The following is a 56,272-nucleotide window of genomic DNA, read 5'->3' as shown; positions in this document are numbered from 1 at the left end:
AACACCCCGTCCACCGCGCCGACCCGCTCGGTCAGCCCGGCCAGCCCGCTGCCCCGGGCCGGATCGGCCCCGCCCCGGCCGTCGTCCCGCACCAGCAGCATCAACCGGTCGTCGGACCGCCAGACGTCCACCGCCGCGGACCGGGCCCCGGCGTGCTTGGAGATGTTCACCAGCAGCTCGCTCACCGTGAAGTAGGCGATCCCCTCCACCGCGGCGTCCGGCCGCTCCCCGTCCTTCAGGTCGACGTTCACCTTCACCCCGCCGGGCACCGTGCAGCGCGCCGCCACCGCGGAGAGCGCCGCGTCCAGCCCGCGGTCGGTCAGCACCGCGGGGTGGATGCCGCGGGCCAGGTCGCGCAGCTCCTGCAGGGCGATCTTCACCTCGCCGTGCGCCGCGTCCACCATCCGCGCGGCCGCGGCCACGTCCTCGGGCGTGGTGGTCTCGTACAGCCGCTCCTTGGCCATGCCCAGGTCCATCGCCAGCGCCACCAGCCGGGCCTGGGCGCCGTCGTGCAGGTCCCGCTCGATCCGGCGCAGGTCGGCCGCGGCGGTGTCGACCACCGCACCGCGGTCGTCCTCCAGCTCCCGCACCCGCTCGGTCAGCGCGGCCGGGCAGAGCAGGCTGCCCACCAGCATCCGGTCCACCGCCGCCAGGCCGCGCACCGCCCACGGCAGCACCGGCCAGCCCACCAGCACCAGCACCAGCGCCAGCGCGAAACCGAGGATCCCCCAGGGCAGCAGCAGGATGCCGTACAGCACCGAGCGCCAGCTCAGCCCGTCCGTCAGGCAGGCGATCACCCAGCCCGACATCCCCGGCCGGGTGACCACCAGCGGGCCGGCCTCCGGCACCTCCGAGCCCAGCGCGGCACGGGCCCGCCGCCGGGCCAGCGAACCCAGCCAACGGCTGCCCGCCAGACCGCAGGCCAGCAGCGGCAGCCCCACCACCGTCACCGCCAGGCCGAGGCCGACGCTGAGCATCACCACCGTGAAGACGAACCCGGCGATCCCCAGCGGCAGGTTCACCAGCAGGTGCTGCACCTGCAGCCACAGCTGCCGCCCGTACGGGGAGGGGCGGGACACCCCGGCCCCGTCCTCGACCCGCTCCTCCACTGCGCACACCCGCCCTTTCGACGGACTCCGCCGCCTCACCGGTCAGCGGGCCCGGCGCACCGCTGCGGGCACCAGCATCGCGGTCCCGGGCACCGCCGCGCCATGGGGCTGGGTGCCCTCCCCGGACGGGGGTTATCCCCACCCCGCGGCACCGGGCCCGAGGCCGCGTCCCACGGGCCGGTGTCCAGCATGCGTCTTGCGGACCGGGCAGGTTCAGGAGTAGACGGGCGGTGCACTTAGACTCACGCCTGAGCAATGGTTATGGGTGTGTAAAGAGATCGGACCCCGCCGCGGGACGGCGGGCCCGGCCGATGTGGAGGCGAACGCATGGAGGGGCAGCTGGCTGCTGCCGGCACTGCCGCGGGCAGTGGCTACTTCGACGCGTACGCGGCGGTGGGGCTGCTGACCGTCGTCGGCGTGCTGTTCGTCGCGGTGTCGTTCACCGCCAACCGCCTGCTGCGCCCGGTGGTGTACTCGCCGGAGAAGCTGCTGGCGTACGAGTGCGGAGTGGACCCGGTCGGCGAGGGGTGGGCGCACACCCACATCCGCTACTACGTCTATGCGTTCCTCTACGTGATCTTCGCGGTCGACGCGATCTACCTCTTCCCCTGGGCGACGGTCTTCGCCGCCGCGGGGTACGGGGCAGCGACGCTGGTGGAGATGTTCGTCTTCATCGGCTTCCTCGCGGTCGGACTGCTCTACGCCTGGAAGAAGGGCGTTCTGGAATGGACGTGACCCACGCCCACGGGCACGGCGGCAACGGCCCCGTTCCGCTCGGCATCCCCGACCCGGCCAGGCCCGGCGCCGTCGAACCGCGCCGGCTCGGCCCGCTGGCCCGGCTCGCGCCGGACCCGGTCAAGGTGGTCCTCAACTGGGGCCGCCGCTACAGCCTCTGGTGCTTCAACTTCGGCCTCGCCTGCTGCGCGATCGAGTTCATCGCCGCGTCGATGGCCAAGCACGACTTCATCCGGATGGGAGTCATCCCGTTCGCGCCCGGCCCGCGCCAGGCCGACCTGATGATCGTCTCGGGCACCGTCACCGACAAGATGGCCCCGGCCGTCAAGCGCCTGTACGAGCAGATGCCGGAGCCCAAGTACGTCATCTCCTTCGGCGCCTGCTCCAACTCCGGCGGGCCGTACTGGGACTCCTACTCCGTCACCAAGGGCGTGGACCAGATCATCCCGGTCGACGTCTACGTGCCGGGCTGCCCGCCGCGGCCCGAGGCGCTGCTCCAGGGCATCCTCAAGCTCCAGGAGAAGATCGCCGCCGAGTCGCTGCCGCAGCGCTACGCCGCGCCCGCCTCCGCGCTCCGCCGCGGGCTGGTCGCCGGACCGGAGGGCGCGAAGTGAGCACTCCCGACCAGCCGGGCGCCGAGCCGGTGCCGGGCACCGAGCCCACCCCTGCCGCCGAGACGCCGGCCGCCGACGCACCTGCCGCCGAGCCGACCCCGGCCGAGCGGACGGCCGCCGCGATCGGCTCCTGGGCCACCGCCGCCGAGGCGTACGGCCTGCTGACCGTCGACGTCCCCGCCGAGCACTGGATCGAGGCGCTCACGGCTGCCCGCGACAGCCTCGGACTCAGCTACTTCGACTGGCTGAGCGCCGTCGACGAGCTCGCCGAGGGCTTCTCCGTCTCGGCCCACCTCGCCGACGTCGCCCACCCCGGCGCCGTCCGCCACCTGCTGGTGCGCACCCGGGTGCCGCGCGAGAAGGCCGCCCTGCCCACCGCCGTCGGCGTCTACGCCGGCGCGGCCTGGCACGAGCGGGAGACCCACGAGATGTTCGGCATCGACTTCGCCGACCACCCGCACCTGGTCACCCTGCTGCTGCCGGACGGCTTCGAGGGCCACCCGCTGCGCAAGGAATTCGTGCTCGCCGCCCGCGTCGCCAAGGCCTGGCCCGGCGCCAAGGAGCCCGGCGAGTCCGACCACGGCGAGGGCCCGGCCCGCCGCAAGATGCAGCCCGCCGGCGTGCCCGACCCCAACGAGTGGGGCCCGCTCAAGGGCACCCTGCCGCCGGTCGCCGAGCGTCCGGCCCGCGCCGCCCGCACCCCGCGCGCGGCCGGTGCCGGCCCGCGTGCGGCGGCCGCCGGCGCAGGCCCCCGTGCGGCCGCCGCCGGTGCCGAGGGCGCCCCCGTGCGCGCCGACCGGCCGCGGCGGACCCGCTCGATCAGCGAGGGCTCGGTCAGCCAGGCCGCCGCCCCGGCCGAGCCCGGGGCGCCGACCGCGCCGGACGCGCCGGCGGCACCCGCCGCACCCGCCGAGGAGCGGCCGCGCCGCACCGCCCGGACGCAGTCCTCGGACGCGCCCTGGCACGCACCCGTCCCGGCCCACGACGAGGCCACGGCGAAGCCCGAGGTCCCCGCGGAGCCGGCGAAGCCCGAGCCGGCGAAGCCCGAGCCCGCAGAGGCCGAGCAGGCCGGGCCCGAGACCCCGCAGACCCCCACCCAGGACGGAGACGGCGCGTGAACCTGATCGACACGCTGCTGCGCTGCGTCGCCACCCTGGTCGTCTTCCTGGTGCTGCCGCTGGTGATCGGCCAGACCGAGCACAAGGTGATGGCGCACATGCAGGGCCGCCTCGGCCCGATGTACGCGGGCGGCTTCCACGGCTGGGCCCAGCTCGTCGCCGACGGCGTCAAGTTCGCGCAGAAGGAGGACGTCGTCCCGGCCGGTGCCGACCGGCGGGTCTTCCAGCTGGCGCCCGCCGTCTCGCTGCTGCCCTACCTGCTGGTGCTGCTGGCGATCCCGATCGGCCCGGACGGCTTCGTCGGCCAGGCGATCGACGCCGGCATCTTCTTCGTGCTGGCCGTGATGGGCATCGGCGTGCTCGGATCGCTGATGGCGGGCTGGGCGTCGGCCAACAAGTTCTCGCTGCTGGGCGGCCTGCGCACGGCGGCCCAGCTGATGTCGTACGAGCTGCCGATGCTGCTGGCCGCCGCCTCGGTGGCGATGGCCGCCGGCACGGTGGCGCTGCCCGGGATCGTGGACGCCTTCCACTGGTGGTGGATCCCGTGGCAGGCGATCGGCGCCTTCGTCTTCTTCACGGCGGGCCTCGCCGAGCTCCAGCGCCCCCCGTTCGACATGCCGATCGCCGACTCGGAGATCATCTTCGGCGCGTACACCGAGTACACCGGCCTGCGCTTCGCGCTGTTCCTGCTGTCCGAGTACGCGGGCATCGTGGTGGTCGCCGGCCTGACCACGGTGCTGTTCCTCGGCGGCTGGCACGGCCCGTTCGAAGACTCGCTCGGCTGGCTGTGGACGCTGCTCAAGACGTTCGCGCTGGCCTTCGTGGTGATCTGGCTCCGGGTCACCTACCCGCGGCTTCGCGAGGACCAGCTGATGCGCTTCGCGTGGACGGTGCTCATCCCGCTCGCGCTCGTCCAGCTGGCCCTCACCGGCATCGTCAAGGTGGCGATCTCCTGATGGCTCTCAACATCCCCGGCACCGGCCTGGCCAAGGGCCTCGCCGTCACCCTGCGGACCATGACGCGGAAGTCCGTCACCGCGCAGTACCCCGAGGTGCAGCCCGTCCTGCCGCCGCGCTCCCGCGGCGTCATCGCGCTGCTGGAGGAGAACTGCACGGTCTGCATGCTCTGCGCCCGCGAGTGCCCGGACTGGTGCATCTACATCGACTCCCACAAGGAGACGCTGCCCGCGGCCGACCCGAACGCCCGCGCCCGCACCCGCAACGTGCTGGACCGCTTCGCGATCGACTTCTCGCTCTGCATGTACTGCGGCATCTGCATCGAGGTCTGCCCCTTCGACGCGCTGTTCTGGTCCCCGGAGTTCGAGTACGCGGAGACCGACATCCTCGACCTCACCCACGAGCGGGAGCGGCTGCGCGAGTGGATGTGGACGGTGCCCGCACCGCCCGCCCTCGACCCCGCCGCCGAGGAGCCCAAGGAGGTCGCCACCGCCCGCAAGGCGGCCGAGAAGCTGGCCGCCGCGGCCGCGCAGGAGGGTGAGGACGCATGAGCACCCTGCTCGCCGCCGCCGGCTCGCTGGAGCCGGCCTCCCGCTCCTTCCTCTCCCCGACCGGGGCCGAGGTGGTCTTCCTGCTCGTCGGCCTGGTCGTGCTCGGCTCCGCCGTGGTCTCGGTGACCACCAAGCAGCTGGTGCACGCCGCGCTGTGGCTGGTCGTCGCGCTCGGCGGGCTCGCCGTGGAGTTCCTGCTGCTCACCGCGGAGTTCATCGCCTGGGTGCAGGTGCTGATCTACCTCGGCTCGGTGGTCGTCCTGGTGCTCTTCGGACTGATGCTCACCCGGGCGCCGATCGGCCGCTCGCCGGACGCCGACTCCGGCAACCGCTGGGCCGCCCTGGCGGTGGCGCTGGCCGCGGCCGGCACCCTGGTCACCCTGGTCGCGGACGCCTTCCGCACCAGCTGGATCGACCTCACGGCCGGCGGCGGCTCCACCCGCGCCACCGGCGAGTACCTCTTCCGCCACTGGGTGCTGCCCTTCGAGGCGCTGTCGGTGCTGCTGCTGGCCGCCCTGGTCGGCGCGATCGTGCTCTCCCGCAGCACCTCCGGCACGCTGCCCCGGCCGCGCGCCGGCAAGCTGCGCGCAGGCAAGCCCGTCGGCCGACCCGGCGCCCCCGCGGCGCCCGCCCCGTCCACCGCCCCGACCGCCCCCGCGCAGGAGCGCTGACGCCGATGCACCTCGTCTACCCAGCCGTCCTCGCCGCGCTGCTGTTCAGCGTCGGCGTCTACGGCGTGCTCGCCCGGCGCAACGTCGTCCTGGTGCTGATGTCCGTCGAGCTGATGCTCAACGCCGTCAACCTCAACCTCGTCGCCTTCGACGCCTGGCTGCGCGACGCCGTGCACGCCGGGCAGGCGCTCACCCTCTTCACCATCACGGTGGCCGCCGCCGAGATCGGCCTCGGCCTCGCCATCGTGCTGCTCGTCTTCCGCACCCGCCGCACCGCCGACGTCGACCGGCTCACCGTGCTCGGCGACCCGTCCGAGGCAGCCCCCGACGCTGCCGCCGCCGAGCCGGAGGGCCAGGCCGCATGAACCTCGCCCTGCCGATCCTCGTCCCCGCCCTGCCCGCGCTCGGCGCGGCCGCCGGCCTCGCCACCGGCAAGAGGTTCCCCGGCCTCGCCCGGCCGCTGGCCGTCCTGCCGGTCGCCGTCTCCGCGGTGCTCGCCGTGGTCGTCGCCGTGCAGCTCGGCACCGGGCAGAGCCTGGACGCCGCCACCCGGCTCACCCCGACCGGCGGCCCCGACATCTCGCTCGCGCTCCACCTGGACGGCTTCTCCGTCCTGATCTCGCTGCTGGTCGGCCTGGTCGCCACCCTGGTGCAGATCTACTCCACCGCCTACCTGAAGGGCGACCCCCGCTACCCCTCGTACGCGGCGCTGGTCTCGCTGTTCACCGCGGCGATGTTCCTGGTGCTCTACTCCGGCGACCTGATCGTGCTGCTGGTCGCCTGGGAGATCATGGGCATCTGCTCGTACTTCCTGATCGGCCACCACTGGGAGACCGAGGACGCCCGCTCCGCCTCGCTCAAGGCCTTCCTGGTCACCAAGCTCGGCGACGTGCCGTTCGTGTTCGGCATCTTCGCGCTCGGCGCGGACGCCGGCAGCTTCCGGATCACCGACGTGCTGGCAGCCGCGACCGAGGGGCGGATCGGCCACCCCACGCTGATCGCGCTGCTGCTGCTCGGCGGCGTGGCCGGCAAGAGCGCGCAGTTCCCGCTGCACACCTGGCTCCCCGACGCGATGGCCGGCCCCACCCCGGTCTCCGCCCTGATCCACGCCGCGACCATGGTCGCGGCCGGCATCTACCTGGTCGCCCGGCTGATGCCGGTCTTCCTGCTCTCCGCCGCCGCCCTGGTGGTGCTGGCCGTGATGGCCGCCGTCACCATGGTCGGCTCGGCGCTCTGCGCCCTCGCCCAGGACGACCTCAAGCGGGTGCTCGCCTACTCGACCGTCGGCCAGCTCGGCTACATGGCCGGCGCCCTGGCCTCCGGCGACCGCGACTCCGCCGTCTTCTACCTGGTCGGCCACGGCGTCTTCAAGGCGCTGCTGTTCCTCACCGCCGGTGTGGTCATCCACGCCGCGCACACCAACTCCATCTCGGCGATGTCCAGGATGCCGGGGCTGCGCAAGCGCGTCCCCGACGCCTACTGGGCGATGGGCATCGGCCTGGTCGCCCTGATGGGCCTGCCGCCGTTCACCGGCTTCTTCTCCAAGGAGTCGGTGTTCACCGCCGCCGAGCACGCCGCCCACGGCGAGGCGCTCACCCGCGGCGCCGGCCCGGCCTCCGCGGTGCCCGAGGCGGCCGGCTGGATCGTCCTGGTCACGGCCTGCCTGACCGCCCTGCTCACCGCCGCCTACTCGACCCGGATGTGGCTGGTCGCCTTCCACGGCCGCGCCGCCGGGGCACCCGCCGCGGCGGAGGCCGCCGCCGCACCCGCCGCCGGCGCCCCGTACTCGCCCGAGATCGACGAGGCCGACCCGGCCACCGCCGAGCCCGCCGCGATGCGCTGGCCGCTGTGGGTGCTCGCCGTCCCGGCCATGGGCTTCGGCCTGCTCGGGCTGCGCGACGACTGGCTGCCCTCGCTGCTCGACGGCGGCTCGCTGCGGCCCACCGTCACCACCTCGGTGCTCGGCACCGGCCTCGCCCTGGCCGGCATCCTGATCGCCTACGCCGCCTGGCGGACCGCCGGCGCCCGGCAGGCCGCCCGCCCCGCCGCAGAGGGCGCGCCGGCCGACCCCGGCCGCCTGCTGCTCGGCCCGGTGTACCGCTTCGCCCAGCACGGCTTCGGCGTGGACCGGCTGTACAGCGCCCTGTTCGTCCGCCCGACCGCGGCCGCCGCCCGGCTGGTGAACTTCCTCGACCGCGAGGTGGTGGAGACGTACGTGCGCGGGGCCGGCACCGGAGCCAACGCCCTCGGGTGGCTGGTGCGCCGCGCCCAGAACGGCAACGCACAGGCCTACCTGAACGCCCTGCTCGCCGGGGCCGTCCTGCTCGCCGTCCTGGTGGCGGTCGGATCATGACCCGTACGCACCCGCCCCGTCCCGCCGCAGCACGAACCTGGAGCACCCGGTGAACGCAGTCCTCATCGCCCTCCTGCTGCTGCCGCTGGCCGGCGCCGCGGCCACCCTCGTCCCGTTCGGGGCGGACCGCGCCGCCGCCGACCGCCGCGCCCTGTGGTTCGGCACCGGCGTCACCGGCGCCACCCTGGCGCTCGCCGTCGCCCTCGCGATCGGCTTCGACCAGGACCGCCCCGGCGTGATGCAGGCCGTCACCGACGTCCGCTGGATCCCGGCGATCGACGTCCGGCTGCACCTCGGCGTCGACGGCATCTCGCTGCCGCTGCTCGTCCTCACCGCCCTGCTCACCTTCCTCTGCGCGCTGTACTCCACCCGCCGGCTGCCCGCCGGCGAGGGCGTGCCCTCCGTGCAGTCCTTCACCGGCCTGCTGCTCCTGCTGGAGGTCGGCATGCTGGCGACCTTCGCGGTGCTCGACCTGGTGCTGTTCTTCGTGGCGTTCGAGGTCGTGCTGATCCCGATGTACTTCCTGATCGCCCGCTGGGGCAGCGGCGCCAAGGTGCCGGCCGCCAACCGGTTCATCCTCTACACGCTGCTCGGCTCGGCCGTGATGCTGCTCGGCTTCCTGCTGATCGGCTTCAAGGCCGGCACCTTCGACATGACCCGGCTCGCCGCCGCCCACGGCGAGGGCCTGACCCACACCACCCAGGTCGTCGCGGGCCTCGCGATCCTGGTCGGCCTCGCCGTGAAGGCGCCCGCCTGGCCACTGCACAGCTGGCTGCCGGACGCGCACACCGCGGCGCCCACCGTCGGCTCGGTGCTGCTCGCCGGCGTCCTGCTGAAGATGGGCACCTACGGCCTCGTCCGGGTGCTGCTGCCGATCGTCCCCGAGGGCGCAGAGACCTACGCGCCCTACCTCGGCGCGTTCGCCGCGGTCGGCATCGTCTACGGCTCGCTGGCCTGCCTCGCACTGGCCCGGCAGGGCGCCAAGGGCGACCTCAAGCGTCTGATCGCCTACTCCTCGGTCGGCCACATGGGCTTCGTGCTGCTCGGCATCGCCACCCTCACCCCGGCCGGGGTGAACGGCGCGCTGTACGGCAACATCGCCCACGGTCTGATCACCGGCCTGCTGTTCTTCCTCGTCGGCGCGATCAAGGACCGCTACGGCACCTCCGACCTGGACACCCTGGCCGGCGCCACCGGCGCCGCCCTGTACGGCCGGGCCCCGCGGATCGGCGCCCTGCTCGCCTTCGCCGCCGTCGCCAGCCTCGGCCTGCCCGGCCTGGCCGGCTTCTGGGGCGAGCTGCTCGCCATGTTCGGCGCCTTCGAGCCGGCCGCCGGCCTCTCCCGGCCCGCCTTCGTGACGTACATGGTGCTGGCCGGCACCGGCACCCTGCTGACCGCCGGCTACCTGCTGGTCGTCGTCCGCCGGGTCTGCATGGGCGACCCGAAGCAGCCCGCCCTCGTCGCCGACCTGCCCGACATCAAGGCGTACGAGGCCGCCAGCTGGACGCCGCTGGCCGCGCTCACCCTGGTCGCCGGCGTCTGGCCCGCCCTGCTGCTCAGCCTGTCCGACCCGGCCGTCAAGCACCTGCTCGGGGGTGGCTGAGCCGTGATCAGCACCCCGCTCGGATCTCCTCCCCTGGGGCAGCCCGCCATGAACCCAATCGCCGTCGCCGACCCCGGCGGCCTCATCCAGTCCGTCGACTGGGTGGCCGTCGCGCCGCCGCTGGTCGCGGCGCTCGCCGCACTCGCCGTGCTGGTCGCGGACCTCTTCCTGCCGGCCGGCCGGAAGCGCGTCCTGGGCTGGGCCTCGGCCGCGGGCCTGGTGCTCGCGCTGGCCTCGCTGCTGCCGCTGGTGCGCGGCGACGCCCGCTCGACCTTCTGCCTGAAGGCCGCGGGCGGGGCGTGCAGCTACACCGCCGACAACTTCGCGCTGGCCTTCCAGCTGCTCGCGCTCGGCGGCGCACTGATCGCCGTCCTGCTGTCGCTGCACACCGTCGACGAGGAGAAGCTGCCCGGCGGCGAGTACTGGTTCCTGCTGCTGAGCAGCGCCGCCGGCGCCGCCCTGCTGCCCGCCTCGCGCGACCTGGCGACCCTGATCATCGCGCTGGAGGTCGCCTCGCTCCCGGCCTTCGCGCTGGTCGCGCTGCGCCGTGACGGCCGGGGCGCCGAGGGCGCGATGAAGTTCTTCCTCTCCTCGGTCACCGCCACCGCCGTCATGCTGCTCGGCGTCGGCTTCGTGTACGCCGCGACCGGCTCGATCCACCTCGTGCCGATCGCCGAGGGGCTGGCCCGCGTGCCGGGGCAGCTGAAGCCGCTGGCCGAGGCGGGCGCCGTGCTCACCATGGTCGGCTTCGCCTTCAAGGTCGCGGCGGTGCCGTTCCACTTCTGGCTGCCCGACACCTACACCAGCGCACCGATCCCGGTCGCCGGCTACCTCTCGGTGGTCGGCAAGGCGGCCGGCCTGGCCGGCCTCGCCCTGGTCACCTCCATCGCCTTCCACCCGTACGGGGACACCTGGGGCCTGGTGCTCGCGGTGCTGGCCGCGCTCACCATGACGGCCGGCAACGTGGCCGCCCTGCGGCAGCGCGGCGACACCCCGCACAGCGCGGTGCGGATGCTCGCCTGGTCCTCGGTGGCCCAGGCCGGCTACCTGCTCGTCCCGCTGGCCGCCGCCGGCTACCGGGGCACACCGCAGCCGCTGGGCGCCACCGTCGCCTACGCGCTGATCTACGGCGTGGTGAACCTCGGCGCCTTCGGCGTGGTCGGCGCGGTGGCCCGCACCGCCGGCACCCGGCTGGACGACCACCGCGGTCTGTTCGCCCGCGGCCGCTGGAGCGCCCTGGCGATGGCCTTCTTCCTGCTCTGCCTGGCCGGCCTGCCGCCCGGCGTGATCGGCCTGTTCGGCAAGGTCGTGGTCTTCCAGGCCGCCGTCGACGCCAAGCTCGGCTGGCTGGCCGTGGTGATGGCGGTCAACGTGGTGATCGCCCTCTACTACTACCTGCTGTGGACGGCCCGGCTGTTCGCCCCCGCGGGCGACGCGGCCGAGGTCCGCGCGGCCCGCACCCCCGGCCCGCTGGCGGCCGCCCTGGCCCTCACCGGCTGCGGCGCGGTGGTGCTCTCGGTGGCTCCGCAGCTGGTCCTGCAGGTGGTCGGCGGCAGCCTCTTCTGACCCTCCGAGGTGCACCCGGGCGGACCGCCCGGCGTGCGCCGGGGAACGAACGACCGGCATCCTTCCGTTGATTCCCACGAGGGTGCCGCCACCGGGCTCCCCACCGCACCACCACGGAGGGCCAGCCGTGCACCGCCAGCACAACGGGTTGAGGACGGCCGTACTTCTCGGCGGCCTGTCGGCGCTGATCCTCCTGATCGGCAGCTTCTTCGGCCGCACCGGCCTGCTGGTCGCCCTGGTGATCGCGATCCTCACCAACGCCTACGCGTACTGGAACAGCGACAAGCTCGCCCTGAGGGCGATGCGGGCCCGCCCGGTGAGCGAGATCGAGGCCCCGCAGCTGTACCGGATCGTCCGGGAGCTCTCCACCTCGGCCCGCCAGCCGATGCCCAGGCTGTACATCTCGCCGACCCCGGCACCCAACGCCTTCGCCACCGGCCGCAACCCGCGCAACGCCGCGGTCTGCTGCACCGACGGCATCCTGCAGCTGCTCGACGAGCGGGAGCTGCGCGGTGTCCTCGGCCACGAGCTCAGCCACGTCTACAACCGGGACATCCTGATCTCCTCGGTCGCCGGCGCCCTGGCCTCCGTGGTGATGTTCCTGGTCAACTTCGCCTGGCTGATCCCGATCGGCCGCAGCGACGACGACGAGGGCCCCGGCCTGGTCGGCATGCTGTTCATCATCGTCCTCGGGCCGATCGCCGCCGCGCTGATCCAGCTCGCGGTGAGCCGCTCCCGCGAGTACCAGGCCGACGCCGACGGCGCCCGCATCACCGGCGACCCGCTCGCCCTGGCCAGTGCCCTCCGCAAGCTGGAGGCCGGCACCCAGCGCCTGCCGCTGCCCCCCGAGCCGCAGCTGGAGACCGCCAGCCACATGATGATCGCCAACCCGTTCCGCCCCGGCGAGTTCGGCACCAAGCTCTTCTCCACCCACCCCCCGATGCGCGAGCGCATCTCCCGCCTGGAGCGCATGGCCGGGCGCTGAGGGGGAGGGCGGTCAATTCAGGGGCGCGTGGGGGCACCTCCCGGCCGAAGGCTGGGGGAGAACTGCGCAGTCCGGGTGCGGCCGTCACTACGGCACGGGTCAACCCATGATCTTTACGGTGGCCCGCATCCGAATCGCGCAGTTCCCCGCGCCCCCGGGTGATCCCCACGTCCTAAGCGAAGCGGGTGACACCGCCGCGTGTCCCGGCGCGCCTCCACGTGACCGCGGGGCGGCCTGGTACTGATGGGCCGGTTACCCGTTGGACGGCCGGTGGGCCAGACGCGGAGGAGTGGTGCAGTGACGATTCTCCCGACCGACACCGAGCACCGGCCCCCGCCGCGCGAACCCCGCCGAAGCTCCGGCGCCGCCCGCCGCGGCGGCTTCGGACGGGCCCTGGTGGGCTGGCTGACGACCACCGATCACAAGAAGATCGGCACGCTCTACATGACCACCTCGTTCGCCTTCTTCCTGTTCGGCGGCGTGATGGCCCTGGTGATGCGGGCCGAGCTGGCCGAGCCGGGCACCCAGATCGTCTCGAACGAGCAGTACAACCAGCTGTTCACCATGCACGGCACGATCATGCTGCTGATGTTCGCGACCCCGCTGTTCGCCGGCTTCGCCAACTGGATCATGCCGCTGCAGATCGGCTCGCCGGACGTCGCCTTCCCCCGGCTCAATGCGCTGGCCTACTGGTTCTACCTGTTCGGCTCGATCATCGTGATCGGCAGCTTCCTCACCCCGGACGGCGCCGCCGACTTCGGCTGGTTCGCCTACACGCCGCTCTCCGGAGTGATCCGCTCGCCCGGCATCGGCGGCGACATGTGGATCATGGGCCTGGCGCTCTCCGGTTTCGGGACCATCGTCGGCGCGGTCAACTTCATCACCACCATCGCCTGCCTGCGGGCGCCCGGCATGACGGTCTTCCGGATGTCGATCTTCGTCTGGAACGTCCTCTTCACCAGCATCCTGGTGCTCTTCGCGTTCCCGGTGCTGGCCGCCACGCTGTTCGCCCTGGAGGCCGACCGCAAGTTCGGCGCGCACGTCTTCGACCCGGCCAACGGCGGCCCGATCCTCTGGCAGCACCTCTTCTGGTTCTTCGGCCACCCCGAGGTGTACATCATCGCCCTGCCGTTCTTCGGCATCGTCACCGAGATCTTCCCGGTGTTCAGCCGCAAACCGATCTTCGGCTACACGGGCCTGATCGCCGCCACCATCGCCATCACCGGGCTCTCGGTCACGGTCTGGGCGCACCACATGTTCGTCTCCGGGCAGGTGCTGCTGCCCTTCTTCTCGTTCATGACGCTGCTCATCGCGGTGCCGACGGGCGTAAAGTTCTTCAACTGGATCGGCACCATGTGGCGCGGCTCGCTCAGCTTCGAGACCCCGATGCTGTGGAGCATCGGCTTCCTGGTCACCTTCCTCTTCGGCGGCCTCACCGGTGTCCTGCTGGCCTCGCCGCCGGTCGACTTCCACGTCTCCGACTCGTACTTCGTCGTCGCCCACTTCCACTACGTGGTCTTCGGCACCGTCGTCTTCGCGATGTTCGCCGGCTTCCACTTCTGGTGGCCCAAGATGACCGGCAAGATGCTCGACGAACAGCTCGGCAAGATCTGCTTCTGGACGCTGTTCGTCGGCTTCCACACCACCTTCCTCGTCCAGCACTGGCTCGGCGCCGAGGGCATGCCCCGCCGCTACGCCGACTACCTGGCCTCGGACGGTTTCACCACGCTGAACAGCGTCTCCACCGTCGGCTCCTTCCTGCTCGGCCTGTCCGTCCTGCCGTTCCTCTACAACGTGTGGAAGACCGCGAAGTACGGGCAGAAGGTCGCCGAGGACGACCCGTGGGGCTACGGCCGCTCGCTGGAGTGGGCGACCTCCTGCCCGCCGCCGCGGCACAACTTCGCCGCACTGCCGCGGATCCGCTCGGAGAGCCCCGCCTTCGACCTGCACCACCCCGACATCGCCGAGTGGGACCGCCTGCAGAACGCCGTCGAACCCCGCCGCGAACGCCACTGAAAAATCTTCGGCCGCCGTGTCGATCCGGGCACCGGCCGATCGACGCACGGATGGAAGCCGGAACGACCGGCGCCCGGCCCGCCCGGCGGAGCCCGACACCGAGGGAGACAGCACCATGCGCTTCATGCTGATCGTCAAGGCCAACGAGGACTCCGAGGCAGGCGTGATGCCGACCAAGGAGGCCCTGGACGCGATGAGCCGGTACAACGAGGAGCTGATCAAGGCCGGCATCATGCTCGCCGCCGACGGCCTGCACCCCAGCTCCAACGGCGCCCGGCTCACCTTCAAGGGAGGGAAGGCCACCGTCACCGACGGGCCGTTCGCCGAGAGCAAGGAGCTCATCGCCGGCTACTGGGTGCTCGACGTCAGCTCCCGCGAGGAGGCACTGGAGTGGGCGGGCCGCGCCCCGTTCGAGGACGGCGCCGTGCTGGAGCTCCGCAAGGTCTTCGAGGCCTCCGACTTCCCGCCCGAGCTCCTCAGCCCCGAGAACGCCGCCAAGGAGCAGGCCTGGCGGGACGAGCACCAGAAGCCGATCACCGGCTGACCCCGTCCCGGCCCGTCCGGGGCCGCGCCGCGCTGGCCGCGGGCGGCCCCGGACTGCTGTGATGGGGTGTTGTGACGGCACGCGACACCCACCGCGCGATCGAGGCGGTCTGGCGGATCGAATCGGCCCGGATCATCGCCGGGCTGGCCCGGCTGGTCCGTGACATCGGCCTCGCCGAGGAACTCGCCCAGGACGCCCTGGTCGCCGCCCTGGAGCAGTGGCCCGGGACCGGGGTGCCCGACAACCCGGGCGCCTGGCTCACCGTCACCGCCCGGCGGCGCGCCGTCGACCGCATCCGCCGCGAGGCGAGCCTCGCCGAGAAGCTCCGCCTGGTCGGCCACCAGCTGGAGACCGATCCGCCGCAGGGCCCGCACCCGGAGCAGGCCGTCCTCGCCGAGGAGATCGAGGACGACCTGCTCCGGCTGGTCTTCACCGCCTGCCACCCGGTGCTCTCCACCGAGGCCAGGGTGGCGCTCACCCTGCGGCTGCTCGGCGGCCTGTCCACCGACGAGATCGCCCGCGCCTTCCTGGTGCCCGAGGCCACCGTCGCCCAGCGGATCGTCCGGGCCAAGCGCACCCTCGCCCGGGCCGACGTGCCGTTCGAGGTGCCGCAGGGCGAGGAGCTCGCGCCGCGGCTGGCCTCGGTGCTGGAGGTCGTCTACCTGGTCTTCAACGAGGGGTACGCCGCCACCGCCGGGGACGACTGGATGCGCCCCGCGCTCTGCGAGGAGGCCATGCGGCTCGGCCGGGTCCTCGCCGGGCTGATGCCGGACGAGCCGGAGGTGCACGGCCTGATCGCCCTGCTGGAGATTCAGGCCTCCCGCACTCGCGCCCGCACCGGCCCGAACGGTGAACCTGTCCTGCTGCTCGACCAGGACCGCAGCCGCTGGGACCGCCTGCTGATCCACCGCGGCCTCGGCGCCCTCGGCCGCGCCGAGGCGCTCGCCGCCGAGCGCGGCACCCCGCCCGGCCCGTACGCGCTGCAGGCCGCCATCGCCGCCTGCCACGCCCGCGCCGGCACCGCCGGGCAGACCGACTGGGTCCGGATCGCGGCGCTGTACACCGCGCTGGCCGCGCGCAGCCCCTCCCCGGTGGTCGAACTCAACCGGGCGGTCGCCCTGGGCATGGCCTTCGGCCCGGAGACCGGCCTCGACCTGGTCGACACCCTCGCGGCCGAGCCCGCCCTGCAGGGTTACCACCTGCTGCCCTCCGTCCGCGGCGACCTGCTCGCCAGGCTCGGCCGGCACACCGAGGCGGCCGCCGAGTTCACCCGCGCCGCCGGCCTGACCCGCAACGAACGCGAACGTTCCGTCCTGCTCGGCCGTGCGGCGGACAGCAGCCGGGCGGCGTCCACCGGGCGGGACGGCTGACGTGGGCCGCTCGGGCAGACTGGACCGGATGTCACCCGACATCACCGGGCGGAGGGGGAGCGGGACATGGGGGTGCGCGACACCGCGCAGGGGATCGGCCGCCGGGCCGGGGAGGCGATCGGCTCGGCCGCCCGTACGGGCCGGGTCAAGGCACGCAACGTGGTCGGCGAGGGCGACTGGGTGCGCCGGGCGCTCGCCGCCCTCCCGCCGCCCGAGGCGCCGGCCGTCGAGGACTGGGAGGTGTCGATCGCCGCCCTGATCGGCCGCCACCCGCGCGTCCCCGGGCCCGCGGTGTGGCTGCTGCACCAGCTGGACGGCTTCGGCCAGGTCTCCTTCGGGCCGGAGAAGGTCGGCTTCGACGGCGAGGACGTCGACTGGGCGAAGGTGCAGGAACTCCGGCTGCACTCCACGCTCGACCTGCTGCCCGACGTGGTCGTCGACAAGGAGGTCGACCGCATCCGGGAGTTCCTGCCGCCGCTGCCCGGCCGCAAGTGGGTCGTCACCAAGGCGGCCGAGGGGCTGCTGACCCTCGCCCTGGCCGCCGTGGAGGCGGCCGAGGAGGCCGGGCGGGAGGAGCGGCTGCTGCCCTGCGAGCTCGTCCACCGCGGTCTGCTGGGCAGGCCGCGGAAGCTCGGCGGCGGCCTGTTCGCCGCCGCTGCGCTCGCCTCGCTCCCGCTCGCCGCGAAGAGCCTGGTGGCCACCGCCGAGGCCCACGGCGTACCGGTGGTGGAGGTCGACCCGGCCGGCACCCGCGCCGAGCGGGCCCAGCGGCTGCGCGCCACCTCCGACCGGCTGCGGGAGCGCCTGCGGGCCCTGCGGGCCGAGCCCCTGGACGAGCCCGGGGGGCGGCCTCTGGACGAACCTCTCGACGGGCCTCTCGACGGGCCTCTCGACGGGGCGGGGCCCGACCCAGCCGACACGCTGCCGCGCGTGGCGGGGCCGGGCCCCGAGCTGCCGGCCGGCGGTGTGCCGCACGCTGCGGGCCCGCCGGAGATCGAGCGGAAGTCCGGCGGTCCGGAGCGGGCCTGAGCCCGGATCAGGACTGCGCGGGGGCGGCGGCCTGTTCGCCGTCCTCCGCGGTCCGCTCGGCGGCCCCGGCCGGAGCCGCTCCGTCGGCGCCGCGCCGCTGCCGGACGGGCACCCGGCGCCTGGAGCGCAGCGCGCCCAGGCGTCCCGCCGCGGGCTGCGTCCAGCGCGCGGCCAGCGGGCCGACCACGACCAGGATCAGCACGTAGGCGGTGGCCAGCGGGCCGAGGTCCGGCTCGATGCCGGCGGTCACCGCCAGCCCGGCGATGACGATGGAGAACTCGCCGCGGGCGACCAGCGCGCCGCCCGCCCGCCACCGGCCGCGGACGCCGACCCCGGCCCGGCGGGCCGCCCAGTACCCGGTGGCGATCTTGGTCAGGGCGGTGACGACCGCCAGCGCCAGCGCGGGCAGCAGCACCGGCGGGATGGACGTCGGATCGGTGCTCAGGCCGAAGAAGACGAAGAACACCGCCGCGAAGAGGTCCCGCAGCGGGCTGAGCAGCGTGTGGGCGCCCTCGGCGGCCTCCCCGGAGAGGGCGATGCCGACCAGGAAGGCGCCGACCGCCGCCGAGACCTGCAGCTGCTGCGCGATGCCGGCGACCAGCAGGGTCAGCCCGAAGACGACCAGCAGCAGTTTCTCCGGGTCGTCGTGCGAGACGAACTTCGAGATCAGCCGCCCGTAGCGGAGCGCGACGAACAGCACGGCGCCCGCGGTGGCCAGCGCGATCGCCAGCGTGATGCTGCCCGCGACCAGGCCGGCTCCGGCCAGCAGCGCGGTGAGGATCGGCAGGTAGACGGCCATCGACAGGTCCTCCAGCACCAGGATGCTGAGGATGACCGGGGTCTCCCGGTTGCCGAGCCGGCCGAGGTCGCCGAGCACCTTGGCGATCACCCCGGAGGAGGAGATCCAGGTGACGCCGGCCAGCACCACGGCGGCCACCGGGCCCCAGCCCAGCAGCAGGCCGGCGGCGGCACCCGGCAGGGCGTTGAGCACGAAGTCCACCGCCCCGGCCGGGTACTGCTGCTTGAGGTTGGTCACCAGGTCCGCGGCGGTGTACTCCAGGCCGAGCATGAGCAGCAGCAGCACGACGCCGATCTCGGCGCCGGTCGCCACGAACTCCTCGCTGGAGCTGAGCGGCAGCAGGCCGCCGTGGCCGAAGGCCAGGCCGCCGAGCAGGTAGAGGGGGATGGGGGAGAAGCCGTACCGGCCGGCTATCCGGCCGAGCAGGCCCAGGACCAGGACGACGGCGCCGAGCTCGATGAAGACGGTGGCGGTGTGCACCCGATCACTCCCGTCCCAGAATTGCGGCGGCGGCGTCCACGCCCTCGCGGGTGCCGATGACGATCAGGGTGTCCCCGCCGGCCAGCCGGAAGTCCGGGCCGGGCGAGGGCACCGCGCCGGTGCGGCGCAGCACGGCGACGATGGAGACGCCGGTGGCGGTGCGCATCCGGGTGTCGCCGAGCACCCGGCCGTTCCAGTACGAGGTGCCGCCGAGCGGGATGCGCTCGGCGACCAGGCCGAGGTCGGTGGTGTGCAGCAGGCCCGGGCTGTGGTGAGCGGGCATCAGCGCGTCCACCAGGGCCGTCGACTCGTCCGCGGTCAGGTGCAGGGCGTGGGCGCAGGCGTCGGGGTCGTCGGCGCGGTACACGTTCAGGCTGCGGGAGCCGTCGCGGTGGGCGATCACGGAGAGGTGGCGCTGTTCTCGGGTCGTCAGGTCGTACTGGATGCCCACACCGGGCAGGCTGGTCGTCCGGACTCGCGGAATGGGCACGTCGTCTGTCCTCTCGTCAGCGCGCCCGGGCAGGAGGTGCCGGAGGCGCGGAAGGGGCGGCGTCCCTATGGTAATGAAAAGGTAAAGCAGATTGTCCGTGTACCCCCCTGGGGTACCGGTCGCGGCCGTGCGCCGTTTCGATGGCCGGTCCGAGCACCGCATGGGAGGCTGGACGGCATGAAGGTGATCGAACTCATCCTCAACGTCCTGTGGCTGCTCTTCTGCGGCATCTGGATGGCGATCGGCTACGCGGTGGCCGGGATCATCTGCTTCATCCTGATCATCACGATCCCGTTCGGCATCGCCTCGTTCCGGATCGCCGGCTACATCCTCTGGCCGTTCGGCCGCACCACGGTGGACAGGCCCGACGCCGGGCCCGCCTCCTGCATCGGCAACGTGATCTGGCTGGTGTTCGCCGGCTGGTGGCTCGCGATCGCGCACTTCCTGACCAGCATCCCGCTGTTCCTGTCGATCATCGGCATCCCCTTCGGCTGGGCGAACCTCAAGATGATCCCGATCTCGCTCGCCCCCCTCGGCCGCGAGGTCGTCAGCACCGACGAGCGCTTCGCCGGCTGGTGACCCCGGTCCGGGGAGCCTGCCGGGACAGGGCGGGCCGCCCGCTCGGTACGGTGGCCGGGTCCTGAACGCCCGCCCGGAGGAGACCCCGCCGCCGTGCCCACCTGGCGCACCACCCTGACCGCCGCCGCCGTCACCGGGGAACCGCTCCGGGCCGACTACACCGCCGCCGCCCGCCGCGTCCTGCGCCGCGAACAGGCCCCGTACCTCGCACTGCGGCTGCTCGCCGCACCGGCCCTCGTGCCGTACCTGGTCAGCGGCCTCGCCTTCATGAACCTCGTCGACGACATCGCCGAGAACGGCACGCCGCAGCAGCGCGCCGACGGGCTCAAGGAGCTGGCCGATCGCACGGCCGGGGCGCTGGACACCGGCCGCAGCGGGGACCCGGTGCTCCGCGCCTACGCCCACGCGGTCCGGACCCGTGCCCTCCCCGGGCGCTGGGTGCACGCCTTCCTCGCCGGAGCCGCCACCGCCGAGGCCGGATTCACCGGCTTCGGGACGGAGCAGGACTACCAGGACTACCTCGACGCCTACGCACTGCCCGGCATCCTGGTCTTCACCGGCCTCCAGTACCGCGGCGGCCCCGACGAGGAACAGACCCGGGCCTGGCGCCGGTTCGTCGACGCCGCCCAACGGGTGGACTTCCTCGCCGACCTCGCCGGCGACCTCGCCGCCGGACGGCTCTGCATCCCCCGGGAACGCCTCGCCGAACACGGCGTCACCCCCGACGACCTGACGCAGGCCAGGGACACCGCCGGCGTCCGCGCCCTGCTCACCGACCAGTGCCACCGCGCCCGCACCGCCCTCGACGCGGCCGCGGACGTGGTCGACCACGCCGACCCGGGCCTGCGCGCCGTCGGCCGCACCATGACCGAGCTGATGGCCCACCAGCTCACCGCCGTGGAACGGGCCGGCGCCGCCGCCCTGCGCCGCGACGTCGGCTACGGCCTGCTGGCCCCCCTCCGCATCCTCGCCCGCGCCCACCGCGAACGGCACCGGCCGCACGGGCACGGCGAGCCCCGATAGGGCGCAGGGAACCGTGCGGGCCACGGAAGGGCACGTCCGACGGCGCGCGAATCGGTTGGACAACCCTTGCGTCCGCGGGTCAGGCTGGCGGCTCCGTCCGGATCGGCCGCCGTCCCTGCCCGAGGAGCCCCATGACCGCGACCCCGTCCATCGACCCGTCCGCCCCGTCCGCGGACCCGGCCGCCCTGCCCGAGCGCAGCCGTCCGGTCGTCGCGGCCCTCGCCGCCGCGGGCATCGGCGGAGCCGTCCGGGTGCTGCCGGACTCCGCGCGGACGGCCGCCGAGGCCGCGTCCGCACTCGGCTGCGAGGTCGGCGCGATCGCCAACAGCCTGGTCTTCGTCTGCGACGGAGAGCCGCTGCTGGTGATGACCAGCGGGTCGCACCGGGTGGACACCGCCTTCCTCGCGGAGCACCTCGGCACCGGCCCGATCGGCCGCGCCTCGGCACAGCAGGTACGCACCGCCACCGGCCAGGCGATCGGCGGCGTCGCCCCGGCCGGTCACCCGGCACCGCTGCGCACGGTGGTCGACACCGCCCTGGCCGCGCACCCGGTGCTGTGGGCGGCGGCCGGGCACCCGCACACCGTCTTCCCGCTGACCTACCAGGAGCTGCTGCGCCTCACCGGCGGCGAGCCGGCCCCGGTCGCGGGCGGCTGAGGAGGATTCAGACCCGGACCAGCGTCTTGCCGGTGTTCGCGCCCTGCAGCATGCCGAGGAAGGCCGCGACCACCCGGTCGAAGCCCTCGGCCAGGGTCTCGTCCGAGTGAACCCGACCTGAGCGCAGGTGCGGGACGAGGAAGTCGTACAGCTCGTCGCGCACCGCGAGGTGGTTGCGCACCAGGAAGCCCTCCAGCCGCAGGCTCTTGCCGACGACGTCGTAGAGGTTGCGCGGTGCGGCCGGCGGTTCGGCGCTGTTGTACTGGGCCACCGCGCCGCACCAGGCGATCCGGCCGTGGTCGCGGAGCACCTCGATCGCCCCCTCCAGGTGGGTGCCGCCGACGTTGTCGAAGTACACGTCGATCCCGTCCGGGGCGGCCTTGCGCAGCAGGTCGCCGATCGGCTCGTCGTGGTGGTCGAAGGCCGCGTCGTAGCCGAGGTGCTCGGTGAGGTGGGCGACCTTGGCGGGGGAGCCCGCGCTGCCGACCAGCCGTCCGACGCCGAGCAGCCGGGCGATCCGGCCGGCCGCACTGCCCACGCCGCCCGCGGCCGCGGACACGAAGAGGTCCTCGCCGGGCTGCAGCCGGGCGACCCGGGTGAGGCCGACGTACGCGCTCAGCCCGGTGCCGCCGAGCAGCCCCAGGTGGGCACTGAGCGGGACGCCCGCCAGGTCGGGCAGCACCCGGGCCTCGTCCGCGGTGACCAGGGCGTGCGTGCGCCACCCGCGGCGGTGGAACACCAGGTCGCCGACGGTCAGCGCGGGCGTGCGGGACTCCACCACCCGGCCGACCGACCGGCCCTCCAGCGGTGCGTTCAGCTCCCAGCCGCCGTCCATCTCCTCCCGCATGTACGGGTCGACGGAGAGCAGCAGGTTCTCCACCAGCGCCTCGCCCTCGCCGGTGGCGGGCAGGGTGCCGGTGACGAAGGCGAAGTCCTCGGCGACCGGCATGCCGGTCGGCCGGGCGACCTGGTGGACGGCGCTGTAGGCAGTGGGGGTGCGGGACATGGCGGTGCTCCTGACGGGTGCTCTCGGCGGGGACGAGATCACCGTAGGCAGCCGGGCCGGGGCCGGGCAGGGGCCGCCGTCGATGGAAGGAGGCCCTTCCATGAATCCTGCTCATGGAAGGGCGGTAGGGTGGCCCGATGACCGACGGAGCGCCGCGCCGCGACACCGACCTCGCCCCGCACGAACTGCGCGTCCTCGTCGCCGTCGACCGGGAACGCAGCTTCACCGCCGCCGCGGAGGCGCTCGGTCTCACCCAGTCCGCCGTCTCGCACGCCGTCCGCACGGTGGAGGGCAAGCTCGGGGCGGTGCTCTTCGAGCGTGGACGGCACGGTGCGCGCCCCACCCCGGCCGGCGAGCGGGCCGCCGGCCACGCCCGGCAGGTGCTCCGGCTGCTCGCGGCCATGCCGGCCGAGGTCCGGGAGGCGTCGGGGGGCGAACTCACCGGCCGTCCGGTGGTCGCCGCCTTCCGGAGCGTCGCCGCCCACTGGCTGCCCGCCGTGCTGGCCCGGCTCACCGCCCGGCATCCGGGGCTCGCCCCGCAGGTGCGGATCGTCCGGGAGGTGGGCCGCGGCACCGCGGGCGAGGTCGCGGACGGCCGTGCCGACCTCGGGCTCGCCACCGTCGACCCCGCCGCCGCCGTCCCGCCCGGGCTGCTGGTCGTGCCGCTCTTCGAGGAGACGTACGCCCTCGCCCACCCGGCGGGCCGGGCCCGCCCCCGGGAGCTCCCGCTGGTCGACTGGGACGAGAACTGCGGCTCCTACACCAGGAGCTGGTGGAGCCGGCAGGACTGGCTGCCGCCCGCCACGATCCGGGTGGAGGACGACACGGTGATGCTCTCCCTGGTCGCCCAGGGCATCGGCATGGCCGTGGTGCCCCGGCTCAGCCTGCTCGGCGCCCCGCCCGGGCTCGCCGTCACCGACCTCGGCCCGGACGCCCCGAGCCGGCTGGTCGGGTACGTGACCACGCCCGCGCTGGCGCGGACGGCCGCCGTCCGCGCGCTGATCCGCGGACTCCGGTCGGCGCCGCTGCCGGACGGTCTGACACCCGTTCAGCCCGGAGCGCCGTCGTCGCCCCCGCCCGCGGCCCCTTCCGCCGCCTCGGCCGCTTCGACGGCCTCGCGCAGCCGGCGGAACTCGGCGGCGATCGCCTCCGGGGTGTAGTGCGCGTTGAGCCCGCTCGGGTTGGGCAGCACCCACACCTGGGTCGCACCGATGCCCTCGGACTGCGGGCCGACGGCGGCCTTCGGGCGCCCGAACGCCGCCCGGTAGGCGCCGATCCCGAGCACCGCCAGCACCCGCGGCCGCAGCGCGGTGACCCGGCCGACCAGGGCCGCGCCGCCCTCCCGGTACTCCGCCGCGGTCAGCTCGTCGGCCCGCGCGGTGGTGCGGGCCACCACATTGGTGATGCCGAGCCGGTACGCGAGCAGCTCCTGCTGCTCGTCCGGCCGCAGCTGCCGCGGCGTGAACCCGGAGCGGTGCAGCGCGGGCCAGAAGCGGTTGCCCGGCCGGGCGAAGTGGCGGCCCGTCGCGCCGGACCACAGCCCCGGATTGATCCCGCAGAACAGCACCCGCAGGCCCGGCGCCGCCACGTCCGGAATCGTCGTGCCGTGGGCGGCCGCCAGCTCGTCGGCCGTCGGCCGCCGGAACGGAGTCGTCATCCCTCCATCCTGACCGATGGATAGTCAGTTCGAATATTCGGCTGACCCGATGGTGCTGAGCAGCGCAGAATGACGGAATGTCATACGAACTCAACGCTCTGCTCGCCACCGCCGAACTGCTGGACGTGGTGGCGGCCGAAGTGCCGGTCGCGCAGGTGGCGCGACTGGCGCAGGGGCTGGCGCTGATCCCGATGACCGAGCGGCTGCACGCCGTCCTGGACGTCCCGGGCGACCGTGTCGAGCCGGGCTTCACGCGCTTCCCCGCAGGATTCGGCCGCCGCCTGGAGGCGTGGTCCCAGGCCGGGCCCATCGCCTACGCCGAGGCCGACTACTTCGGCGGCAGCGGGACCCAGCAGGCCGCCGTCTGGGTGCACGGCCGGATCGAGCTCGGCCCGCTCCGGAAGGAGGAGGGCGAACCGCTGCCCGCCGAGGGCAGCCCCATCTCGCAGGCGCTGCGCCGGCTGGGGGCCGCCGTCGAGGGCGGGAGCTTCGACGAGTTCGACGCGGTGGGCCTCGGTCGGCGGCGCCGCTCGGCGGACTGGCTGCGGGCCTGACGCCCTCGGGCGGCCGCGCCCCGGGCGCAGCCGCGATCGCCGTGGGGCCCCGGACCGGTGCGGTCCGGGGCCCCGCGGCGTTCACGACCCGGCGGGCGCCGCTCGGCGCAGCCCGGTCGCGGTGATCAGCGGTAGTTGACGAACTGGATCGCGAACTCGAGGTCCTTGCCCTTGAGCAGGGCCTGGACGGTCTGCAGGTCGTCGCGGCTCTTGGAGCTGACGCGCAGCTCGTCGCCCTGGACCTGCGCCTTGACGCCCTTCGGGCCCTCGTCGCGGATGATCTTGGCGACCTTCTTGGCGTCGTCGGTGGTGATGCCCTCCTTGACGTCCGCGAAGATCTTGTACTCCTTGCCGGACAGCTGGGGGTCGGCGGCGTCCAGGGCCTTCAGCGAGAGCCCGCGCTTGATGAACTTGCTCTGCAGGACGTCCAGGATCGCCTTGACCCGCTCCTCGCCGTTCGCCTTCATCTCGATCTTGTTGCCAGACCGGCTGATCTCGGCGCCGACGTTCTTGAAGTCGAAGCGCGTGGCGATCTCGCGGGAGGTCTGGTTGATCGCGTTGTCGACCTCCTGCCACTCGACCTTCGAGACGATGTCGAAACTGGAGTCGGCCATGGGTGTTGGTCTCCTTGGGTACTGACTGCACGGTCACCGCCCGGCCGTACGGCACGGGCGCCGCCCCAGCCTATCCAGCGCGGCCCCGCCCCGCCCCCGTCCGCCGCCCCGGCCCCGCGATCACACCCCCGGCAACCGAGTGGCGAACCACCCCCATCCATCAGGTATTGTTTACCGCGTCGAACGGGGCAGCGCCCCGCGAGACAAGATCCTGGCTGGTTGCCCGAGCGGCCAAAGGGAGCAGACTGTAAATCTGTCGCGCAAGCTACGCAGGTTCGAACCCTGCACCAGCCACAGGATGTAAAGAAGGGTCTCGACTGGCGAAGCGCCGGTCGGGGCCCTTCTTCGTGTTCCGGGCGGGTGGTCCGTGCCGGGTGGCAGCACGTCATTTCTCTCGGCCCGGCGCTACTGCCCGTCGTCTGGCCGGAGCACCGCCGTGAGGTCGACCGTCTCGTCGGCCGGGGGCGGGGTGAGGTCCACCGGCCATCCGTAGTGGCGGAACAGCCAGACCCGGGGTTCGCCGTCCGGGCCCGAGGTGACGCGGGTGATGTGCGGGTGGCGGGTGGCGGCGATCTCCAAGGTGGAGCCGTCGGCGCCGGTGAAGGAGACCGTCCGGATGCCGCCGGCCTCGGTGTCGCCCCGCTCGGTCAGGTCGGCGGTGTCAATGCCGCCGGTGATGGCCGCCTGGGCGGCCAGGCAGAAGATGCCCAGCGAGGTGAAGGGCTCGGCGGTGGCGGGTCCGCCGACGTAGCGGTCCTTGATCAGGGCCGCTGCGCGGGGGCCCCAGAGGTGTTCGTCGCCCTTGATCCAGGCGCGTGTCCCGTCCATGAGGATCCGCATCCTGCCCAGCTTCGCCGCCTCGATGGACCCGACGCAGCGGCCGTCCCGGTCCACGGTGACCGTCCCCCGGGTCGGCTGCCCCATCACCAGGGCGCGGAAGCCGGCCGTGACGGAGCCCGCGGTGCGACCGTTCTCGGCCGCGGTATCGACGAGAGCGCGGGCGGCGGCCGGGTCCGCGGAGCCGCGCCCGGCCGCGTCGTCCGGTGCGGGCCGCGCGTCCGGGCCCTGGCACGCGCAGGCCGTGAGCAACGCGACGGCGACCGCGGCCTTGTACATCCTCATGACTCTCCCCCTGTTCGACCTGCGGCACGGCACGCGCAGACCCCGTTCCGGTGCCGCCCTCCAGGGGCGGCCCGATCGTTTTGAACGCGTTCAACTTACACGCACCGGGGCTGCTCGGCCATGCCCGGAGGCCGGCGTCCCCGGGTGGGGCGCCGGCCTCGTGGCGTCGTGGGCGGGTAAGGGGGTCAGACGACGAGTTCGGGTTCGCCGGCCGGGGCGGTGGCGGGCTCGGGCCGGGTGTCGCGCATGACCACGGTGGCGAGCAGGGCGGCGGCCAGGACACCGATCGCGCTGATGGTGAAGGTGGTCGACATCGCGGTGGTGAACGCCTCGCGGGCGGCGTGCGCCAGGCCGGTGTCGCCCCCTGCGACGGCCAGGGCCTCGGCGACGGAGTGCTTGGCGGTCTCCGGTGCGTCGGCGGGCATCTCCCGGGCGAAGCCGCTGGAGAGCAGCGAGCCGAGGATGGCGATGCCGAGGGCGGTGCCGGCCTGCTGGATGGTGTCGTTCAGGGCCGAGCCCACGCCGGCCTTCTCCGCCGGGATGGTGCCCATCAGTGCGCCGACCGCGGCCGGCATCGCCAGCCCCGCACCGAGGCCCAGCAGCCCGAGTGCGATCGCCGGGACGGCGAAGTCGGTGTCCGCCGAGACGGTGGTCAGCAGGGCGAAGGAGGCGGCCATGGCGAGCATGCCGGCCAGTACCAGCAGGCGGTTGCCGATCTTCGTGGCGAGCTTGGCCCCGGCACCGTTGCCGATCAGTGCGGTGATCGCGAGCGGCACGAAGGCGAGGCCCGCCTCGACCGGCGTGTAGTCCAGCACGAACTGCAGGTACTGGGTGAGCACCAGCAGCAGGCCGCCGTTGCCGATCTGCAGGAGCGTCAGCGAGAGCGAACCGCCGCTGAAGTTGCGGTGCTTGAAGAGCGCCAGCGGCACCATCGGCGAGGCGGTGACGTTCTCCCAGACCACGAAGCCCACCAGGGTGGCGACCGCGATCGCCAGGGTGACCGCCGAACGGCCGCCGAACGCGCCGTGCTGCGGGATCTCGATGATCCACCAGATCAGGGCGGTCATGCCGACCGCGGACAGCACCGCACCCAGCGGGTCGGGCTTCTGCCACGGGCCCTTCGACTCCGGCATCAGGGTGAGCCCCGCGACGACGGCCAGCACGACGACCGGGACGTTGATGAAGAAGATCGAGTGCCAGGAGAAGTGGTCGATCAGCACGCCGCCGAGCACGGGGCTGCCGACCAGGCCGAGCATCGACACCGAACCCCAGGCGGCCATCGCCTTGCTGCGCTCCTCCTCGTCGAAGACGGTGATGAGGATCGACAGTGTGGAGGGCATGATCAGCGCGCCGCCGATGCCCATCGCGATCCGGGAGGCGATCACCTCGCCGGGGCTGGTGCAGAAGGTCGCCGCCAGTGAGGCCGCGCCGAACAGCAGCAGGCCGATGATCATGACCTTCCGCCGGCCGAACCGGTCGCCGAGGCTGCCCGAGGTGAGCAGCAGTCCGGCGAAGACCAGGACGTAGGAGTCGAGGATCCATTGGGTGTCCTGGGCGCTCGCGCCGATGTCGGCGGTCATCGAGGGCACCGCGACGGTCAGCGCCATGCTGTCGACGACCAGGACCAGCGTGCTCAGGCACAGCACGAGCAGGATCCACCAGCGGCGTGGATTGCGGGCTTCCATGGGTTCTTCCCTTCGAGTTGCGCACACTGTTCCGGCGTTGCGAACACCGTACGCAGATGGGGACGGTGTGCGCAACCCCCATTCCTGTACGCTGGATGCGAACGCTGTACGCAGGAGGGAACAGGAAGGAAGGGGAGCCCATGACCGCCAGGACCGGCCCGATCCCGTCCGTGTGGGCACGCGGCCAACGCGAGCCCGACCAGCCCGCGCTCAGCCGGGCCGCGATCGTCCGCGAGGCGGTCGCCATGCTGGACGCCGAGGGCATCGAGGCGCTCAGCATGCGCAAGCTCGGCGCCCGGCTGAACGCCGGCGCGACCTCCCTCTACCGGCACGTCGCGACCAAGGACGAGCTGATGGAGCTCGCGGTGGACGAGGTCGCCGCCGAGATCCACGTCCCGCCGGCCGACAGCCCCGACTGGCGCGCCGCCGCCACCGAGGCCGCCGGGTCGTTCCGGGCGACGGCCCTGCGCCACCCCTGGATCTCCTCGGTCCTCGGCCAGGCCGGCCTCGCCTACCTGGGCCCCAACCTCATGTCCTTCTCCGAGCGGCTGGCCGCGCTGTTCACCGCCGTCGGCTTCCCCGAGCCGCACCGCGCGATCGACACGCTCTTCTCCTACGTCGTCGGCATGAGCACCACGGAGGCGGCCTGGCTCACCACCGTGGCCCGCTCCGGGGAGACCGAGGCCGCCTTCGTCTCCCGCCTGATGCCCGCCGCCCGGGAGGCCGTCGCCGGCCACGACCACCTCGCCGCCGCCTACGCCACGGACCCCGGCGACCCGGTCGCGATCCGCGACACCAAGTTCGCCTACGGGCTGGACGTCGTCCTCGACGGACTCGCCATGCGCCTTCCGGGCTGACCCCCCCCGCGGCGCACCCCGCGTCGACAGGGCGCTCAGTGAACGCCGATCCGGTGTTTACGCGGCGGCCGCACAGTGGTTGTCGGGCCGAGGGAAGTCCCCGGCCCGACAACAAGGGGGGAATGAACGATGGGTGCCGCACGCAGAATCGGGACGGCTGTGATCGCTCTGGCCGCGGCCGGGGCGCTGTCGGTGGGCATGGCCGGAACGGCCTCTGCCGCCGACCCGGCGAAGGCCGCCGACCCGGCGAAGGCCGCGGAGGCGGCGAAGGGCGGGCAGCCTGCGGCCGCACCCGCGCTGGCCTCGGCCGCCCGCAGCGTGTCCGTGAAGTTCAACAACTGGACGGGCTGCACCCTCACCCGTGAGGAGTGGGGCCTCAACCACGGCATCTGGACCCAGGAGCCGCCGGTCCGGATCTACGACCAGGGCCAGGGCTCCTGGGCGTCGGAGTCGAACGGCTTCGCCACCGGCACCGAGGGCTGGGCCCGGTTCTTCTCGGAGAACTGCGCCGACCCGGTGCTCAACGGCCGCCTGCTGCGGGTGCACTGGAACAACCCGTACGTCGGTTCCAACTCCTACGACTCCACCGGGACGGACCTGAAGTTCTACGTCTCGAAGAGCGGCGGGTCCGGCAACAACGCCTCGGTGCAGTTCTCGGCCTGGGGCCGCTGATCTTCGGCCGTCCGCCGTACGGGGGTCGGCGGACGGCCGAAGGCCGAGGGGGCCGGTCGGGGGCCGGCAGCGGGCCCGGCTCAGCTGTCGGGGGCGGCCTGCCGGGGCAGTGCCAGCACCACGGTGTCGGCGAACTCCCGTACCGCGCTGGTGCGGGAGACCACCCGGCCGCCGTGCACCACCAGCCGGCTGTGGCCGCCGGCCAGGGCGCCGGGGAGGCTGTCGCCGCGCACCGCCAGCAACTCCGCCGGGAAGCCGGCGTCCACCCGGACGGCGGGCAGGCCGAGCCCGATCCGCGCCTGGTTGGACACGGCGTCGTACGCCTCCTCCGGGGTGAGCACGCCGGAGGAGGCCAGCAGGTAGGCGGCCTCCAGCAGATCGGCCCGCGCGACCGGCGCGCAGAGATCGCGCAGACCGCCGCTGCCCGCCGCCAGCGGCACCCGGGCGTGGGCCAACTCCCGCACGACGGAAGGCTGCAGGCCGCCGGGCGGGCGCTCGGCGCCGGCGCAGCCGCCGTGCTGCGGCAGGCAGACCACCCGGACACCGGCACTGGCCAGCACGGTGGAGCTGCCGGGCGCCAGTGCATCGCACGGGCCGATCGTCACCCTGGGCCGCAGTGGCGCCAATGCGCCTATCATCCGCGCGAGTTGGGCGGGGTCGGCAGCCGAGCAGTGCAGGTCGACCGGGCAGTCGGCCTCACGTGCCGCCTCCAGCAGCACCTGGACGTAGCCGAGCGGGTCGGGGTCGAGCTCCGGGCAGCCGCCGGCGGCCGCGGCTCCGAGGTCCAGGGCGTCGCGCAGCTGCGCCCGGCCGTCCGCGCCGGCCCGGCCGGTGAGCAGCCGGGGCATGGCCACCGCCTGGAGCTCGGCCAGGCCGCGCAGCGCCTGCCCGGCGGTGAGGACCGCCTCCAGCCGGCCCAGCCCGTGCACGTCGCCGATCCTGACGTGGGTGCGCTGGGCGGTGGCGCCGTAGGCGAGCGAGGTGAGGGCGGCCTCGGTGACCCGGCGGACGAGTTCGGCCGTGCCGCTTGGCGGCGGCCCGGGCAGGGAGGCGGAGAAGGCGGTGTCGTGGTGGGCGTGCGCCTCGGCCGGGGCGGGCAGCAGCAGGTAGCCGGTGAGGTCGATGCGGGCCCCGGTGGTGACGGTGGGCGTGCCCGGCATCGCCTGCAGCGGGCCGAGGCTGCCCGGGGTGCCGACGGCCTGGATGCGGTCGCCGCTGATCCGGACGTCGACGACCCGCCCGTCGGCGAGCCGTGCGCCGGCGAGCAGCAGGACGGGGCCGTGGGCGAGCGGGTCGTCGCCGGACGGGCCGGAGTGCGGTCCGTCGGAGGGTGCGCTGTCCCCGGTCATCGGCCGCTCCTCCACGTCGCGCTGCCCCGCGGGCCCGGCAAGATCCGTACGGCACACCCTAGGCCGAGGGCGGGCGGGGAGCGCGCAGGCGGGGGAAAGTCGTATCGGTCGGGGCCGCAGGGACGCGGGCGCCCTCGAACGGCCGTACCGGGACCGAGCACCCGCGCGGCCCGCCCGACCTGCGATCTTCCGGGTCGGATACGGATTTCACCTCTGGCCCGGAACCGTGTAATCTCTTCCTCGTTCGCCCCTATAGCTCAGTCGGTAGAGCGTCTCCATGGTAAGGAGAAGGTCTGCGGTTCGATTCCGCATGGGGGCTCTGGTGAAAGGCCCTCCGCCCCGGCGGGGAGTCGGTCATCAAAGCGGTGTAGCTCAGTTGGTAGAGCAAGCGGCTCATAATCGCTGTGTCACCGGTTCAAGTCCGGTCACCGCTACCCCGCGTAGTCGATCGGGGGGTCAAACTCCCGATCGGCTACACTTGTCTGTGTTCTTATTCGTTGTCCCAGGAAGGCACTCCCGTGGCTGCCACCGACGTCCGCCCGAAGATCACGCTGGCCTGCGTGGAGTGCAAGGAGCGGAACTACATCACCAAGAAGAACCGGCGCAACGACCCGGACCGTCTTGAGATGAAGAAGCACTGCCCGCGTTGCAACGCCCACACGGCGCACCGCGAGACCCGCTGACTTTGCCTCGACTCCAGGCCGCTCCCCCGTGCGGGGCGCGGCCTGGAGTCGTTTTCGCATGCCTTCATGGCGGTTGACCAGAGGAGTTGCCCATGCCGCTCGACCCCTCCTTCATCGGGCGGACCTATCCGCCCACCGCGCCGTACGAGGTCGGCCGGGAGAAGATCCGCGAGTTCGCCGTGGCGATCGGTGACGCCAATCCCGCGTACACCGACCCGGAGGCCGCCAAGGCGTTCGGCCATTCGGATGTCATCGCGCCGCCGACCTTCCCCTTCGTGATCACGTACGCGGCTGCCGCGCAGGTCGTGACCGACCCCGAACTGGGCCTGGACTACAGCCGGGTGGTGCACGGCGACCAGAAGTTCGCGTACACCCGTCCGGTCAGGGCCGGTGACCGGCTGACCGTCACCGTGACCATCGACTCGATCAAGTCGCTGGCCGGCAACGACGTGCTGTCGGTGCGCGGCGAGGTGAACGACGAGTCCGGCGAGCACGTGGTGACGTCGGTCATGACCCTGGTCGCGCGCGCGGCCGACGAGGCGGGGGAGTGAACCCGATGGCGATCAGCTTCGACGAGGTCGAGGTCGGCACCGAGCTGCCGGCGCAGTCCTTTCCCGTGACGCGCGCCACTCTGGTGCAGTACGCGGGCGCATCCGGCGACTTCAACCCGATCCACTGGAACGAGAAGTTCGCCCTGGAGGTCGGCCTGCCGGACGTCATCGCGCACGGCATGTTCACCATGGCCGAGGCGGTCCGCGTGGTGACCGACTGGGTCGGCGACCCGGCCGCAGTGGTCGAGTACGGCGTCCGCTTCACCAAGCCGGTACCGGTGCCGAACGACGGCGTCGGCGCGGTGATCGAGGTGTCCGGGAAGGTCGCGGCACTGCTGGACGACCGCCGGGTGCGGGTCGACCTGCTGGCGACCAGCGGCGGCCAGAAGGTGCTGGGCATGTCCCGGGCCGTGGTGCAGCTGGGCTGAGCGTTCGAGGTGAGGGGCGGGCCTGCCGGCGGCGGGCCCGCCCCTTCGTCTTCCGTGGTGCCGGTCCCCGGACATGCGTCCTGGCTCCCCCTTGTCACGGCAGGCGGTCGGCGAGCGGTCCGCGGGCCGGCCGCGGCGCTCTGACGTGACCATAACCAGCTCGCCGAGCGGGCGGCAAGGCGTCGTTGAACCCTTGACGACGCGTCCGCCGGAGTCCGGGGCCGCCGCAGCTGCCGCATGCTCAGTCGCGGCAAGGCGCGTGCGTATTCGATGCACGGCCGGACGGTCCGTCATTTTTATTTATTCGGCCGGAGTTCAGGAACAATGTTCCTTCCGGTCAGTACATTTCCTGTGCGTTGCAGGGGCGTTGATTTACGCGGAGTTGGTTGCACGCTCGAACAGCGCTCGCGTACGGTCCTGACCCGGGACGAGGCGGAGTGTTCGCCACCGCTCCCGCCGTCACCGTTCACCCATCGACCGAGATGCCGCATTGCCGGAGTCCTCGCAGGTCAGGCCTGCGTGTGCCCGGGTGCGGCCCCGTCGCGCCATCGTGTGAAGAGCCCTGAATCCGCGTCTGCCGCGCATTGTCGGCGGGCGATTCCCGGCTACCCTCCCGCTGCTCCGGCTTTGCCGCGGATTTACCTGCGGGAGTTCCCGGAAATGTTCTGACCGGACGAAATCACCGTACCTGGGGAAGGACCGACCGTGCCTGTCGTGACCGCCGTTGAGGCCCAGCAGTGGCTGATCGAGAAGATCGCCCACCGGCTCGGAGTGCCGTCGGAGGACGTCCCGCCGGAGCAGTACTTCGACGAGCTCGACCTCGACTCCACCGAGGCGCTCATCCTCGCCGGGGAGATGGAGAACTGGCTCGGCTTCGAGCTCGGGACGACCACCCTCTGGTACCACCCGAGCATCAAGGACCTGGCCGAGTACATCGCGGAGGAGTCCGCCGCACGCGCCGGGGAGAACCATGCGGCCTCGGCGTGACGCCGGCCCCGCCGTCGTCCACCGGCTCGCCGAACCGGCGGACGGCCGGGGCACGGTGTACCTCGTCCACCCCGGGGCCCTCGCCGCGACCGTCCACCGGACCCTCGCCGCGGCGCTGCCCCCGGGCACCGGCCTGACCGTCCTCGACCTGTCCGCCCTGCCGGCCTACTGGGAGGCCGCCCTCACCGGCGGCCGGGCCGACACCAGCATCGAAGAGCTCGCCGACCGCATCGGCGAGGAGCTGGCCGCACTGCACGACGGCGGCCCGTACGCCCTGGCCGGCTGGTCCTTCGGCGGCGTCGTCGCCCAGGCGCTGGTCGGACGGATGCCCGCCGGCCTGCGCCCCGAGCGGCTCGTCCTGCTGGACAGCATCGCACCCACCCCGGAGTACCAGCAGCCCGACGACGCCCTCGAACCACCGCTGCTGCTCGGCTGGTTCGCGATGTACCTGGGCGCCAAGCGCGGCCGCCCGGTGACCGTCGACGAGGGCCGGCTCGCCGGCTGCAGCACCGAGGACGGCCTGCGGCTCGTGCTCGCGGCCGCCGCCGGGAGCGGTGCGCTGCCCGCGGACACCCCGCCGGCCGGCCTGCGCAAGCTCTACGACACCTACGTGGACGGCCTGTTGCGCAACAACCGGCTCACCGTGCCGTACACCGCGCGCGCCTGCGGCGTGCCGCTCGTCCTGGTGACCGCCGAACGCAGCCTCCTGCCGGGCGACCGCACGCTCGGCTGGGAAGCGCTCGCCCCGCACGGGCTGGACGTCCACCACTGCCCCGGCGACCACTACACCATGCTCGACCGACCGGACGCCGCCGCCGTGATCGCGCGCCTGCTCCGCCCCGCCGCCCCCGCGCGGCGCACACCCGTACCGAAGGTCTGACGCAGGCCGTTCCGTACGGGCCCCGGCCGCCCGAACCCCGGCCGGTGCCCGGCCCTCCGAGACCGAGAGAGCCCTGCCGTGAACACCTCGAAGCCCACCAGCCCCCTGCCCGACGCGGAGCTCGGCCGCCGGCTCGCGGACGAGCCGGTCGCCATCGTCGGCCTCTCCGCGCTCTTCCCCAAGTCCCGCGACCTGCGCGAGTTCTGGGGCAACGTGATGTCCGCCGCCGACTGCATCGAGGACGTGCCGAGCACCCACTGGGACGTCGCCGAGCACTACGACCCCGACCCGGCCGCACCCGACAAGACCTACGCCAGACGCGGCGGCTTCATGCCCACCGTCCCGTTCAACCCGATGGAGTTCGGGTTGCCGCCGACCACCCTGGAGGTCACCGACGTCCTCCAGCTGCTCAGCCTGGTCGTCGCCCGCGACGTGCTGCGCGACGCCGGCGCCGACCGGCCCTGGTACCGGCCCGAGCGCACCGGCGTCGTCCTCGGCGTCACCGGCGCCAACCAGCTCACCCAGCCGCTCTCCGCCCGGCTGCAGACCCCCGTGCTCAAGGAGGTCGTCCGCAGCTGCGGCCTCAGCGAGCGCGACGCCGAGGAGATCGCCGAGAAGTTCAGACTCGCCTTCGCCCCTGGGAGGAGAACTCCTTCCCCGGCATGCTCGGCAACGTCGTCGCCGGCCGGATCGCCAACCGGCTCGACCTCGGCGGCACCAACATGACGATCGACGCCGCCTGCGCCAGCTCGCTCGCCGCCACCAAGGCCGCCGTCAGCGAACTGCTGGAACACCGCGCCGACACCATGATCGCCGGCGGCTGCGACGCCGAGAACACGATCTTCATGTACCTCTGCTTCAGCAAGACCCCCGCCTTCTCCAAGGCCGGCCGCATCCGCCCCTTCGACAAGGACGCCGACGGCACCCTGATCGGCGAGGGCATCGGCATGGGCAGCGGGTCGACTGGCAGACGGTGGAGGGCGGTTCGGTCCACTACGTGCGCAAGGCGATCGCGGCGATCGACCCCAAGCCGCGGCTCGGCGAGCGGGTGCTCTCGGTCACCGAGCAGCCGGACGGGGTCACCGTGGCGACCGCGTCCGGCGCCGAGCGCTTCGACCACGCGGTGGTGGCCGTGCACGGCGACCAGGCGCGCGGACTCCTCACCGAGCCCGACGCCCTGCAGCGCGAGACGCTCTCCCGCATCCGCTACAACTCCTCCGTCGCGGTGCTGCACACCGACCCGTCGGTGATGCCGGCCGACCGCTCCCGCTGGGACAACTGGAACTACGGCAGGGCCACGGTCGGCGGCGAGGTCCGCCCGTACGCCGCCTACTACATGAACCGGCTGCACGGATTCACCTCCGAGCAGGACTACTTCGTCACCCTGGACTGCCCGCTGACGGTGCGCGAGGAGTCGGTGATCCGCGAACTGCACTACGAGCACCCGGTGATCGACCTGGACCTGGGGACCCTGCAGAAGACGATCTACCGGGTCAACGAGGGCACCCGGATCAAGCTGTGCGGCTCGTACTTCCACTCCAAGCAGCTGCACTACGACCAGATCGGCTCGCACGAGGCGGCGTTCTCCTCGGGGCTGGAAGCGGCGGAGCAGTTGCTGCGCGGGCTCGGGCGCTGAGACCGGAGGCGTTCCGAGGGCACAGTCCGTCCGAAGAAAAAAGCTGGCATTGGAAAGCTCCACTCTCTATAGTGGATAGCGCAAGGTTCCACTATCGGTTTCGGCGGGCCGCCGAACAGTGGCTCGCCGCGCAGGCGACCGAGGAAGGCTGTTTTCATGCCCACGCTTCCCTGGATCACCCCGAACCCTTCCCGGCCGCAGACCCGCGCCCTGGTCATGGCCTCCCGCTTCGAGGTCCGCTCGTTCGCCGACGTGCCGCGCTTCTTCCTGAAGTCGCTGGCCGCCTGGCGGCAGGTCCGCACCGCGCCCGGTGCGCTCGGCGCCTCGCTCATCGCCCAGCCGCTCAAGCGCACCTTCTGGACCCTCTCCGCCTGGGAGACCCGGGAGGCGCTCTACGCCTACGCCAAGGCCGAACCGCACTACTCGATCATGACCTCGCTGCGCTCGACCATGGACAACTCCACCTTCACCTTCTGGGAGGTGCCGGTGGAGGAGCTCCCGATCGTCTGGCCCGACGCGCGGCGCCGGCTCGCCGAGCAGCGGCAGTCCGACGCCGCCGCGGCCGAGGGTGCCGCCGAAGCCTGACCGCCGTACGTCCCGGGCGGGCCGCATCCCGGCCCGCCCGGGCCCAGTCGCACCACGACCACTGCGCCACGACCGAAGGAGAAAGCTGTCATGTCCTCGACAGGATTGCGGTCCGCCCCGGCCGGGGACCGCCCGGCCGACGGCGGCCGCACCGTCCCGCTCTGGCTGTCGATCGTCGCCTGCAGCGTGCCGATGTTCATGGTCGCGCTGGACAACCTGGTGGTGTCCACCGCCCTGCACACCCTGGCCGTCGACCTGAAGGCCGACACCCGGGACCTCCAGTGGTTCGTCAACGCCTACGTCCTCAGCTTCTCCTGCCTGCTGCTGATCGGAGCCGCACTCGGCGACCGCTTCGGCCGCCGGAGGATCTTCGTCCTCGGCATCGCGATCTTCACCCTCTCCTCGATCGCCTGCGGCCTCGCCGACACCAGCGCCCAGCTGATCGCCGCCCGCACCGTCCAGGGCTTCGGCGCCGCCGCGGTCATGCCGCTCTCGCTGACCCTGCTCTCGCACGCCGTCCCCAAGCGGCTGCGCAGCCTCGCGCTCGGCCTGTGGGGCGCGGTCAGCGGCCTCGCCATCGCACTCGGCCCGGTGGTCGGCGGCGCCGTGGTCGACGGCCTCGCCTGGGAGTGGATCTTCTGGATCAACGTGCCGGTCGGCGTGCTCGCCGTCCCGCTCGTCCTCAAGGTGCTGCAGGAGAGCCGCGGCGAGCGGGCCGGCCTCGACCTGGTCGGCATGCTCCTCGCCTCGGCCGGCCTGCTGGCCCTGGTCTGGGGCATCGTCAACGGCAGCGAGGACGGCTGGACCTCTGGCCGGATCGTCGCCGCCTTCGCCGCCGGCGCCGTCCTGCTGGCCGCCTTCGTGCTGTGGGAGCGCCGGGTCGAGCACCCGCTGCTGCCGCTCGGCTTCTACCGCATCCGCGCCTTCACGCTGACCAACGTGGTCTCCGCCGCGATGTACTTCGGCGTCTTCGGCTCGATCTTCTTCCTCTCCCAGTACCTGCAGATCGCCCCGTACCGGACCCCGCTGCACGCCGGTGTGCTCACCCTGGCCTGGACGCTGATGCCCATGTTCATCGCGCCGGTCGCCGGAGCGCTCACCGACCGGGTCGGCGGCGGGCGGCTGATGGCCCTCGGCCTCTTCCTGCAGGCGGCCGGCCTCGCCTGGATCAACCTGGTGACCACCGACGACACCCCTTACTCCCGCCTGGTCGGCGCCATGCTGGTCGCCGGCGCCGGCATGGGCTTCGCGATCGCCCCGACCGCGGCCGTGGTGCTCGGCGCGGTCGGCCCGGAGCACCGCGGCAAGGCCTCCGGCGCCAACACCACCGTCCGGGAGATCGGCGGGGCGCTCGGCATCGCGGTGCTGAGCAGCGTCTTCCTGGAGTACGGCAGCCCGGCGAACGCCCAGGACTTCGTCGAGGGCCTGCACCCGGCGGTCTGGGTCGGTGTCGCGGTGGTGGTCTTCGGCGGCATCTGCGCCCTGTTCATCCCGCGCCCGCCGCGCCCGGCCGCCGAGCCCCCGGCGGACGTACCCGCGGACGAGCCCGCCCCGGCCAACGCCTGACCGGTGCCCCGCAAGGGGCGCGGGGAACTGCGCAATTGGGATACGGGCCACCTCGAAGATCACGGCTGGGCCATGCCGTCGTGACGTCCGCGCTCGCGCTGCGCAGTTCCCCGGGCTCCTGAACCGACCCGAGTGCCCCCGAATGCGACTCCTGGAATGCCGAAGGCCCCCGAGCTCCCGGGGGCCTTCGGCGTGTGCGGGGTCAGCCGCGGGTGCCCTCGAAGGCGCGGTGCGAGGCGTCGGCCTGGGCCAGCCGGCGCATCGCGCCGATCAGGGCGTCGCCGAGGACGGTGCCCAGCACCGCCCCCTCCACCTTGCTGTCCAGCCCCTCGCGCCGGCCGATCAGCGCCAGCTCGGCGGTGGAGAGCCGGGCGGCGGCGACCGCGTAGTCGTCGAAGATGTCGAGCAGGTCGTCCTGCCCGAGGTCGCGGAAGGTCACCACCAGCTGGGCGAGCGCCTGCCGGGCCGGGTTGCCGGGCTTGACCCGCCAGCCGTGCCGCTCGACCAGCTCTTCGACCAGCTTCTCCGCGCTCTCCCAGGCGTCGGGGTCGGTGGCGGCCACGGCGGGCGTGACGGCGGCCTGGGCGATGCCGAGCACCTGGTGCAGGCTGTTGCCGGGTTCGTCGATGGCCTGCAGGACGTCCCGGGTGGCGGCCACCGAGAGCTTGCCGACCTCGACCATCGCGCGGACGAGCTTCAGCCGGTGCACGTGGGCCTCGCCGTACTGCGCCTGGTTGGGGCTGGTCAGCTCGCCGCCGGGCAGCAGGCCCTCCCGCAGGTAGTACTTGATGGTCGGGACCGGCACCCCGGTCCGACGGCTCAGCTCTCCGATGCGCATGGCGTCCCGTCTGTTGGGGGTCGGGGAGGTCCGCCGGGCGGGATGCGGACCAATATGGATAGCATACGTCTCCACTATCGACGGCGGGCCGCGACGGCGGGCACCGGCACCGGACCGCCCGCCGGCCCGTATACCGTGGTGGGCGTGCAGGTACTCCAGAACGCCCCGCTCGCCCCGCTGACCACCCTCCGGCTCGGCGGCCCCGCCCGCCGGCTCGTCACCGCCACCACCGACGAGGAGGTCGTGGCGGCCGTCCGCGAGGCCGATGCGGCCGGCGAGCCGCTGCTGGTCCTGGGCGGCGGCTCCAACCTGGTGATCGGCGACGCCGGCTTCGACGGCACCGTCCTGCGGATCGCCACCCGCGGCTTCACGCTGGACGGCACCCGTCTGGAGCTGGCCGCCGGCGAGGTCTGGGCCGACGCGGTCGCCCGCACCGTCGAGGAGGGCCTGGCCGGCATCGAGTTCCTGGCCGGCATCCCCGGCTCGGCCGGCGCCACCCCGGTGCAGAATGTCGGCGCGTACGGCCAGGAGGTCGCCGAGACCGTCACCGAGGTCGTCGCCTACGACCGGCAGGCGGGGGAGACGGTCACCCTGGCCAACGCCGAGTGCGCCTTCTCCTACCGGCACAGCCGCTTCAAGGCCGACCCGCACCGCTACGTCGTGCTGCGGGTGCGCTTCGCCCTGGAGGACGCCGCCGGACAGTCCTCGCCGGTCAAGTACGCCGAGGTCGCCCGGACACTGGGCGTCGGCGCGGGGGAGCGGGTCGACCTCGCCACCGCCGCCGACACCGTGCTGAAGCTGCGGGCCGGCAAGGGCATGGTGCTGGACCCTGAGGACCACGACACCTGGTCGGCCGGCTCCTTCTTCACCAACCCGGTGCTCACCGCCGAGCAGTACGCGGCCTTCGCCGCCCGGCTCGACGGCCTGACCGCCCCCGCCTTCCCCGCCCCGGACGGCTGCACCAAGACCTCCGCGGCCTGGCTGATCGACAAGGCCGGCTTCACCAAGGGCTACGGCGCCGGCCCGGCCACCCTCTCCACCAAGCACACCCTGGCGCTGACCAACCGGGGCTCGGCCACCACCGAGGACCTGCTGGCGCTAGCGCGCGAGGTCCGCGACGGCGTGCGCGCCGCCTTCGGCGTGGAGCTGGTGAACGAGCCGGTGATGGTCGGCGTCGCCCTCTAGCCCGGCCGGGCTGTCCAGCCAGGCGTCGATCTCGGCCAGCAGCTCCTTGCGCACCGACTCGGGTGCGAGCGAGCCGCGCACCGACTGCCGCGCCAACTCGGCGAGTTCGGCGTCGGTGAAGCCGTGCACCGTCCGGACGAGGCCGTACTGGGCGGCCAGCCGGGAGCCGAAGAGCAGCGGGTCGTCCGCGCCCAGGGCCATCGGCACCCCGGCGTCGAAGAGGGTCCGCAGCGGCACGTCCTCGGCGCGCTCGTAGACGCCGAGCGAGACGTTGGAGGAGGGGCACACCTCGCAGGTGACGCCCTTCGCGGCGAGGCGCTCCAGCAGCCGCGCGTCCTCTGCGGAGCGCACGCCGTGCCCGATCCGGCCGGCGCCCAGGTCGTCCAGGCAGTCCCGGACGGACTCCGGGCCGGACAGCTCGCCGCCGTGCGGGGCCGCCAGCAGCCCGCCCTTGCGGGCGATCTCGAAGGCGCGGTCGAAGTCGCGGGCGAGGCCGCGCCGCTCGTCGTTGGAGAGGCCGAAGCCCACCACACCCCGGTCGGTGTAGCGCACGGCGAGCCGGGCCAGGGTGCGCGCGTCCATCGGGGACTTCATCCGGTTGGCGGCGACCACCACCCGCATCCCCACCCCGGTGGCCTCGGAGGCCTCCCGCACCGCGTCGAGGATCAGCTCCAGCGCGGGGATCAGCCCGCCCAGCCGGGGCGCGTACGAGGTGGGGTCGACCTGGATCTCCAGCCAGCGGGAGCCGTCCCGCTTCTCGTCCTCGGCGGTCTCGCGGACCAGTCGCCGGATGTCGGACTCGTCGCGCAGCACCGACCGGGCGGTGTCGTAGAGGCGCTGGAAGCGGAACCAGCCGCGCTCGTCGGTCGCCCGCAGCCTGGGGGGCTCGCCCGAGCTCAGTGCCTCCGGCAGCCGCACGCCGTGCTTGTCCGCCAGCTCCAGCAGTGTGGCCGGACGCATCGACCCGGTGAAGTGTAGGTGGAGGTGGGCCTTGGGAAGGGCGGCGACGTCGCGCGGGGCGGAAAGGCGATCCATCCACCGATCCTGCCGTATTCCGGAAGCAAACGGGAACCGCCCCCTGAACATCCCTCGAAAGAATGAGTTTCAACGAGGTGTCAGGGGGCGGCCCGCGGGGCGGGGGAGCGTCAGTCGCGCGCCTCGGCCAGCAGCTGCTGGATGCGGGTCACGCCCTCGACCAGGTCCTTGTCGCCGAGCGCGTACGACAGCCGCAGGTAGCCGGGGGTGCCGAAGGCCTCACCGGGGACGACCGCGACCTCGGCCTCGTCCAGGATCAGCGCGGCGAGCTCGGAGGAGCTGGCCGGACGCTTCCCGCGGATCTCCTTGCCGATCAGGGCCTTGACCGAGGGGTACACGTAGAACGCGCCCTCGGGCTCCGGGCAGAGCACGCCGTCGATCTCGTTGAGCATCTTCACGATGGTGCGGCGGCGGCGGTCGAAGGCGGTCTTCATCTCGTCGACGGCCGACAGGTCGCCGGCGACGGCGGCCAGCGCGGCCACCTGCGCCACGTTGGAGACGTTGGAGGTGGCGTGCGACTGCAGGTTGGTGGCGGCCTTCACGACGTCCTGCGGGCCGATCAGCCAGCCCACCCGCCAGCCGGTCATCGCGTAGGTCTTGGCGACGCCGTTGACCACGATGCACTTGTCGCGCAGCTCGGGCAGCAGCGCCGGCAGCGAGGTGAACTCGGCGCCGCCGTAGACCAGGTGCTCGTAGATCTCGTCGGTGAGCACCCACAGACCGTGCTCCAGCGCCCAGCGGCCGATCGCCTCGGCCTCCTCGCGGGTGTACACCGCGCCGGTCGGGTTGGACGGCGAGACGAACAGCACCACCTTGGTGTTCTCGGTGCGGGCCGCCTCCAGCTGCTCGACCGAGGCCTTGTAGCCGGTGGTCTCGTCGGTGACGACCTCGACCGGCACGCCGCCCGCGAGCTGGATCGACTCCGGGTAGGTGGTCCAGTACGGGGCCGGGACGATGACCTCGTCGCCCGGGTCGAGGATGGCGGCGAAGGCCTCGTAGATGGCCTGCTTGCCGCCGTTGGTCACGAGCACCTGGGAGGCGTCCACCTGGTACCCGGAGTCGCGCAGCGTCTTGGCGGCGATCGCGGCCTTGAGCTCGGGCAGGCCGCCGGCCGGCGTGTAGCGGTGGTTCTTCGGGTCCTGGCAGGCGGCGACGGCGGCGTCGACGATGTAGCCCGGGGTCGGGAAGTCGGGCTCGCCCGCGCCGAAGCCGATGACGGGGCGGCCGGCCGCCTTGAGGGCCTTGGCCTTGGCGTCCACGGCGAGGGTGGCGGACTCCGCGATGGCGCCGATCCGGGCGGACACCCGGCGGTCGGCGGGACGGATGCTGGCGGGGGTGGAAGCGCTCATGCCTGCATCGTCGCAGAGTGGGCACCGGCCGGGCAGTGCGGTTCCAGCATGCGTACCGGCCGTCCCACGATGTGTCCGGGCAGGTCGCCGGGCGCGTCGTGGCAGGCCCCCGACGGGGCCGTCGCCGAAAGAGGTTCGACCAAACGCTCAAGAACCCGTACACTCGACCACCGATGGCCCCCCGCGGTACCGCCCGGAGATGCGTACACCACGCAGAGTTCCGGATGCGGTAGGTTGGGGGTCAACTCCGGGGCCGCGAGGCACCGTAGGGCACTAGCTCAATTGGTAGAGCACCGGTCTCCAAAACCGGCGGTTGGGGGTTCGAGTCCCTCGTGCCCTGCTGCTTGATTCGTACCGAGCCCGTTCGCTCCACAGAGCGAGCGGGCTTGATGCGGAGAGGGCCCCGCCAGCAATGCACTTCGCCGGACCGGCGCGCCCCGTGCGGGCACGCCCCTCGGCAGGACCCGGATTCAGGTGAGGACGAGTGACGGAGACCACGGGCTCCACCGCGACGCCTGAGAGCGGCAACCCCGAGGGTGCCGACGGCGCTGCCGCCACGCCTGACGAGGCGCTCTCCCGCCGCGACCGCAAGCGCGCCCGCAAGGCGCAGGGCGGCGGAAAGTCGGGCAAGCGGGCCAAGAAGGGCCTGTTCGCCCGCATGGCCGTTTTCTACCGGCAGATCATCGCCGAACTCCGCAAGGTCGTCTGGCCGAGCCGCGGCGAGCTGATCCAGTACACCACCGTCGTCGTCGTCTTCGTCGTCGCGATCATGCTCGTGGTCTACGGCCTGGACACCGCGTTCGCCAAGCTCAGCCTGTGGGTCTTCGGCTGATCCCGCGCGGCTGACCGGCGGGATTCCTCCTCCGCAGTCGCCCGGGCACACGCCTGGGCGAGCTGCCCGGACACCGCCCGACCCGATCGCCCCCGCCCGGCGCCGGCGCCCCGTTTCCCTCAGGGACGGGAGACCGGGCCGGGCTTTCGGCGCCGACCGGACGGGCCAGCTACCGTTGACTCGGTACTGTTGAGGTATCCGTTACACATCCCAGGAAAGAAGCAGCGCCCGTGTCTGAGTCCCCCCTGTACGACGCCGACGAGACCGTCCGCGACGCGGATGTCGCGGCCGAGGCCGCCGACGCCGAGGCTGCGGAGCAGATCCTCGACGCCGCGGACGCCGACGAGGACGAGGTCGAGGCTGCGGACGAGGCGGAGGCGGGCGTGCCGGCCGAGGCCGCCGCGCTGCACGAGGTCTCCGACACCGAGGCCGTCGCCGAGGAGGCGTTCACCGCCGAGGCGGAGGAGAGCGACCCGGTCGCCGAGTTCCGCGAGAAGCTCCGCATCGCGCCGGGCGAGTGGTACGTCATCCACACCTACGCCGGGTACGAGAACCGCGTGAAGCAGAACCTGGAGCAGCGCTCCGTCTCGCTGAACGTCGAGGACCGCATCTTCGAGTCGGCCGTGCCGCAGGAAGAGGTCGTCCAGATCAAGAACGGCGACCGCAAGACCATCCGTCAGAACAAGCTCCCCGGCTACGTCCTGGTCCGCATGGAGCTGGACGCCGAGTCCTGGGGCGTCGTCCGCAACACCCCCGGCGTCACCGGCTTCGTCGGCAACGCCTACGACCCGTACCCGCTGACGCTGGACGAGGTCGTCAAGATGCTCGCGCCGGACGTCGAGCGCGCCGCGGCCAAGGAGGCCGGCAAGGCCTCGCCGGTCCGCCCGGTCGAGGTCCAGGTGCTCGACTTCGAGGTCGGCGACTCGGTCACCGTCACCGACGGTCCGTTCGCCACCCTGCAGGCGACCATCAACGAGATCAACCCCGACTCGAAGAAGGTCAAGGGTCTGGTCGAGATCTTCGGCCGCGAGACCCCGGTCGAGCTGTCGTTCGACCAGATCCAGAAGAACTGACACCGGTCTTCGGCTTCGGGGCGGGGCGCAGGCCCCGCCCCGGAGCCGTTTTGGTCCAGGACCGCATCAGCGGTTAGCCTGGTCCGATGTGCGTGTTGGCGGCCGGGTGTCGCCCCGGCCGATGCACGCACCAGCAATCACCTCTCGGAAGGACCCGGAGAGACATGCCTCCCAAGAAGAAGAAGGTCACGGGGCTTATCAAGCTCCAGATCAACGCCGGTGCGGCCAACCCGGCCCCGCCGGTCGGCCCCGCGCTGGGTCAGCACGGCGTCAACATCATGGAGTTCTGCAAGGCCTACAACGCTGCGACCGAGTCGCAGCGCGGCATGATCGTGCCGGTGGAGATCACGGTCTACGAGGACCGCACCTTCACCTTCATCACGAAGACGCCGCCGGCCGCGCGCCTCATCCTGAAGGCCGCCGGCATCGACAAGGGCTCCAGCGAGCCGCACAAGACCAAGGTCGCCAAGCTCACCGGCGCCCAGGTCCGCGAGATCGCCACCGTGAAGCTCCCCGACCTGAACGCCAACGACCTGGACGCCGCGGCGAAGATCATCGCCGGCACCGCCCGGTCGATGGGCATCACCGTCGAGGGCTGATCAGCCCAGTCGTCCCCGTGGTAGGGCCGAGCGCGGCCCGCTCCCACCACGAACTCCTCCCTCCTTGCCCGCCAACGTGCAGGAGGGGCTCATCTTTCAGGAGAAGCAGTGAAGCGCAGCAAGGCCCTCCAGGCCGCGGACGCCAAGGTCGACCGCAGCCGCATCTACGCCCCGCTCGAGGCTCTCCGCCTCGCCCGGGAGACCTCCACCACCAAGTTCGACGCGACCGTCGAGGTTGCCATGCGCCTGGGTGTCGACCCGCGCAAGGCCGACCAGATGGTCCGCAGCACCGTCATCCTCCCGCACGGCACGGGTAAGACCGCTCGGGTCCTGGTCTTCGCGACCGGTGACCGTGCCGAGGCCGCGCGTGCTGCCGGCGCCGACATCGTCGGCTCCGACGAGCTGATCGACGAGGTTGCCAAGGGTCGCCTGGACTTCGACGCCGTCGTCGCCACCCCGGACCTCATGGGCAAGGTCGGCCGCCTCGGCCGCGTGCTCGGTCCCCGTGGTCTGATGCCGAACCCGAAGACCGGCACCGTCACCCCGGATGTCGCCAAGGCCGTCAACGACATCAAGGGCGGCAAGATCGAGTTCCGCGTCGACAAGCACTCGAACCTGCACCTGATCATCGGTAAGGCCTCCTTCACCGACGAGCAGCTGGTCGAGAACTACAGCGCCGCGCTCGAGGAGGTCCTCCGGGCCAAGCCGGCCGCCGCCAAGGGCCGCTACATCAAGAAGATCGCGTTCTCGACCACCATGGGCCCGGGCGTCCAGGTGGACCCGAACCGCACCCGCAACCTCCTCGTCGAGGAGGACCCGGCCTCCGTCTGAGCCACCGTGCTCCGACCGTAGCCGCGTCCTGGGCGCATCGCGCAGTCCGCAACCGACGGGCCCGCACCCCCTTCACCGGGGGTGCGGGCCCGTCGGCCGTTCCCGGCCACGCCCGCGGCCCTGCGCGGCCGCCCGGCCGGGGGTGCCCGCCACGGCCGGGGCCCGGGCATGACAGGGTGAGGGGTCAGCGGGAGACGGCAGCGGGAGGCGGGCATGGCGGCAGGGACGGTGTGCCGGGCGGCGGCGGCCGCGGCGCTGGCCGTGCTGCTGACCGCCTGCGGGAGCGGTGCCGGGAGCCCGCCCGCGTCCTCGCCGAGCGCCTCCGCGGACCCGACCGCGCTCGCCACCCCGACCGACCGCTCCCCGCACGGCGTGCTGCTCGCCGCGCAGCTGGCGATGCACTCGGCCCGCCGGGCCCACTTCAGCGGCAACCTCGGCCAGGACACCGTCGCCGGGTTGCTGTTCTGGGCGCCCAAGACGGTGCTGCAGCTCAAGCGCCCGGGCACCACCGAGCAGCTGATCGTGCTGGACACCACCGCCTACCGGGGCGGCGACGCCGCCACCGCGAACCGGCTCGGCGGCCGGCACTGGGAGAAGTTCGCCGGCGTGCCGGGCGCGGACGGCCAGCGCCCGGTGCCGTACGCCGACACCGTCGACCGGCTCAACCCGGTGGTGGCGCTGACCGCGGCGGTCGCCGCCTCCTCGCCGGAGCAGGTCGGCGAGGAGGAGATCGACGGCACCACGGTCGAGCACTACCGGGTGACCACCACGGTCGCCGACTACGCCGACGCCCAGGCCCAGCTCGCCCCGGCGCGGCGGCAGGCCCTGCGTGCCGCGCTCGGCGACGGCGGCGTGATCACCCTCGACCTCTGGCTGAACGACCGCGACCAGCTCGTCCAGCTGCACCGTGCGGGCTCGGGCGCGGCGGGCCGGGTGGACGACACCCTGCGGTTCGACGAGTTCGGCGGCCCGCTCTCGGTGCAGGCCCCGGCCGAGGCGGACACGGCGGACGCCGGCGGCCGGAGCCTTCCGCCGCTGTAGCGGCCGCCGCCCGCCTGCCGTTCCAAGGGTTCCTGCCCGGATTTGGTCGAAGTGCCGGGTGTCGAGTACGGTGGTGCCTGCCGAAGACCGCTGGTTGTTGTCCTGCGTCCGCAAGGAGGCCGGGCAGCCGAAGGATCTGCGATTCGTCGCGGACGGCCCGCGCAGGAGTGTTTGGAGCTTTGACTTCCGCCCGTCGTGATTCGTTGCGACGGTCGTAGAGGTCGTTCGAGCCCCGTGCGCCTGCGCACTGGGGCTCTCATCGTTTCTGCGTGGGGCTTCCTTCCAGCCGGTGTGTCGAGGCGTTGAATGGTCGACTGCTCCAAGGTCGGCCCGACTTCGACATCACGGAAGGAGGCGTACGCCTATGGCAAGGCCCGACAAGGCTGCTGCCGTCGCCGAGATCACGGACAAGTTCCGTGGCTCCTCCGCGGCGCTGCTGACCGAGTACCGCGGTCTCACGGTGAAGCAGGTCAAGACCCTGCGTCGCTCGCTGGGTGAGAACGCCGAGTACGCCGTGGTGAAGAACACGCTGACCAAGATTGCGGCCAACGAGGCCGGGATCTCCGAGCTGGACGACCTGTTCTCTGGTCCGACGGCTGTCGCCTTCGTCACCGGTGACCCGGTGGAGTCGGCGAAGGCTCTGCGTGACTTCGCCAAGGAGAACCCCGCTCTCATCATCAAGGGCGGTGTCCTTGACGGCAAGGCGCTGTCCGCCGATGAGATCAAGAAGCTCGCGGACCTCGAGTCCCGCGAGGTGCTGCTCGCCAAGCTCGCGGGTGCCCTGAAGGCCAAGCCCTCCCAGGCTGCCGCGGTCTTCCAGGCCCTGCCGTCGAAGCTCGTCCGCACCGTGGACGCGCTGCGCGACAAGGTCGAGCAGGGCGGTGCCGGTACGCCGGCTCCCGCCGAGGACGCGGAGTAATCACTCCCGCCCTCTAGCGGGCCCGTAGTACGCCCGCCAATCCGTACATCCGGCACCACCTGCCGATTTAGTGGAAGGACGCCAATCATGGCGAAGCTGACCCAGGACGAGCTGCTCGCGCAGTTCGAGGAGATGACCCTCATCGAGCTCTCCGAGTTCGTGAAGGCGTTCGAGGACAAGTTCGACGTCACCGCTGCCGCCCCGGTCGCCGTCGCGGGCGTTGCCGCCCCGGGCGCCCCGGCCGAGGTCGCCGAGGAGCAGGACGAGTTCGACGTCATCCTCGACGGCGCGGGCGACAAGAAGATCCAGGTCATCAAGGAGGTGCGCGCCCTGACCTCCCTCGGCCTGAAGGAGGCCAAGGACCTCGTCGACACCGCCGGTGCCAAGGTTCTCGAGAAGGTCAACAAGGAGACCGCCGAGAAGGCCAAGGCCCAGCTCGAGGGCGCGGGCGCCAAGGTCACCGTCAAGTGACTTCCCGCCCCCCTCGAGGGGGCAGGAGGCCGGGCCGGCCACCCTTCAGGGGTGGCCGGCCCGGCCTTTTTCCGTACCCGGACGCCCGGCCCGCAGGGGCCCGCCAGGGCCCCACCGGGCTGTGCACTCGGCCACTGTCGGCGGCGGCCGGTAAGGTGATCGATGTCATCACGGGTGGCTCCCACCACGGGTTCTGTAACGTTCCCGGGGCCGCCTGCGATGGGACGTGCGAGGTCCGCACTCCGGTGGGGGCCTTGACGAACGGCAGCAGGCGCGCGATTCTCGAGGCGCGCGCCGCGCTCGGCCCGTCCGCCCCGGTTGGAGCGGCCCCGGATGCATATTCGGTGGTCCCAGCGGGAAGTGACTCCGAGTAGAGGTGCGGTGGCCCGGGGTTCCCGGGCCGTCGGTTGTACGAGGGCAGGGCACCCCCTGCGGCACGGCTCCCCGGCGGGAGCCGGAGGCGCACGGGATGCGACCGGAGGGAGTGTCCGATTCGGTCTCCGAATCAGGGCTTGTCAGCAGTGTCGCCTTTGGCTACACTGTCCCTTTGCGCTGCCTGTTAGCTGCTCCGTGACTCGTCGCCCGGAGTCTGCGCTGCCCTGAAGGGGTCTGGCACCGCTCTCGTAGACCGGCTCTGACCTGGGGATTCATTCCTTCGGGCGGTGAAGGTTCCCGAGGGTGGGACTGGCCTCCGTCATGGCCCGGCCGGTACGCGCGTAGTGAGCTCCGAGCCCTCGGAAGGACCCCCCTCTTGGCCGCGCCGCGCAACGCCTCGAACAATTCCGCCGCATCCACCGCCCCGCTCCGCGTCTCCTTCGCGAAGATCAAGGAGCCCCTCGAGGTCCCGAACCTCCTGGCCCTGCAGACCGAGAGCTTCGACTGGCTGCTCGGCAACGCGGCCTGGAAGGCCCGGGTCGAGGCGGCACTGGAGAGTGGTCAGGACGTCCCCACCAAGTCCGGTCTGGAGGAGATCTTCGAGGAGATCTCGCCGATCGAGGACTTCTCCGGGTCGATGTCGCTGACCTTCCGCGACCACCGTTTCGAGCCGCCGAAGAACTCCATTGACGAGTGCAAGGACCGCGACTTCACCTACGCGGCCCCGCTCTTCGTCACGGCCGAATTCACCAACAACGAGACCGGTGAGATCAAGTCCCAGACGGTCTTCATGGGCGACTTCCCGCTCATGACCCACAAGGGCACGTTCGTGATCAACGGCACCGAGCGTGTCGTCGTGTCGCAGCTGGTCCGTTCCCCCGGCGTCTACTTCGACTCCTCCCTGGACAAGGTGTCCGACAAGGACATCTACTCCGCCAAGGTCATCCCCTCCCGCGGTGCCTGGCTGGAGATGGAGATCGACAAGCGCGACATGGTCGGTGTCCGCATCGACCGCAAGCGCAAGCAGTCGGTCACCGTGCTGCTGAAGGCCCTCGGCTGGACCAACGAGATGATCCTCGAGGAGTTCGGCGAGTACGAGTCGATGCGCGCCACCCTGGAGAAGGACCACACCCAGGGCCAGGACGACGCACTCCTCGACATCTACCGCAAGCTGCGCCCGGGCGAGCCGCCGACGCGTGAGGCCGCCCAGACGCTGCTGGAGAACCTCTACTTCAACCCGAAGCGCTACGACCTCGCGAAGGTCGGCCGCTACAAGGTGAACCGCAAGCTGGGCAACGGCGAGTCCCTGGACTCCGGCGTGCTCACCGAGCCGGACATCATCAACACCATCAAGTACCTGGTGAAGCTGCACGCCGGCGAGACCGAGTGGCGCGACGACGAGGGCCGCGACATCGTCATCGAGGTCGACGACATCGACCACTTCGGCAACCGGCGCCTGCGCAACGTCGGCGAGCTCATCCAGAACCAGGTCCGTACGGGTCTCGCCCGCATGGAGCGCGTCGTGCGCGAGCGCATGACCACCCAGGACGTCGAGGCGATCACGCCGCAGACCCTGATCAACATCCGGCCGGTCGTCGCCTCCATCAAGGAGTTCTTCGGCACCAGCCAGCTGTCGCAGTTCATGGACCAGACGAACCCGCTGTCGGGCCTGACCCACAAGCGCCGTCTGTCCGCGCTCGGCCCCGGTGGTCTGTCCCGTGAGCGGGCCGGCTTCGAGGTCCGTGACGTGCACCCCTCGCACTACGGCCGCATGTGTCCGATCGAGACGCCGGAAGGCCCGAACATCGGTCTGATCGGCTCGCTCGCCTCGTACGGCCGGGTCAACGCGTTCGGCTTCATCGAGACGCCGTACCGCAAGGTCGTCGACGGTGTGGTCACCGAGCAGGTGGACTACCTCACCGCCGACGAGGAGGACCGTTACGTCATCGCGCAGGCCAACGCCCCGCTGACGAACGACCTGCACTTCGCGGAGCCCCGCGTCCTGGTCCGCCGCCGCGGCGGCGAGATCGACTACATCCCGGGCACCGAGATCGACTACATGGACGTCTCGCCGCGCCAGATGGTGTCGGTCGCGACCGCCATGATCCCCTTCCTCGAGCACGACGACGCCAACCGCGCGCTCATGGGCTCGAACATGATGCGCCAGGCGGTGCCGCTGCTGAAGAGCGAGGCCCCGCTGGTCGGCACCGGCATGGAGTACCGCTGCGCGGTCGACGCCGCCGACGTCATCACCGCCGAGAAGGCCGGTGTGGTGCAGGAGGTCTCGGCCGACTACGTCACCGTGGCCAACGACGACGGCACGTACACCACGTACCGCGCCGCCAAGTTCACCCGCTCGAACCAGGGCACCTCCTTCAACCAGAAGGTGCTCGTGGACGAGGGTGCCCGCGTCGAGGCCGGCCAGGTGCTGGCCGACGGCCCGTGCACCGACCAGGGCGAGATGGCGCTCGGCAAGAACCTCCTCGTGGCGTTCATGTCGTGGGAGGGCCACAACTACGAGGACGCGATCATCCTGTCGCAGCGCCTCGTGCAGGACGACGTCCTCTCCTCGATCCACATCGAGGAGCACGAGGTCGACGCCCGTGACACCAAGCTCGGCCCCGAGGAGATCACCCGGGACATCCCGAACGTCTCCGAGGAGGTCCTCGCCGACCTCGACGAGCGCGGCATCATCCGCATCGGCGCCGACGTCGTCACCGGCGACATCCTGGTCGGCAAGGTCACCCCGAAGGGCGAGACCGAGCTGACCCCGGAGGAGCGCCTGCTCCGCGCGATCTTCGGTGAGAAGGCGCGCGAGGTCCGCGACACCTCGCTGAAGGTGCCGCACGGCGAGTCCGGCAAGGTCATCGGCGTCCGCGTCTTCGACCGCGAGGAGGGCGACGAGCTTCCTCCTGGCGTGAACCAGCTGGTCCGCGTCTACGTGGCCCAGAAGCGCAAGATCACCAACGGTGACAAGCTCGCCGGCCGCCACGGCAACAAGGGTGTCATCTCCAAGATCCTCCCGGTCGAGGACATGCCGTTCCTCGAGGACGGCACCCCGGTCGACATCATCCTCAACCCGCTGGGTGTCCCGTCCCGAATGAACCCGGGACAGGTCCTGGAGATCCACCTCGGCTGGCTCGCCCAGCAGGGCTGGGACGTCTCCGGCCTCGCCGACGAGTGGGCCCAGCGCCTGCAGGAGATCGGCGCCGACCAGGTCGTCGGTGGCACCAACCTCGCCACCCCGGTCTTCGACGGTGCCCGCGAGGACGAGATCACCGGCCTTCTGGACAACACCACGCTCACCCGCGACGGCGAGCGCCTGGTGAACTCCACCGGCAAGGCCCGGCTGTTCGACGGCCGCTCCGGCGAGCCGTTCCCGATGCCGATCTCGGTCGGCTACATGTACATCCTGAAGCTGCACCACCTGGTCGACGACAAGCTGCACGCCCGCTCGACCGGTCCGTACTCGATGATCACCCAGCAGCCGCTCGGTGGTAAGGCGCAGTTCGGTGGCCAGCGCTTCGGTGAGATGGAGGTGTGGGCCCTGGAGGCGTACGGAGCTGCGTACGCCCTGCAGGAGCTGCTCACCATCAAGTCCGACGACGTCCTCGGCCGCGTGAAGGTCTACGAGGCCATCGTCAAGGGCGAGAACATCCCCGAGCCCGGCATCCCCGAGTCCTTCAAGGTCCTCATCAAGGAAATGCAGTCCCTCTGCCTCAACGTGGAGGTGCTGTCCTCGGACGGCCAGTCCATCGAGATGCGGGACTCCGACGAGGACGTCTTCCGTGCCGCCGAGGAGCTCGGCATTGACCTGTCCCGGCGCGAGCCGAGCAGCGTCGAAGAGGTCTGACGGAGGCCGGGCCGGCTGCCCCGCGTGAGCAGCCGGCCCGCCCCCAGGCCCCCCTCAGACCACAGACAAACTCTCGATTCACGAAAGAGGGCTTGACGACCAGTGCTTGACGTCAACTTCTTCGACGAGCTCCGCATCGGCCTGGCCACCGCCGACGACATCCGCCAGTGGTCGCACGGCGAGGTCAAGAAGCCGGAGACCATCAACTACCGCACGCTGAAGCCCGAAAAGGACGGCCTCTTCTGCGAGAAGATCTTCGGCCCCACCCGGGACTGGGAGTGCTACTGCGGTAAGTACAAGCGCGTCCGCTTCAAGGGCATCATCTGCGAGCGCTGCGGCGTTGAGGTGACCCGCGCCAAGGTGCGCCGCGAGCGGATGGGCCACATCGAGCTGGCCGCCCCGGTCACCCACATCTGGTACTTCAAGGGCGTGCCGTCCCGCCTGGGCTACCTGCTCGACCTGGCGCCGAAGGACCTCGAGAAGGTCATCTACTTCGCCGCCTACATGATCACCTGGGTCGACGACGAGCGCCGTCAGCGCGACCTGCCGTCCCTGGAGGCGCACGTCTCGGTCGAGCGCCAGCAGATCGAGAACCGCCGCGACGCCGACCTCGAGGCCCGCGCCAAGAAGGCCGAGACCGACCTGGCCGAGCTCGAGGCCGAGGGCGCCAAGGCCGACGTCCGCCGCAAGGTGCGCGAGGGCGCCGAGCGCGAGATGAAGCAGCTGCGCGACCGCGCCCAGCGCGAGCTGGACCGCCTCGACGAGGTGTGGACCCGCTTCAAGAACCTCAAGGTCCAGGACCTCGAGGGCGACGAGCTGCTCTACCGCGAGCTGCGCGACCGCTTCGGCACGTACTTCTCCGGCTCGATGGGTGCCGCGGCCCTCAAGGACCGCCTGGAGACCTTCGACCTGGCGGAGGAGTCCGAGCGCCTGCGCGAGATCATCCGCACCGGCAAGGGCCAGAAGAAGACCCGCGCGCTCAAGCGCCTCAAGGTCGTCTCCGCGTTCCTGCAGACCACCAACAAGCCGCAGGGCATGGTGCTGGACTGCGTGCCGGTCATCCCGCCGGACCTGCGTCCGATGGTGCAGCTGGACGGTGGCCGCTTCGCGACCTCCGACCTGAACGACCTGTACCGCCGCGTCATCAACCGCAACAACCGCCTGAAGCGCCTCCTCGACCTCGGTGCCCCCGAGATCATCGTGAACAACGAGAAGCGCATGCTCCAGGAGGCCGTCGACGCGCTCTTCGACAACGGCCGCCGCGGCCGCCCGGTCACGGGCCCCGGCAACCGTCCGCTGAAGTCGCTGTCCGACATGCTCAAGGGCAAGCAGGGTCGTTTCCGCCAGAACCTGCTCGGCAAGCGCGTCGACTACTCGGCCCGTTCGGTCATCGTCGTCGGCCCGCAGCTCAAGCTGCACCAGTGCGGTCTGCCCAAGGCCATGGCGCTGGAGCTCTTCAAGCCGTTCGTGATGAAGCGCCTGGTCGACCTGAACCACGCGCAGAACATCAAGTCGGCCAAGCGCATGGTCGAGCGCGCCCGCCCGGTCGTGTGGGACGTCCTCGAAGAGGTCATCGCCGAGCACCCGGTCCTGCTGAACCGTGCACCCACCCTGCACCGCCTCGGCATCCAGGCCTTCGAGCCGCAGCTGGTCGAGGGCAAGGCCATCCAGATCCACCCGCTCGTCTGCACCGCGTTCAACGCGGACTTCGACGGTGACCAGATGGCCGTCCACCTGCCGCTCTCCGCGGAGGCGCAGGCCGAGGCCCGCATCCTGATGCTGTCCTCGAACAACATCCTCAAGCCGGCCGACGGCCGGCCGGTGACCATGCCGACCCAGGACATGGTGCTGGGTCTGTTCTTCCTCACCTCGGACCGCGACAACGTGAAGGGCGCCGGCCGCTCCTTCTCGTCGACCGCCGAGGCGATCATGGCCTTCGACGCCCGCGAGCTGGACGTCCAGGCCCAGATCGACCTGCGCCTGCCCGCCGGCACGGTTCCGCCGCGCGGCTGGACGCCCCAGGTGGACCCGGAGTGGACGGACGGCCAGCCGGCCGCCTGGACCGAGGGCGAGCCCTTCCGGATCACCACCACCCTGGGCCGCGCGCTCTTCAACGAGCTGCTGCCCGAGGACTACCCGTTCGTCGACTACGAGGTCGGCAAGAAGCAGCTGTCGGCCATCGTCAACGACCTGGCCGAGCGCTACCCGAAGGTCGTCGTCGCCGCGACGCTTGACAACCTGAAGGCGTCCGGCTTCCACTGGTCGACCCGTTCCGGTGTCACCGTCTCGATCTCGGACGTCATCGTCCCGCCGAGCAAGCCCCAGATCCTCGAGGGCTACGAGGCGCAGGCGGAGAAGGTCCAGAAGCAGTACGAGCGCGGTCTGATCACCAACGACGAGCGCAAGAGCGAGCTGGTCGGCATCTGGACCCGCGCGACCAACGAGGTCGCCGAGGCCATGGCCGCGAACTTCCCGAAGACCAACCCCATCTTCATGATGGTCGACTCGGGTGCTCGTGGAAACATGATGCAGATGCGTCAGATCGCCGGTATGCGCGGTCTGGTGTCGAACGCCAAGAACGAGACGATCCCGCGTCCCATCAAGGCGTCCTTCCGCGAGGGCCTGTCCGTGCTGGAGTACTTCATCTCCACCCACGGTGCCCGTAAGGGTCTCGCCGACACCGCCCTGCGTACCGCCGACTCCGGTTACCTCACCCGTCGTCTGGTCGACGTCTCCCAGGACGTCATCATTCGCGAGGAGGACTGCGGCACCGAGCGCGGCCTCAAGCTGTCGATCGGCTCCGTGGGCGCCGACGGCGTGCTGCGCAAGGCCGACGACGTCGAGACCAGCGTCTACGCCCGCATGCTCGCCGAGGACATCACGGTGGACGGCAAGCTCCTTGCCACCGCCAACACCGACCTCGGTGACGTGCTGATCGACGAGCTGATCCGGCACGGCATCGGCGAGGTCAAGACCCGCTCGATCCTCACCTGTGAGTCGGCGGTCGGCACCTGCGCCATGTGCTACGGCCGTTCGCTGGCCACCGGCAAGCTGGTCGACATCGGTGAGGCGGTCGGCATCATCGCCGCCCAGTCCATCGGTGAGCCCGGTACCCAGCTGACCATGCGTACCTTCCACACCGGTGGTGTGGCCGGTGACGACATCACCCAGGGTCTGCCGCGTGTCGTCGAGCTCTTCGAGGCCCGTACCCCCAAGGGTGTGGCCCCGATCTCGGAGGCGCAGGGCCGTGTCCGCATCGAGGACACCGAGAAGACCCGCAAGATCGTCGTCACCCCGGACGACGGCAGCGACGAGATCGCCTACCCGGTCTCCAAGCGCGTCAAGCTCCTGGTGAGCGAGGGCGAGGCGGTCGAGGTCGGCCAGAAGCTGACCGTCGGTGCCACCAACCCGCACGACGTCCTGCGCATCATGGGCCAGCGTGCCGTCCAGGTCCACCTGGTCGCCGAGGTCCAGAAGGTCTACAACTCGCAGGGTGTGTCGATCCACGACAAGCACATCGAGATCATCATCCGGCAGATGCTCCGCCGCGTGACGATCATCGAGTCGGGCGACGCCGAGCTGCTCCCGGGCGAGCTCGTCGAGCGCGGCCGCTTCGAGCAGGAGAACCGCCGCGTGGTGTCCGAGGGCGGCCACCCCGCCTCCGGCCGTCCGCAGCTCATGGGTATCACCAAGGCCTCGCTGGCCACCGAGTCCTGGCTGTCGGCCGCCTCCTTCCAGGAGACGACCCGGGTGCTCACCGACGCGGCGATCCACGCCAAGTCGGACCCGCTG

The 56,272-nt window shown here is 72.1% G+C and carries 53 protein-coding genes, 4 tRNA genes and 1 pseudogene (2 of these 58 only partly in view); 46 read left to right on the top strand and 12 right to left on the bottom strand.

Going from position 1 to position 56,272, the window contains the following annotated elements; all coding sequences use genetic code 11:
* Positions 1–1,109, bottom strand: partial view of a sensor histidine kinase gene (locus ACQ614_RS15610; RefSeq protein ID WP_431679174.1) — the 5' portion only. 79 nt of this gene lie to the left of the window's left edge; 1,109 of the gene's 1,188 nt are visible here — the first part of the coding sequence; it begins with the start codon at positions 1,107–1,109; its stop codon lies off the left edge, out of view.
* Between the two features lie 327 nt (positions 1,110–1,436).
* On the opposite strand from ACQ614_RS15610, the gene ACQ614_RS15605 reads away from it, so the two are divergent.
* The 15 genes from ACQ614_RS15605 (at position 1,437) to ACQ614_RS15535 (ending at position 17,220) form a co-directional block, all read left to right on the top strand.
* Positions 1,437–1,844, top strand: coding sequence for an NADH-quinone oxidoreductase subunit A (locus tag ACQ614_RS15605; protein ID WP_431679172.1), 408 nt, complete (start codon positions 1,437–1,439; stop codon positions 1,842–1,844).
* Positions 1,835–2,458 carry an NADH-quinone oxidoreductase subunit B gene (locus ACQ614_RS15600; RefSeq protein WP_431679171.1) on the top strand — a complete coding sequence of 208 codons (624 nt, stop codon included), beginning with the start codon at positions 1,835–1,837 and terminating at the stop codon, positions 2,456–2,458. The genes ACQ614_RS15605 and ACQ614_RS15600 overlap by 10 nt, the downstream gene beginning before the upstream one ends.
* Positions 2,455–3,576, top strand: a complete 1,122-nt coding sequence (locus ACQ614_RS15595) for an NADH-quinone oxidoreductase subunit C (RefSeq protein WP_431679170.1) — start codon at positions 2,455–2,457, stop codon at positions 3,574–3,576. Before ACQ614_RS15600 ends, ACQ614_RS15595 begins: the two co-directional genes overlap by 4 nt.
* Before the next feature lie 2 nt (positions 3,577–3,578).
* Positions 3,579–4,532, top strand: coding sequence for an NADH-quinone oxidoreductase subunit NuoH (gene nuoH / locus ACQ614_RS15590; protein ID WP_431683932.1), 954 nt, complete (start codon positions 3,579–3,581; stop codon positions 4,530–4,532).
* Positions 4,532–5,083, top strand: coding sequence for a NuoI/complex I 23 kDa subunit family protein (locus ACQ614_RS15585; protein WP_431679169.1), 552 nt, complete (start codon positions 4,532–4,534; stop codon positions 5,081–5,083). Before nuoH ends, ACQ614_RS15585 begins: the two co-directional genes overlap by 1 nt.
* Positions 5,080–5,754 carry an NADH-quinone oxidoreductase subunit J family protein gene (locus ACQ614_RS15580; protein WP_431679168.1) on the top strand — a complete coding sequence of 225 codons (675 nt, stop codon included), beginning with the start codon at positions 5,080–5,082 and terminating at the stop codon, positions 5,752–5,754. Before ACQ614_RS15585 ends, ACQ614_RS15580 begins: the two co-directional genes overlap by 4 nt.
* 5 nt (positions 5,755–5,759) lie before the next feature.
* Positions 5,760–6,119, top strand: a complete 360-nt coding sequence (nuoK, locus tag ACQ614_RS15575; RefSeq protein WP_363492146.1) for an NADH-quinone oxidoreductase subunit NuoK — start codon at positions 5,760–5,762, stop codon at positions 6,117–6,119.
* Entirely contained in the window at positions 6,116–8,107 is a 1,992-nt protein-coding gene (locus tag ACQ614_RS15570) for an NADH-quinone oxidoreductase subunit 5 family protein (RefSeq protein WP_431679167.1), read from the top strand. Before nuoK ends, ACQ614_RS15570 begins: the two co-directional genes overlap by 4 nt.
* 49 nt (positions 8,108–8,156) lie before the next feature.
* Positions 8,157–9,710, top strand: a complete 1,554-nt coding sequence (locus tag ACQ614_RS15565) for a complex I subunit 4 family protein (protein WP_431679166.1) — start codon at positions 8,157–8,159, stop codon at positions 9,708–9,710.
* Between the two features lie 48 nt (positions 9,711–9,758).
* Complete coding sequence (locus ACQ614_RS15560) at positions 9,759–11,276, top strand: NADH-quinone oxidoreductase subunit N (protein ID WP_431679165.1); 1,518 nt, start codon at positions 9,759–9,761, stop codon at positions 11,274–11,276.
* Positions 11,277–11,403: 127 nt separating this feature from the next.
* The gene (gene htpX / locus ACQ614_RS15555; protein WP_431679164.1) at positions 11,404–12,261 is read left to right on the top strand and encodes a zinc metalloprotease HtpX; all 858 of its coding nucleotides are present in this window, start codon (positions 11,404–11,406) and stop codon (positions 12,259–12,261) included.
* Positions 12,262–12,558: 297 nt separating this feature from the next.
* Positions 12,559–14,277, top strand: coding sequence for an aa3-type cytochrome oxidase subunit I (gene ctaD / locus ACQ614_RS15550; protein ID WP_431679162.1), 1,719 nt, complete (start codon positions 12,559–12,561; stop codon positions 14,275–14,277).
* 115 nt (positions 14,278–14,392) lie between these two features.
* Positions 14,393–14,821 carry a YciI family protein gene (locus ACQ614_RS15545; RefSeq protein WP_431679161.1) on the top strand — a complete coding sequence of 143 codons (429 nt, stop codon included), beginning with the start codon at positions 14,393–14,395 and terminating at the stop codon, positions 14,819–14,821.
* A gap of 71 nt (positions 14,822–14,892) precedes the next feature.
* Positions 14,893–16,191: an RNA polymerase sigma factor gene (locus tag ACQ614_RS15540; protein WP_431679160.1), complete on the top strand. Its 1,299-nt coding sequence runs from the start codon at positions 14,893–14,895 to the stop codon at positions 16,189–16,191.
* 66 nt (positions 16,192–16,257) lie between these two features.
* The gene (locus ACQ614_RS15535; RefSeq protein WP_431679159.1) at positions 16,258–17,220 is read left to right on the top strand and encodes a hypothetical protein; all 963 of its coding nucleotides are present in this window, start codon (positions 16,258–16,260) and stop codon (positions 17,218–17,220) included.
* Between the two features lie 7 nt (positions 17,221–17,227).
* On the opposite strand, the gene ACQ614_RS15530 is transcribed toward ACQ614_RS15535, so the two are convergent.
* Positions 17,228–18,499 carry a cation:proton antiporter gene (locus ACQ614_RS15530; RefSeq protein WP_431679158.1) on the bottom strand — a complete coding sequence of 424 codons (1,272 nt, stop codon included), beginning with the start codon at positions 18,497–18,499 and terminating at the stop codon, positions 17,228–17,230.
* Between the two features lie 4 nt (positions 18,500–18,503).
* Positions 18,504–18,989, bottom strand: a complete 486-nt coding sequence (locus ACQ614_RS15525) for a cation:proton antiporter regulatory subunit (RefSeq protein ID WP_431679157.1) — start codon at positions 18,987–18,989, stop codon at positions 18,504–18,506.
* A 177-nt stretch (positions 18,990–19,166) separates the two neighbouring features.
* Here ACQ614_RS15525 and ACQ614_RS15520 point away from each other — a divergent pair, with 177 nt between their 5' ends.
* From ACQ614_RS15520 to ACQ614_RS15510, 3 genes are all read left to right on the top strand, one after another.
* Positions 19,167–19,568, top strand: coding sequence for a YccF domain-containing protein (locus ACQ614_RS15520; RefSeq protein WP_431679156.1), 402 nt, complete (start codon positions 19,167–19,169; stop codon positions 19,566–19,568).
* A gap of 93 nt (positions 19,569–19,661) precedes the next feature.
* A complete protein-coding gene (locus ACQ614_RS15515; RefSeq protein WP_431679155.1) occupies positions 19,662–20,591 on the top strand; it encodes a squalene/phytoene synthase family protein in 930 nt (309 codons plus the stop codon).
* Between the two features lie 131 nt (positions 20,592–20,722).
* Positions 20,723–21,247 (top strand): YbaK/EbsC family protein, encoded by a 525-nt coding sequence (locus ACQ614_RS15510; protein ID WP_431679153.1) that lies wholly within the window; start codon positions 20,723–20,725, stop codon positions 21,245–21,247.
* A gap of 7 nt (positions 21,248–21,254) precedes the next feature.
* Here ACQ614_RS15510 and ACQ614_RS15505 read toward each other — a convergent pair whose 3' ends face one another.
* Positions 21,255–22,253, bottom strand: a complete 999-nt coding sequence (locus ACQ614_RS15505; protein ID WP_431679151.1) for an NADP-dependent oxidoreductase — start codon at positions 22,251–22,253, stop codon at positions 21,255–21,257.
* 137 nt (positions 22,254–22,390) lie between these two features.
* Between ACQ614_RS15505 and ACQ614_RS15500 the strand changes: the two genes are divergently transcribed.
* The gene (locus ACQ614_RS15500; protein ID WP_431679150.1) at positions 22,391–23,413 is read left to right on the top strand and encodes a LysR family transcriptional regulator; all 1,023 of its coding nucleotides are present in this window, start codon (positions 22,391–22,393) and stop codon (positions 23,411–23,413) included.
* On the opposite strand, the gene mug is transcribed toward ACQ614_RS15500, so the two are convergent.
* Entirely contained in the window at positions 23,302–23,910 is a 609-nt protein-coding gene (gene mug / locus ACQ614_RS15495) for a G/U mismatch-specific DNA glycosylase (RefSeq protein WP_431679149.1), read from the bottom strand. The genes ACQ614_RS15500 and mug overlap by 112 nt on opposite strands.
* Before the next feature lie 77 nt (positions 23,911–23,987).
* On the opposite strand from mug, the gene ACQ614_RS15490 reads away from it, so the two are divergent.
* Positions 23,988–24,464, top strand: a complete 477-nt coding sequence (locus tag ACQ614_RS15490) for a hypothetical protein (RefSeq protein ID WP_431679147.1) — start codon at positions 23,988–23,990, stop codon at positions 24,462–24,464.
* Between the two features lie 125 nt (positions 24,465–24,589).
* Here ACQ614_RS15490 and ACQ614_RS15485 read toward each other — a convergent pair whose 3' ends face one another.
* Positions 24,590–25,078, bottom strand: a complete 489-nt coding sequence (locus tag ACQ614_RS15485) for a YajQ family cyclic di-GMP-binding protein (protein WP_431679146.1) — start codon at positions 25,076–25,078, stop codon at positions 24,590–24,592.
* A 213-nt stretch (positions 25,079–25,291) separates the two neighbouring features.
* On the opposite strand from ACQ614_RS15485, the gene ACQ614_RS15480 reads away from it, so the two are divergent.
* Positions 25,292–25,372 (top strand) — tRNA-Tyr (locus ACQ614_RS15480).
* A gap of 111 nt (positions 25,373–25,483) precedes the next feature.
* Here ACQ614_RS15480 and ACQ614_RS15475 read toward each other — a convergent pair.
* Both ACQ614_RS15475 and ACQ614_RS15470 read right to left on the bottom strand, forming a co-directional pair.
* Positions 25,484–26,200 carry a hypothetical protein gene (locus ACQ614_RS15475; RefSeq protein ID WP_431679144.1) on the bottom strand — a complete coding sequence of 239 codons (717 nt, stop codon included), beginning with the start codon at positions 26,198–26,200 and terminating at the stop codon, positions 25,484–25,486.
* A gap of 185 nt (positions 26,201–26,385) precedes the next feature.
* Positions 26,386–27,885 carry an MFS transporter gene (locus ACQ614_RS15470; protein WP_431679142.1) on the bottom strand — a complete coding sequence of 500 codons (1,500 nt, stop codon included), beginning with the start codon at positions 27,883–27,885 and terminating at the stop codon, positions 26,386–26,388.
* A gap of 140 nt (positions 27,886–28,025) precedes the next feature.
* Between ACQ614_RS15470 and ACQ614_RS15465 the strand changes: the two genes are divergently transcribed.
* Together ACQ614_RS15465 and ACQ614_RS15460 are read left to right on the top strand one after the other, a co-directional pair.
* On the top strand, positions 28,026–28,742 hold the full coding sequence (locus tag ACQ614_RS15465; protein WP_431679141.1) for a TetR/AcrR family transcriptional regulator: 717 nt from the start codon (positions 28,026–28,028) through the stop codon (positions 28,740–28,742).
* A gap of 159 nt (positions 28,743–28,901) precedes the next feature.
* Entirely contained in the window at positions 28,902–29,414 is a 513-nt protein-coding gene (locus tag ACQ614_RS15460; RefSeq protein WP_431679139.1) for an aegerolysin family protein, read from the top strand.
* A gap of 80 nt (positions 29,415–29,494) precedes the next feature.
* Here ACQ614_RS15460 and ACQ614_RS15455 read toward each other — a convergent pair whose 3' ends face one another.
* Positions 29,495–30,763 carry a hydrolase gene (locus ACQ614_RS15455; protein WP_431679138.1) on the bottom strand — a complete coding sequence of 423 codons (1,269 nt, stop codon included), beginning with the start codon at positions 30,761–30,763 and terminating at the stop codon, positions 29,495–29,497.
* A 246-nt stretch (positions 30,764–31,009) separates the two neighbouring features.
* On the opposite strand from ACQ614_RS15455, the gene ACQ614_RS15450 reads away from it, so the two are divergent.
* The 12 genes and pseudogenes from ACQ614_RS15450 (at position 31,010) to ACQ614_RS15395 (ending at position 38,079) form a co-directional block, all read left to right on the top strand.
* A tRNA-Thr gene (locus ACQ614_RS15450) sits at positions 31,010–31,082 on the top strand.
* A 42-nt stretch (positions 31,083–31,124) separates the two neighbouring features.
* A tRNA-Met gene (locus tag ACQ614_RS15445) sits at positions 31,125–31,197 on the top strand.
* Between the two features lie 84 nt (positions 31,198–31,281).
* Entirely contained in the window at positions 31,282–31,446 is a 165-nt protein-coding gene (gene rpmG, locus ACQ614_RS15440) for a 50S ribosomal protein L33 (RefSeq protein WP_004571794.1), read from the top strand.
* 92 nt (positions 31,447–31,538) lie between these two features.
* Positions 31,539–31,997: a MaoC family dehydratase N-terminal domain-containing protein gene (locus ACQ614_RS15435; protein ID WP_363493203.1), complete on the top strand. Its 459-nt coding sequence runs from the start codon at positions 31,539–31,541 to the stop codon at positions 31,995–31,997.
* Positions 31,998–32,002: 5 nt separating this feature from the next.
* Complete coding sequence (locus ACQ614_RS15430; protein WP_363493205.1) at positions 32,003–32,425, top strand: MaoC family dehydratase; 423 nt, start codon at positions 32,003–32,005, stop codon at positions 32,423–32,425.
* A 714-nt stretch (positions 32,426–33,139) separates the two neighbouring features.
* Entirely contained in the window at positions 33,140–33,412 is a 273-nt protein-coding gene (locus tag ACQ614_RS15425; RefSeq protein WP_363493206.1) for an acyl carrier protein, read from the top strand.
* Entirely contained in the window at positions 33,396–34,292 is an 897-nt protein-coding gene (locus ACQ614_RS15420; RefSeq protein WP_431679137.1) for a thioesterase domain-containing protein, read from the top strand. Before ACQ614_RS15425 ends, ACQ614_RS15420 begins: the two co-directional genes overlap by 17 nt.
* Positions 34,293–34,370: 78 nt before the next feature.
* On the top strand, positions 34,371–35,018 hold the full coding sequence (locus ACQ614_RS15415) for a beta-ketoacyl synthase N-terminal-like domain-containing protein (RefSeq protein ID WP_431679136.1): 648 nt from the start codon (positions 34,371–34,373) through the stop codon (positions 35,016–35,018).
* A pseudogene (locus tag ACQ614_RS15410) lies at positions 34,955–35,182 on the top strand (beta-ketoacyl synthase N-terminal-like domain-containing protein); the annotation flags it as partial. The gene ACQ614_RS15415 and the pseudogene ACQ614_RS15410, both read left to right, overlap by 64 nt.
* A gap of 107 nt (positions 35,183–35,289) precedes the next feature.
* Positions 35,290–35,928 (top strand): FAD-dependent oxidoreductase, encoded by a 639-nt coding sequence (locus tag ACQ614_RS15405; RefSeq protein ID WP_431679135.1) that lies wholly within the window; start codon positions 35,290–35,292, stop codon positions 35,926–35,928.
* A 156-nt stretch (positions 35,929–36,084) separates the two neighbouring features.
* The gene (locus tag ACQ614_RS15400) at positions 36,085–36,513 is read left to right on the top strand and encodes a DUF3291 domain-containing protein (RefSeq protein ID WP_431679134.1); all 429 of its coding nucleotides are present in this window, start codon (positions 36,085–36,087) and stop codon (positions 36,511–36,513) included.
* 90 nt (positions 36,514–36,603) lie between these two features.
* Positions 36,604–38,079 carry an MFS transporter gene (locus tag ACQ614_RS15395; protein ID WP_431679133.1) on the top strand — a complete coding sequence of 492 codons (1,476 nt, stop codon included), beginning with the start codon at positions 36,604–36,606 and terminating at the stop codon, positions 38,077–38,079.
* A gap of 202 nt (positions 38,080–38,281) precedes the next feature.
* On the opposite strand, the gene ACQ614_RS15390 is transcribed toward ACQ614_RS15395, so the two are convergent.
* Entirely contained in the window at positions 38,282–38,917 is a 636-nt protein-coding gene (locus ACQ614_RS15390) for a MerR family transcriptional regulator (protein ID WP_431679132.1), read from the bottom strand.
* A gap of 144 nt (positions 38,918–39,061) precedes the next feature.
* Here ACQ614_RS15390 and ACQ614_RS15385 point away from each other — a divergent pair, with 144 nt between their 5' ends.
* Positions 39,062–40,102: a UDP-N-acetylmuramate dehydrogenase gene (locus tag ACQ614_RS15385; RefSeq protein WP_431679130.1), complete on the top strand. Its 1,041-nt coding sequence runs from the start codon at positions 39,062–39,064 to the stop codon at positions 40,100–40,102.
* On the opposite strand, the gene ACQ614_RS15380 is transcribed toward ACQ614_RS15385, so the two are convergent.
* Both ACQ614_RS15380 and ACQ614_RS15375 read right to left on the bottom strand, forming a co-directional pair.
* Positions 40,016–41,137 carry an adenosine deaminase gene (locus ACQ614_RS15380; RefSeq protein ID WP_431679129.1) on the bottom strand — a complete coding sequence of 374 codons (1,122 nt, stop codon included), beginning with the start codon at positions 41,135–41,137 and terminating at the stop codon, positions 40,016–40,018. The two genes, ACQ614_RS15385 and ACQ614_RS15380, sit on opposite strands and share 87 nt — an antisense overlap.
* Positions 41,138–41,247: 110 nt before the next feature.
* Positions 41,248–42,486: a pyridoxal phosphate-dependent aminotransferase gene (locus ACQ614_RS15375; protein ID WP_431679128.1), complete on the bottom strand. Its 1,239-nt coding sequence runs from the start codon at positions 42,484–42,486 to the stop codon at positions 41,248–41,250.
* Positions 42,487–42,753: 267 nt separating this feature from the next.
* On the opposite strand from ACQ614_RS15375, the gene ACQ614_RS15370 reads away from it, so the two are divergent.
* The 10 genes from ACQ614_RS15370 to ACQ614_RS15325 form a co-directional block, all read left to right on the top strand.
* A tRNA-Trp gene (locus ACQ614_RS15370) sits at positions 42,754–42,826 on the top strand.
* Between the two features lie 144 nt (positions 42,827–42,970).
* Positions 42,971–43,318 carry a preprotein translocase subunit SecE gene (secE, locus tag ACQ614_RS15365; RefSeq protein WP_431679127.1) on the top strand — a complete coding sequence of 116 codons (348 nt, stop codon included), beginning with the start codon at positions 42,971–42,973 and terminating at the stop codon, positions 43,316–43,318.
* A 230-nt stretch (positions 43,319–43,548) separates the two neighbouring features.
* The gene (gene nusG / locus ACQ614_RS15360) at positions 43,549–44,391 is read left to right on the top strand and encodes a transcription termination/antitermination protein NusG (RefSeq protein WP_431679126.1); all 843 of its coding nucleotides are present in this window, start codon (positions 43,549–43,551) and stop codon (positions 44,389–44,391) included.
* A 164-nt stretch (positions 44,392–44,555) separates the two neighbouring features.
* Positions 44,556–44,990, top strand: coding sequence for a 50S ribosomal protein L11 (gene rplK / locus ACQ614_RS15355; RefSeq protein WP_363493238.1), 435 nt, complete (start codon positions 44,556–44,558; stop codon positions 44,988–44,990).
* Between the two features lie 108 nt (positions 44,991–45,098).
* On the top strand, positions 45,099–45,821 hold the full coding sequence (rplA, locus tag ACQ614_RS15350; RefSeq protein ID WP_431679125.1) for a 50S ribosomal protein L1: 723 nt from the start codon (positions 45,099–45,101) through the stop codon (positions 45,819–45,821).
* A 213-nt stretch (positions 45,822–46,034) separates the two neighbouring features.
* Positions 46,035–46,862 carry a hypothetical protein gene (locus ACQ614_RS15345; protein WP_431679124.1) on the top strand — a complete coding sequence of 276 codons (828 nt, stop codon included), beginning with the start codon at positions 46,035–46,037 and terminating at the stop codon, positions 46,860–46,862.
* Positions 46,863–47,226: 364 nt separating this feature from the next.
* The gene (rplJ, locus tag ACQ614_RS15340; RefSeq protein WP_431679123.1) at positions 47,227–47,781 is read left to right on the top strand and encodes a 50S ribosomal protein L10; all 555 of its coding nucleotides are present in this window, start codon (positions 47,227–47,229) and stop codon (positions 47,779–47,781) included.
* 87 nt (positions 47,782–47,868) lie between these two features.
* Entirely contained in the window at positions 47,869–48,252 is a 384-nt protein-coding gene (rplL, locus tag ACQ614_RS15335) for a 50S ribosomal protein L7/L12 (protein WP_431679122.1), read from the top strand.
* Positions 48,253–49,003: 751 nt separating this feature from the next.
* Positions 49,004–52,480, top strand: a complete 3,477-nt coding sequence (gene rpoB, locus ACQ614_RS15330) for a DNA-directed RNA polymerase subunit beta (protein ID WP_363493246.1) — start codon at positions 49,004–49,006, stop codon at positions 52,478–52,480.
* Between the two features lie 102 nt (positions 52,481–52,582).
* On the top strand, positions 52,583–56,272 hold the 5' portion of the coding sequence (locus ACQ614_RS15325) for a DNA-directed RNA polymerase subunit beta' (RefSeq protein WP_431679121.1). It continues 216 nt past the right edge of the window; only the first 3,690 of its 3,906 coding nucleotides appear in the window; the start codon lies at positions 52,583–52,585; the stop codon falls past the right edge of the window.

Source organism: Kitasatospora dryopteridis (genome assembly GCF_050749075.1).
Taxonomy (GTDB): Bacteria; Actinomycetota; Actinomycetes; order Streptomycetales; family Streptomycetaceae; genus Kitasatospora.
The sequence above is the reverse complement of the archived record's forward strand: the minus strand, read 5'-3'. Positions and strand labels throughout refer to the sequence as shown.

Excerpts from the sequence above, each read along its gene's own strand:
- ACQ614_RS15420 (WP_431679137.1), top strand. The coding sequence starts at position 33,396 with ATGCGGCCTCGGCGTGACGCCGGCCCCGCCGTCGTCCACCGGCTCGCC.
- ACQ614_RS15585 (WP_431679169.1), top strand. The coding sequence starts at position 4,532 with ATGGCTCTCAACATCCCCGGCACCGGCCTGGCCAAGGGCCTCGCCGTC.
- ACQ614_RS15490 (WP_431679147.1), top strand. The coding sequence starts at position 23,988 with ATGTCATACGAACTCAACGCTCTGCTCGCCACCGCCGAACTGCTGGAC.
- ACQ614_RS15435 (WP_363493203.1), top strand. The coding sequence starts at position 31,539 with ATGCCGCTCGACCCCTCCTTCATCGGGCGGACCTATCCGCCCACCGCG.
- ACQ614_RS15580 (WP_431679168.1), top strand. The coding sequence starts at position 5,080 with ATGAGCACCCTGCTCGCCGCCGCCGGCTCGCTGGAGCCGGCCTCCCGC.
- ACQ614_RS15475 (WP_431679144.1), bottom strand. The coding sequence starts at position 26,200 with ATGAGGATGTACAAGGCCGCGGTCGCCGTCGCGTTGCTCACGGCCTGC.
- ACQ614_RS15560 (WP_431679165.1), top strand. The coding sequence starts at position 9,759 with ATGAACCCAATCGCCGTCGCCGACCCCGGCGGCCTCATCCAGTCCGTC.
- ACQ614_RS15395 (WP_431679133.1), top strand. The coding sequence starts at position 36,604 with ATGTCCTCGACAGGATTGCGGTCCGCCCCGGCCGGGGACCGCCCGGCC.
- ACQ614_RS15380 (WP_431679129.1), bottom strand. The coding sequence starts at position 41,137 with ATGGATCGCCTTTCCGCCCCGCGCGACGTCGCCGCCCTTCCCAAGGCC.
- ACQ614_RS15455 (WP_431679138.1), bottom strand. The coding sequence starts at position 30,763 with ATGACCGGGGACAGCGCACCCTCCGACGGACCGCACTCCGGCCCGTCC.
- ACQ614_RS15500 (WP_431679150.1), top strand. The coding sequence starts at position 22,391 with ATGACCGACGGAGCGCCGCGCCGCGACACCGACCTCGCCCCGCACGAA.
- ACQ614_RS15600 (WP_431679171.1), top strand. The coding sequence starts at position 1,835 with ATGGACGTGACCCACGCCCACGGGCACGGCGGCAACGGCCCCGTTCCG.
- ACQ614_RS15520 (WP_431679156.1), top strand. The coding sequence starts at position 19,167 with ATGAAGGTGATCGAACTCATCCTCAACGTCCTGTGGCTGCTCTTCTGC.
- ACQ614_RS15390 (WP_431679132.1), bottom strand. The coding sequence starts at position 38,917 with ATGCGCATCGGAGAGCTGAGCCGTCGGACCGGGGTGCCGGTCCCGACC.
- rplL (WP_431679122.1), top strand. The coding sequence starts at position 47,869 with ATGGCGAAGCTGACCCAGGACGAGCTGCTCGCGCAGTTCGAGGAGATG.
- mug (WP_431679149.1), bottom strand. The coding sequence starts at position 23,910 with ATGACGACTCCGTTCCGGCGGCCGACGGCCGACGAGCTGGCGGCCGCC.
- ACQ614_RS15505 (WP_431679151.1), bottom strand. The coding sequence starts at position 22,253 with ATGTCCCGCACCCCCACTGCCTACAGCGCCGTCCACCAGGTCGCCCGG.
- ACQ614_RS15400 (WP_431679134.1), top strand. The coding sequence starts at position 36,085 with ATGCCCACGCTTCCCTGGATCACCCCGAACCCTTCCCGGCCGCAGACC.
- ACQ614_RS15375 (WP_431679128.1), bottom strand. The coding sequence starts at position 42,486 with ATGAGCGCTTCCACCCCCGCCAGCATCCGTCCCGCCGACCGCCGGGTG.
- ACQ614_RS15570 (WP_431679167.1), top strand. The coding sequence starts at position 6,116 with ATGAACCTCGCCCTGCCGATCCTCGTCCCCGCCCTGCCCGCGCTCGGC.
- nuoK (WP_363492146.1), top strand. The coding sequence starts at position 5,760 with ATGCACCTCGTCTACCCAGCCGTCCTCGCCGCGCTGCTGTTCAGCGTC.
- ACQ614_RS15470 (WP_431679142.1), bottom strand. The coding sequence starts at position 27,885 with ATGGAAGCCCGCAATCCACGCCGCTGGTGGATCCTGCTCGTGCTGTGC.
- ACQ614_RS15485 (WP_431679146.1), bottom strand. The coding sequence starts at position 25,078 with ATGGCCGACTCCAGTTTCGACATCGTCTCGAAGGTCGAGTGGCAGGAG.
- ACQ614_RS15605 (WP_431679172.1), top strand. The coding sequence starts at position 1,437 with ATGGAGGGGCAGCTGGCTGCTGCCGGCACTGCCGCGGGCAGTGGCTAC.
- rplK (WP_363493238.1), top strand. The coding sequence starts at position 44,556 with ATGCCTCCCAAGAAGAAGAAGGTCACGGGGCTTATCAAGCTCCAGATC.
- ACQ614_RS15345 (WP_431679124.1), top strand. The coding sequence starts at position 46,035 with ATGGCGGCAGGGACGGTGTGCCGGGCGGCGGCGGCCGCGGCGCTGGCC.
- ACQ614_RS15465 (WP_431679141.1), top strand. The coding sequence starts at position 28,026 with ATGACCGCCAGGACCGGCCCGATCCCGTCCGTGTGGGCACGCGGCCAA.
- ACQ614_RS15545 (WP_431679161.1), top strand. The coding sequence starts at position 14,393 with ATGCGCTTCATGCTGATCGTCAAGGCCAACGAGGACTCCGAGGCAGGC.
- ACQ614_RS15510 (WP_431679153.1), top strand. The coding sequence starts at position 20,723 with ATGACCGCGACCCCGTCCATCGACCCGTCCGCCCCGTCCGCGGACCCG.
- ACQ614_RS15430 (WP_363493205.1), top strand. The coding sequence starts at position 32,003 with ATGGCGATCAGCTTCGACGAGGTCGAGGTCGGCACCGAGCTGCCGGCG.
- rplJ (WP_431679123.1), top strand. The coding sequence starts at position 47,227 with ATGGCAAGGCCCGACAAGGCTGCTGCCGTCGCCGAGATCACGGACAAG.
- ACQ614_RS15535 (WP_431679159.1), top strand. The coding sequence starts at position 16,258 with ATGGGGGTGCGCGACACCGCGCAGGGGATCGGCCGCCGGGCCGGGGAG.